The sequence below is a fragment of the Clostridium chromiireducens genome (assembly GCF_002029255.1).
Lineage (GTDB): Bacteria > Bacillota > Clostridia > Clostridiales > Clostridiaceae > Clostridium > Clostridium chromiireducens.
Map to the genome: position 1 here is coordinate 1 of NZ_MZGT01000031.1, position 57,671 is coordinate 57,671.

General features: G+C 31.0%; 52 protein-coding genes, 3 tRNA genes and 2 rRNA genes (1 of these 57 running past the window's edge). 44 read left to right on the forward strand and 13 right to left on the reverse strand.

The genetic code is table 11. The features are described from left to right. The 13 genes from CLCHR_RS12345 to CLCHR_RS12405 form a co-directional block, all read left to right on the forward strand. A 23S ribosomal RNA gene (locus tag CLCHR_RS12345) occupies nt 1-125 on the forward strand; the annotation flags it as partial. A gap of 69 nt (nt 126-194) precedes the next feature. Then, a 5S ribosomal RNA gene (rrf, locus tag CLCHR_RS12350) occupies nt 195-311 on the forward strand. Nucleotides 312-316: 5 nt separating this feature from the next. Further along, a tRNA-Phe gene (locus CLCHR_RS12355) sits at nt 317-392 on the forward strand. Between the two features lie 4 nt (nt 393-396). Next, nucleotides 397-473, forward strand: a tRNA-Asp gene (locus tag CLCHR_RS12360). A 25-nt stretch (nt 474-498) separates the two neighbouring features. Next, nucleotides 499-573: transfer RNA gene (locus CLCHR_RS12365), tRNA-Glu, on the forward strand. A 210-nt stretch (nt 574-783) separates the two neighbouring features. Beyond that, nucleotides 784-1,203, forward strand: a complete 420-nt coding sequence (locus CLCHR_RS12370; protein ID WP_079440110.1) for a pyridoxamine 5'-phosphate oxidase family protein — start codon at nt 784-786, stop codon at nt 1,201-1,203. A gap of 319 nt (nt 1,204-1,522) precedes the next feature. Then, nucleotides 1,523-2,383 (forward strand): ABC transporter substrate-binding protein, encoded by an 861-nt coding sequence (locus CLCHR_RS12375; protein ID WP_079440111.1) that lies wholly within the window; start codon nt 1,523-1,525, stop codon nt 2,381-2,383. A 174-nt stretch (nt 2,384-2,557) separates the two neighbouring features. Beyond that, entirely contained in the window at nt 2,558-3,445 is an 888-nt protein-coding gene (locus CLCHR_RS12380) for an ABC transporter substrate-binding protein (RefSeq protein ID WP_079440112.1), read from the forward strand. Nucleotides 3,446-3,661: 216 nt separating this feature from the next. Next, nucleotides 3,662-5,377 carry a methyl-accepting chemotaxis protein gene (locus CLCHR_RS12385; protein ID WP_079440113.1) on the forward strand — a complete coding sequence of 572 codons (1,716 nt, stop codon included), beginning with the start codon at nt 3,662-3,664 and terminating at the stop codon, nt 5,375-5,377. A 285-nt stretch (nt 5,378-5,662) separates the two neighbouring features. After that, nucleotides 5,663-5,935, forward strand: a complete 273-nt coding sequence (locus CLCHR_RS12390) for a hypothetical protein (protein WP_242966023.1) — start codon at nt 5,663-5,665, stop codon at nt 5,933-5,935. A 399-nt stretch (nt 5,936-6,334) separates the two neighbouring features. Beyond that, nucleotides 6,335-7,030 carry a cysteine hydrolase family protein gene (locus CLCHR_RS12395; protein ID WP_169896789.1) on the forward strand — a complete coding sequence of 232 codons (696 nt, stop codon included), beginning with the start codon at nt 6,335-6,337 and terminating at the stop codon, nt 7,028-7,030. Nucleotides 7,031-7,083: 53 nt separating this feature from the next. Then, nucleotides 7,084-7,341, forward strand: a complete 258-nt coding sequence (locus CLCHR_RS12400; RefSeq protein ID WP_079440116.1) for a DUF2651 family protein — start codon at nt 7,084-7,086, stop codon at nt 7,339-7,341. Between the two features lies 1 nt (nt 7,342). Continuing rightward, nucleotides 7,343-7,873 carry a CDP-alcohol phosphatidyltransferase family protein gene (locus tag CLCHR_RS12405; RefSeq protein WP_079440117.1) on the forward strand — a complete coding sequence of 177 codons (531 nt, stop codon included), beginning with the start codon at nt 7,343-7,345 and terminating at the stop codon, nt 7,871-7,873. Nucleotides 7,874-8,058: 185 nt separating this feature from the next. Here the strand turns inward: CLCHR_RS12405 and CLCHR_RS12410 are convergent, their stop codons facing one another. Continuing rightward, nucleotides 8,059-8,379: a hypothetical protein gene (locus tag CLCHR_RS12410; protein WP_079440118.1), complete on the reverse strand. Its 321-nt coding sequence runs from the start codon at nt 8,377-8,379 to the stop codon at nt 8,059-8,061. Nucleotides 8,380-9,242: 863 nt separating this feature from the next. Between CLCHR_RS12410 and CLCHR_RS12415 the strand changes: the two genes are divergently transcribed. The 16 genes from CLCHR_RS12415 to rarD all read left to right on the forward strand — a co-directional run bounded on the left by CLCHR_RS12415 (nt 9,243) and on the right by rarD (nt 31,529). Then, nucleotides 9,243-9,881: a glycoside hydrolase family 11 protein gene (locus tag CLCHR_RS12415; protein ID WP_079440119.1), complete on the forward strand. Its 639-nt coding sequence runs from the start codon at nt 9,243-9,245 to the stop codon at nt 9,879-9,881. A 185-nt stretch (nt 9,882-10,066) separates the two neighbouring features. Next, nucleotides 10,067-10,897 (forward strand): formylglycine-generating enzyme family protein, encoded by an 831-nt coding sequence (locus tag CLCHR_RS12420; protein ID WP_079440120.1) that lies wholly within the window; start codon nt 10,067-10,069, stop codon nt 10,895-10,897. A gap of 449 nt (nt 10,898-11,346) precedes the next feature. Continuing rightward, complete coding sequence (locus CLCHR_RS12425) at nt 11,347-11,721, forward strand: CopY/TcrY family copper transport repressor (RefSeq protein WP_079440121.1); 375 nt, start codon at nt 11,347-11,349, stop codon at nt 11,719-11,721. A gap of 15 nt (nt 11,722-11,736) precedes the next feature. Continuing rightward, a complete protein-coding gene (locus CLCHR_RS12430) occupies nt 11,737-13,575 on the forward strand; it encodes a M56 family metallopeptidase (RefSeq protein ID WP_242966024.1) in 1,839 nt (612 codons plus the stop codon). 195 nt (nt 13,576-13,770) lie between these two features. Next, nucleotides 13,771-15,672 (forward strand): cache domain-containing sensor histidine kinase, encoded by a 1,902-nt coding sequence (locus CLCHR_RS12435; RefSeq protein WP_079440123.1) that lies wholly within the window; start codon nt 13,771-13,773, stop codon nt 15,670-15,672. A gap of 71 nt (nt 15,673-15,743) precedes the next feature. Beyond that, entirely contained in the window at nt 15,744-17,276 is a 1,533-nt protein-coding gene (locus CLCHR_RS12440) for a response regulator transcription factor (protein WP_079440124.1), read from the forward strand. A 187-nt stretch (nt 17,277-17,463) separates the two neighbouring features. Next, nucleotides 17,464-18,726, forward strand: coding sequence for a sugar ABC transporter substrate-binding protein (locus tag CLCHR_RS12445; RefSeq protein WP_079440125.1), 1,263 nt, complete (start codon nt 17,464-17,466; stop codon nt 18,724-18,726). 72 nt (nt 18,727-18,798) lie between these two features. Beyond that, nucleotides 18,799-19,707: a carbohydrate ABC transporter permease gene (locus CLCHR_RS12450; protein ID WP_079440126.1), complete on the forward strand. Its 909-nt coding sequence runs from the start codon at nt 18,799-18,801 to the stop codon at nt 19,705-19,707. Beyond that, nucleotides 19,707-20,552: a carbohydrate ABC transporter permease gene (locus CLCHR_RS12455; RefSeq protein WP_079440162.1), complete on the forward strand. Its 846-nt coding sequence runs from the start codon at nt 19,707-19,709 to the stop codon at nt 20,550-20,552. The genes CLCHR_RS12450 and CLCHR_RS12455 overlap by 1 nt, the downstream gene beginning before the upstream one ends. Before the next feature lie 33 nt (nt 20,553-20,585). After that, nucleotides 20,586-22,634 (forward strand): glycoside hydrolase family 31 protein, encoded by a 2,049-nt coding sequence (locus tag CLCHR_RS12460; protein WP_079440127.1) that lies wholly within the window; start codon nt 20,586-20,588, stop codon nt 22,632-22,634. Nucleotides 22,635-22,944: 310 nt separating this feature from the next. Continuing rightward, entirely contained in the window at nt 22,945-24,936 is a 1,992-nt protein-coding gene (locus CLCHR_RS12465; protein ID WP_079440128.1) for a glycoside hydrolase family 127 protein, read from the forward strand. A gap of 402 nt (nt 24,937-25,338) precedes the next feature. After that, nucleotides 25,339-26,733, forward strand: coding sequence for an amino acid permease (locus CLCHR_RS12470; RefSeq protein ID WP_079440129.1), 1,395 nt, complete (start codon nt 25,339-25,341; stop codon nt 26,731-26,733). Between the two features lie 261 nt (nt 26,734-26,994). Then, the gene (locus CLCHR_RS12475; RefSeq protein WP_079440130.1) at nt 26,995-27,666 is read left to right on the forward strand and encodes a YjgB family protein; all 672 of its coding nucleotides are present in this window, start codon (nt 26,995-26,997) and stop codon (nt 27,664-27,666) included. Nucleotides 27,667-27,732: 66 nt separating this feature from the next. Then, nucleotides 27,733-28,347, forward strand: a complete 615-nt coding sequence (locus CLCHR_RS12480) for a uridine kinase family protein (RefSeq protein ID WP_079440131.1) — start codon at nt 27,733-27,735, stop codon at nt 28,345-28,347. A 204-nt stretch (nt 28,348-28,551) separates the two neighbouring features. Continuing rightward, a complete protein-coding gene (locus CLCHR_RS12485) occupies nt 28,552-30,270 on the forward strand; it encodes a methyl-accepting chemotaxis protein (RefSeq protein ID WP_079440132.1) in 1,719 nt (572 codons plus the stop codon). Nucleotides 30,271-30,626: 356 nt separating this feature from the next. Continuing rightward, on the forward strand, nt 30,627-31,529 hold the full coding sequence (gene rarD, locus CLCHR_RS12490) for an EamA family transporter RarD (RefSeq protein WP_079440133.1): 903 nt from the start codon (nt 30,627-30,629) through the stop codon (nt 31,527-31,529). A gap of 129 nt (nt 31,530-31,658) precedes the next feature. On the opposite strand, the gene CLCHR_RS12495 is transcribed toward rarD, so the two are convergent. The 5 genes from CLCHR_RS12495 to CLCHR_RS12515 all read right to left on the reverse strand — a co-directional run bounded on the left by CLCHR_RS12495 (nt 31,659) and on the right by CLCHR_RS12515 (nt 36,728). Next, entirely contained in the window at nt 31,659-32,093 is a 435-nt protein-coding gene (locus CLCHR_RS12495) for a DUF3021 domain-containing protein (protein WP_079440134.1), read from the reverse strand. A gap of 12 nt (nt 32,094-32,105) precedes the next feature. After that, complete coding sequence (locus CLCHR_RS12500) at nt 32,106-32,543, reverse strand: LytTR family DNA-binding domain-containing protein (protein WP_079440135.1); 438 nt, start codon at nt 32,541-32,543, stop codon at nt 32,106-32,108. A 682-nt stretch (nt 32,544-33,225) separates the two neighbouring features. After that, nucleotides 33,226-34,317: a glycerol dehydrogenase gene (locus tag CLCHR_RS12505; RefSeq protein WP_079440136.1), complete on the reverse strand. Its 1,092-nt coding sequence runs from the start codon at nt 34,315-34,317 to the stop codon at nt 33,226-33,228. A gap of 322 nt (nt 34,318-34,639) precedes the next feature. Continuing rightward, nucleotides 34,640-35,890 (reverse strand): sensor histidine kinase, encoded by a 1,251-nt coding sequence (locus CLCHR_RS12510; protein ID WP_169896790.1) that lies wholly within the window; start codon nt 35,888-35,890, stop codon nt 34,640-34,642. Between the two features lie 22 nt (nt 35,891-35,912). Then, the gene (locus CLCHR_RS12515; RefSeq protein WP_079440137.1) at nt 35,913-36,728 is read right to left on the reverse strand and encodes an alpha/beta fold hydrolase; all 816 of its coding nucleotides are present in this window, start codon (nt 36,726-36,728) and stop codon (nt 35,913-35,915) included. Nucleotides 36,729-37,036: 308 nt separating this feature from the next. Here CLCHR_RS12515 and CLCHR_RS12520 point away from each other — a divergent pair, with 308 nt between their 5' ends. Genes CLCHR_RS12520 through CLCHR_RS12530 form a run of 3 tightly spaced genes read left to right on the forward strand, consistent with a single transcriptional unit; the run spans nt 37,037 to nt 40,267 of the window. Further along, nucleotides 37,037-38,371 carry an efflux RND transporter periplasmic adaptor subunit gene (locus CLCHR_RS12520; RefSeq protein WP_169896791.1) on the forward strand — a complete coding sequence of 445 codons (1,335 nt, stop codon included), beginning with the start codon at nt 37,037-37,039 and terminating at the stop codon, nt 38,369-38,371. Between the two features lie 20 nt (nt 38,372-38,391). Next, nucleotides 38,392-39,576 carry an ABC transporter permease gene (locus tag CLCHR_RS12525; protein ID WP_079440139.1) on the forward strand — a complete coding sequence of 395 codons (1,185 nt, stop codon included), beginning with the start codon at nt 38,392-38,394 and terminating at the stop codon, nt 39,574-39,576. Next, a complete protein-coding gene (locus CLCHR_RS12530) occupies nt 39,569-40,267 on the forward strand; it encodes an ABC transporter ATP-binding protein (RefSeq protein WP_079440140.1) in 699 nt (232 codons plus the stop codon). The genes CLCHR_RS12525 and CLCHR_RS12530 overlap by 8 nt, the downstream gene beginning before the upstream one ends. 132 nt (nt 40,268-40,399) lie before the next feature. Here the strand turns inward: CLCHR_RS12530 and CLCHR_RS12535 are convergent, their stop codons facing one another. Then, complete coding sequence (locus CLCHR_RS12535) at nt 40,400-41,047, reverse strand: lactate utilization protein (protein WP_079440141.1); 648 nt, start codon at nt 41,045-41,047, stop codon at nt 40,400-40,402. A 632-nt stretch (nt 41,048-41,679) separates the two neighbouring features. Between CLCHR_RS12535 and CLCHR_RS12540 the strand changes: the two genes are divergently transcribed. Genes CLCHR_RS12540 through CLCHR_RS12550 form a run of 3 tightly spaced genes read left to right on the forward strand, consistent with a single transcriptional unit; the run spans nt 41,680 to nt 42,902 of the window. Beyond that, nucleotides 41,680-42,162 carry a DUF2975 domain-containing protein gene (locus tag CLCHR_RS12540; RefSeq protein ID WP_079440142.1) on the forward strand — a complete coding sequence of 161 codons (483 nt, stop codon included), beginning with the start codon at nt 41,680-41,682 and terminating at the stop codon, nt 42,160-42,162. Between the two features lie 34 nt (nt 42,163-42,196). Continuing rightward, nucleotides 42,197-42,676: a DUF2975 domain-containing protein gene (locus tag CLCHR_RS12545; RefSeq protein ID WP_079440143.1), complete on the forward strand. Its 480-nt coding sequence runs from the start codon at nt 42,197-42,199 to the stop codon at nt 42,674-42,676. A 10-nt stretch (nt 42,677-42,686) separates the two neighbouring features. Further along, on the forward strand, nt 42,687-42,902 hold the full coding sequence (locus tag CLCHR_RS12550) for a helix-turn-helix domain-containing protein (RefSeq protein ID WP_079440144.1): 216 nt from the start codon (nt 42,687-42,689) through the stop codon (nt 42,900-42,902). 153 nt (nt 42,903-43,055) lie between these two features. Here CLCHR_RS12550 and CLCHR_RS12555 read toward each other — a convergent pair whose 3' ends face one another. Beyond that, on the reverse strand, nt 43,056-44,201 hold the full coding sequence (locus CLCHR_RS12555) for an epoxide hydrolase family protein (protein WP_079440145.1): 1,146 nt from the start codon (nt 44,199-44,201) through the stop codon (nt 43,056-43,058). A 268-nt stretch (nt 44,202-44,469) separates the two neighbouring features. Here CLCHR_RS12555 and CLCHR_RS12560 point away from each other — a divergent pair, with 268 nt between their 5' ends. Beyond that, nucleotides 44,470-45,324 (forward strand): helix-turn-helix domain-containing protein, encoded by an 855-nt coding sequence (locus tag CLCHR_RS12560; protein ID WP_079440146.1) that lies wholly within the window; start codon nt 44,470-44,472, stop codon nt 45,322-45,324. 200 nt (nt 45,325-45,524) lie between these two features. Then, nucleotides 45,525-46,634, forward strand: coding sequence for an aldo/keto reductase (locus tag CLCHR_RS12565; RefSeq protein WP_079440147.1), 1,110 nt, complete (start codon nt 45,525-45,527; stop codon nt 46,632-46,634). Nucleotides 46,635-46,836: 202 nt separating this feature from the next. Here the strand turns inward: CLCHR_RS12565 and CLCHR_RS12570 are convergent, their stop codons facing one another. After that, nucleotides 46,837-47,334, reverse strand: coding sequence for a hypothetical protein (locus CLCHR_RS12570; protein ID WP_242966025.1), 498 nt, complete (start codon nt 47,332-47,334; stop codon nt 46,837-46,839). An 18-nt stretch (nt 47,335-47,352) separates the two neighbouring features. Here CLCHR_RS12570 and CLCHR_RS12575 point away from each other — a divergent pair, with 18 nt between their 5' ends. Next, complete coding sequence (locus CLCHR_RS12575; RefSeq protein ID WP_079440148.1) at nt 47,353-47,544, forward strand: hypothetical protein; 192 nt, start codon at nt 47,353-47,355, stop codon at nt 47,542-47,544. 194 nt (nt 47,545-47,738) lie between these two features. Here the strand turns inward: CLCHR_RS12575 and CLCHR_RS12580 are convergent, their stop codons facing one another. Further along, on the reverse strand, nt 47,739-48,629 hold the full coding sequence (locus tag CLCHR_RS12580; RefSeq protein ID WP_079440149.1) for an SDR family oxidoreductase: 891 nt from the start codon (nt 48,627-48,629) through the stop codon (nt 47,739-47,741). 247 nt (nt 48,630-48,876) lie between these two features. On the opposite strand from CLCHR_RS12580, the gene CLCHR_RS12585 reads away from it, so the two are divergent. The 3 genes from CLCHR_RS12585 (at nt 48,877) to CLCHR_RS12595 (ending at nt 53,154) form a co-directional block, all read left to right on the forward strand. Further along, complete coding sequence (locus CLCHR_RS12585; RefSeq protein ID WP_242966026.1) at nt 48,877-49,467, forward strand: TetR/AcrR family transcriptional regulator; 591 nt, start codon at nt 48,877-48,879, stop codon at nt 49,465-49,467. Between the two features lie 341 nt (nt 49,468-49,808). Beyond that, entirely contained in the window at nt 49,809-50,255 is a 447-nt protein-coding gene (locus CLCHR_RS12590) for a MarR family winged helix-turn-helix transcriptional regulator (RefSeq protein WP_079440151.1), read from the forward strand. Nucleotides 50,256-50,592: 337 nt separating this feature from the next. After that, nucleotides 50,593-53,154 carry a PEP/pyruvate-binding domain-containing protein gene (locus tag CLCHR_RS12595; protein ID WP_079440152.1) on the forward strand — a complete coding sequence of 854 codons (2,562 nt, stop codon included), beginning with the start codon at nt 50,593-50,595 and terminating at the stop codon, nt 53,152-53,154. A 95-nt stretch (nt 53,155-53,249) separates the two neighbouring features. Here CLCHR_RS12595 and CLCHR_RS12600 read toward each other — a convergent pair whose 3' ends face one another. Beyond that, nucleotides 53,250-53,714, reverse strand: a complete 465-nt coding sequence (locus CLCHR_RS12600; protein ID WP_079440153.1) for a MarR family winged helix-turn-helix transcriptional regulator — start codon at nt 53,712-53,714, stop codon at nt 53,250-53,252. Between the two features lie 186 nt (nt 53,715-53,900). Here CLCHR_RS12600 and CLCHR_RS12605 point away from each other — a divergent pair, with 186 nt between their 5' ends. Further along, nucleotides 53,901-54,776, forward strand: a complete 876-nt coding sequence (locus CLCHR_RS12605; RefSeq protein WP_079440154.1) for an SDR family NAD(P)-dependent oxidoreductase — start codon at nt 53,901-53,903, stop codon at nt 54,774-54,776. Between the two features lie 119 nt (nt 54,777-54,895). On the opposite strand, the gene CLCHR_RS12610 is transcribed toward CLCHR_RS12605, so the two are convergent. Then, complete coding sequence (locus CLCHR_RS12610) at nt 54,896-55,675, reverse strand: EFR1 family ferrodoxin (RefSeq protein WP_079440155.1); 780 nt, start codon at nt 55,673-55,675, stop codon at nt 54,896-54,898. A 133-nt stretch (nt 55,676-55,808) separates the two neighbouring features. Between CLCHR_RS12610 and CLCHR_RS12615 the strand changes: the two genes are divergently transcribed. Beyond that, nucleotides 55,809-56,162 (forward strand): winged helix-turn-helix transcriptional regulator, encoded by a 354-nt coding sequence (locus tag CLCHR_RS12615; RefSeq protein WP_079440156.1) that lies wholly within the window; start codon nt 55,809-55,811, stop codon nt 56,160-56,162. A 100-nt stretch (nt 56,163-56,262) separates the two neighbouring features. On the opposite strand, the gene CLCHR_RS12620 is transcribed toward CLCHR_RS12615, so the two are convergent. Further along, nucleotides 56,263-56,829, reverse strand: coding sequence for a TetR/AcrR family transcriptional regulator (locus CLCHR_RS12620; RefSeq protein WP_079440157.1), 567 nt, complete (start codon nt 56,827-56,829; stop codon nt 56,263-56,265). A 260-nt stretch (nt 56,830-57,089) separates the two neighbouring features. Here CLCHR_RS12620 and CLCHR_RS12625 point away from each other — a divergent pair, with 260 nt between their 5' ends. Next, nucleotides 57,090-57,671 carry the 5' portion of an EFR1 family ferrodoxin gene (locus CLCHR_RS12625; RefSeq protein ID WP_079440158.1) on the forward strand. Its footprint extends 183 nt past the window's final position, so only the first 582 of its 765 coding nucleotides appear in the window; its start codon is at nt 57,090-57,092; its stop codon lies off the right edge, out of view.

Consider the following 57,671-nt stretch of genomic DNA (forward strand, 5'->3'; position numbering starts at 1 on the left):
AAGATGAGATTTCCCATAGCATAAGCTAGTAAGACCCCTTGAAGACTACAAGGTTGATAGGTCAGAGGTGTAAGTATGGTAACATATTTAGCTGACTGATACTAATAGGTCGAGGGCTTGACCAATAAATAATCAAGTTGTAATACATTAAAGAACTATGTGCAATTTTGAAAGAACAAAGTTTTTTCAAAAGATCTCGTGATGATGGCATAGAGGTAACACTCCTTCCCATTCCGAACAGGAAAGTTAAGGTCTATAGCGCCGATGGTACTGCACGGGCAACTGTGTGGCAGAGTAGGACGTTGCGAGGTAAGATGGCTCGATAGCTCAGTCGGTAGAGCAGAGGACTGAAAATCCTCGTGTCACTGGTTCGATTCCAGTTCGAGCCACCATAATGGCTCAGTAGCTCAGTTGGTTAGAGTGCCGGCCTGTCACGCCGGAGGTCGAGGGTTCGAGCCCCTTCTGAGTCGCCAATTTAATTTAAATAAAACTTAATATGGCTCCTTGGTCAAGCGGTTAAGACACCACCCTTTCACGGTGGTAACAGGGGTTCGATTCCCCTAGGAGTCACCAAGTAGGAAATAAGTTCTAGCATAAGCTAGGACTTATTTTTTTTTCAATAAAATCATTAAATTATTATTGACTATTCTTTGTAAATTTCATTGGAAAATGATATAAGATTGACAAGCAAACGGAATCAAATTACAATATATGTAATTTGATTAATTATTATGTAAGGAAAACGACGTTTTGCGGAGTAATATAGGATAAGGAGGATGAAAAATGAATGAGGAAATCATTAAAAGGGCTGGAGAAATTGTAGAGAAAAATACAGGAGAGGCTTCTTATTGCGTATTGTCACTAGTTGATTTGGATGGTTATCCAACAGCATCTACAATAACTGCTTCAAAGGCAGGTGGTATTAATTGGATTACATTCTGTACTGGTCTTGGAGGTACAAGAACCAATAGAATTAACAAGTGTAATAGGGCCAGCGTTTGTTTTAATGCTGACGATTATAATATTACCCTTGTTGGTACTATAGAAATATTGAACGACTCAGATGTAAAAAAAGAAATGTGGTATGATGGCCTTGCTAATCATTTCAGTGGTCCAGAAGACGCTAATTATTGTGTTTTACGCTTCAGAACACAACGCTATAATCTGTTGGTCGACTGGAAAGAAGCAAAGGGAATAATATAATATAATAAAGTTTATATAAACGAGCTTAGTAAGCTTTCAGCAGGAATAACTCAATTAGCTTCAAATTCAACTGATAGTATTCACCGATTAATTGAGATTAAAGAAAGCGCTAATTAAATAAATGCAGTAGCAGATTAATGATGCAGAAAGATTAAATGAGTTAGTTTTAAATTTCAATATATAAGTTATCTAAAATTTATGTTTAAAAATTAATAGTTTATAGCAAAATAGCAGTAGTATGAATAAAACTACTGCTTTATTTTGTGTGATGCAGTAGTAAACCTCATAAATTCAAATGATTCATTTAAAGGAGATTTATATGAGAAAAATATTACGGAAATTATTAACATTAATTACTATTATAAATTTTATAGGAATAATACTTGAAGGTGCTGCTACAATAGATAATAGTCAAATAACAAATGTAACTGAGTCAGTGAAAAAAGATAAATTGGAAACTATAAAAGAAAAAGGGAAAATAACTGTTACTACACCATTAAAGGATATTACATACTTTTATTTAGATCCTAAAACGCATAAGATATCAGGAATTGATGCTGATATAGTAACCGAAATCGTAAATCGACTTGGAATTAATAAAATTGAAATAAAGGTATCACCATTCTCAGAACTAATAGAAGAACTAAAAAATGATGACAGTATAGATATTGCAGCCGGAGGTATATATATAACTCCAAGGCGTGAGGAGATAGTATCATTTACTCAGCCTTTATATAAGGGATCAGAGGCTATCGTAGTTCCGACATTTTCGAAAATTAATTTTATGAGTGATTTAAAGAATGCAGTAATTGGGGTAGAGAAAGGAACAGTATTTGTGACACAGGCAGAAAGGTGGAAAAAAGATAACTTAATAAAAGATATAGAAATTTTTGAGACACCATCTGACTTATTAAATGCTATAAATAATTATAAAATTGACGCAGGTATTGTAGATTCTGTTATTGTAAAACATCTTTTATTAGAAGACAAAAATCTTTTATTGAGGATACTAAAGGATTATACGCCTGAAGTAACTGGAAATGTGGGAATAGCAATTGAAAAAAATGATACAGCATTGTTAAATGCATTTAATGAAAAGATTAATGAGATGAAAGCAGATGGCACTCTATATGCTATTCTCGTAGAGAATGGACTTGATAAAGAGAATATGATTAATTAGCTTTATCTTTATGATCAGTTTTAAGAGGTATATAGTTATAGCATAAATGGGTGGTTTAGGATGATAATACTAGATAATCATGGTAGAGTGATTACATATAGAGTTAGAAATATAAAGATATACAGAATGAGCAACCTTATAGATAAAATAACATGATTTATGGAGGAGATTTTTATGAGAAAAATATCACATAAATTGTTAATATCAATTGTTATTATAAATTTTACAGGAATGATACTTGGAGGTACTACTACAAAAAATTATAGTAAAACTGAAATAGCGAATGTCTCAATAGAAAAAGACAGATTGCAAACAATAAAAGAAAAAGGAGTAATAACTGTTGCTACTCCTCTATATGATTATCCTTTTTTTTATAAAGATTCAGAAACAAAGAAAATATCAGGAATTGATGCAGATATAATAAATGAAATCGCAAAGCGCATGGGTGTAAATAAAGTTGATATGAGGGAAACAGTATTTTCAAATTTATTAGAGAAATTAAATACTGATGATAGTATAGACATGGCAGCTGGAGGAATATATATAACACCTGAGCGTGAAGAGATTGTGACATTTAGTGAGCCTTTATATAAAGAAGCAGAAACTGTTGTTGTTCCTAAATATTCAAAGATTAATTTTATGGATGATTTAAAAAATTCAATAGTTGGGGTAGAAAAAGGAACAGTATTTATGGAATTAGCGCAAAATTGGAAGGAAAATAATTTAGTAAAAGAGGTAGTGATTTTTGAGAATACATCTGACTTATTAATGGAAATAAATAATGAAAGGATTCACGCGGGCCTAGCTGATGGTATAGTAGTAGACAGCTTATTAGCAAAAGATAATAAACTTTTATTAAGAACATTAAAAGACTATACTCCGAAGTTGCCTGGAAATATAGGAATTGCAGTTAGAAAAAATCATATTTCTATTGTAAAGGAAATAAATAAAATAGTTAATGAAATGAAGGCGGATGGTACTCTTTATACTATTATTAAAGAGTATGGATTGGATAAAAATAATATGATTTCAAATCAAAAATGTTGTGCGTCAGAAGAATAGTGAAGAGTTTGAAAAAGTAAGTTGTGCAATAATAGGTTGAAAGATGTTACAGAATAAAGTAAAATTGGAGATGACTTTATAATATGTCGATTAAGAGACGATGTATGTATAAGGTAAATAGCAATTATTAAGTTATACTTAAAGTTTTAAATTATTTTAAACTACTTTTGGTAAATGTTTTAAGAATATACTATGGCGAAAAAGGGGAGAATTAAAATGAAATTTTTTGTTAATCTAGGTGTTAAAAATAAACTTGTTTCAGTATTTTCAGTGATTTGTATTTTTATGATTGCAATAGGGGCAGAAGGTATTACGAGTGCTGGAAAAATAAATAATAGTGCTCAGAATTTGTATAGCTCGTATTTATTTTCTATTAGGGATTTAGGAGAAATTAAAGGAAATATTAATAACATGAGAGCTACCTACAATAGGCTAGTTTTTGAAAGAGATAATTCAAAAATAAATGATTATGTAAAGACCATAAATGATATAGATGCAACAAATGATAAAATTATGATAGAATTTGAGAGCTTAATTACATCAGAGGAAGAAAAACAAATTTATGAGGCATTAAAAAATGACTTAGCTAAATATATTCAAGTAAGAAATAATGCAATTGACTCTGCTAAAAAAGGTGATTATGATGAAGCGGTTAAAATTAGCAATGGTGAACTAACTAAAATAAAAGATTCTTTGCTTAAAAACATAGAACAATGTATTGAGGTAAATTCTAATGCTGCTAAACAAGCTAATTTAGATAATGCAGCTCAATTTAGTAGTGTTAGATATACAATAATAATTGTTACAGCCGTAGCCTTCTTAATTATTCTTTTTATTGCGTATATGTTAAGTAAAAATATAATAGGGCCATTAAAAAAGATAAGAGATTTTGCACAAGGATTATCCAGTTATGATTTTTCAACTCCAATTATTATAACAAGAAAAGATGAATTTGGACAAACAGGTGCAGCTTTAAATGCTGCACAAGAAAATGTAAGCAGATTAGTAAAAGCAATTATGGAAAATTCACAGGATTTAAGTGCATCTTCCGAAGAACTTTCAGCAACAGTTGAAGAACTATCGTCAAAGGCTATTGAAATAGATAAAGCAGTAGATTCTATCGCTTTTGCAATGCAGGAATCCAGTGCTGTTACAGAGGAAATAAGTGCATCTATTGAAGAAGTGGATTCAAGTGTTACTGTACTTTCTTCTAAAGCTATGGAAGGAAGTCATAATGCAAATGAGTCTAAAAGAAGATCTACAGAAGTTAAAAACAATAGCCAAAAGGCAATGGAAAATACGAGAACAGTGTATGCTGATAAACAAGAAAAGATGCAGAAAGCTATCGAAGATGGAAAAGTAGTAGAAACTATAAAAGTTATGGCAGAAACTATTGGAAGTATAGCCGAGCAAACAAATTTGCTTGCATTAAATGCTGCAATTGAAGCGGCTAGGGCAGGAGAACAAGGTAAAGGGTTTGCAGTAGTGGCTGAAGAAGTCAGAAAACTTGCAGAGCAATCCTCTGATGCAGTAATAAATATTCAAGGTACTATCTCTAAAGTTCAGTTTGCATTTGATAGCAGTATTAATGCAGGCAGCGATATATTAGAATTTATAAATACAGATATAAATGAACAATTTAATGCTTATAATGAAACAGGTAATAAGTATTATAATGATTCGAACTTTGTAAGCAATATGTCAGAAGAAATTGCGGCTATGTCAGAAGAAATCTCAGCAACTGTTGGACAAGTCAGTGAAGCTGTTCAAAATATGGCACAAACTTCACAAAAATCAAGTGAAGAAGCTGATATGATAAAAGATAGCATGGGTGAAACTACAAAAGCAATAGAACAAGTAGCATTGACAGCACAAAGTCAAGCAGAGCTTGCACAAAAACTTAATGAAATGGTACAGAAATTTAAGGTATAGTTTATATATAAATGACATTTAAATCAATCAATTAAAAAACTTAAAATAGAGGCTGATTACAAAATAGAATTAAAGTAATCAGTCTCTTATCTAATATCCCTATCTTTTAAATGGGAATATTTCTTGTATTTATTATAAACATAAGTTAAACTATTATCCGTAAAAGCTTATTCATAAATTTTGTTTTAAAATAGGTGAATTTGATTATGAAGAGTGAATATAATATTAATAATTTGAGGATTATCTAATTTATTTTCTTAAGTTAAAATATATAAAATTGGGGGAATGATTATTGTGAGAATACCAGGAGGGTGGAGAGTCCATAATATTATAACAGATGGAGATATCAAAGTTCTTAAGACAGCTCTGAATGGATTAGTAAGTGCAGATTATGAGCCAGAAATGTTAGCCACTCAAGTTGTAAATGGAACAAATTATTGCTTTATATGTAAATTAAGAGTTTTGAGTCCTAATGGGCCAGAAGGTATCGCGAAAATTATGATATATAAACCATTAGCAGGAGAGCCTATAATTAAAAGTATCGAAAGCATACTGTAAAATAAATTATCATAAGTAAGATATTGAGAAATTTTCATTCAAATGCAATATTTGTAAACGTTATAAAGGTAGATTATGTAGAAATGCTTAATATGCCTTTATTTTTTAATAAAATAAAAAAGGCAGTAGCCATAGCTACCACCAAGTCCATTTTGCAATTTTATATTAACTTGTGTACTATCTATAAATCAAGGGGGATAATAAAGAAAATTAATTTAGTTTCAGAGTTTTAATTAGATATTTAATAATATAATATTGTAGTTAGCTCCTAATAGTCGAATTATATGACAATTGTCATTGATAAAATATAATTTTTATCACTATTTTAAATTTGTACTAAATGATATTGTTATGATAAAAGATTGGTAAAAAATAATAATATTAGGAGAAATGAAACTCATGAATAAAGTGAAAATAAAATATGCACTCGTAAGGATTGTTGCTACTGTTGTACTTACTCTTGTTGGAATCTTTTTAAAACCATTTACTTTTCTGCTTGTTAGTTTACCACTTTTAATTCGATTTATTTTCCTTTTTGGAACATCATGTGGAAGAGAAATAACAAATTATAAAGATCCTAAACAAGCGCTGATTATTATGGATGTGCAGGAGGACATGTGTGGAGAGAGAGGTATGTATAAAGATTACTTGAAATTTTTGAACAAGGTGAATGATTCCATTGACTATGCCATAAGAATGAACTATAAGATCATTTATGTTTGTCAAGAATTCAAAATTATTGAATGGCCATTTGCAGCTCTTGTTACAGGTGGTAGGCTTCTAGCTAATAAAGATGGCACAGAACTCAACAGGCGGCTGAAAATTGTTGATGGTAAAATTTTTGTTAAGCATCAACAAGATGCTTTTACATCAAAAGAGTTTTCAAAATACCTTGTAGAAAATGAGATTGATACAATATATCTGACAGGACTAGATGCAGCTACTTGTGTATATAGGACAGCACTAGGAGGACTTAAAAGAAAATATAAAGTAAATGTAGTTAAAGATGCAATTATTACTACAAATGGTATTTTGATGAAACACATAGTAAAGAAATATATTAAGAAAGGGATAGGGATTGTTGAACTGAAGTAATAGGGCTAATTCTAGTAGTATGCAATATTCCTATATTCTGGAGGAGGAAATATATGTCGACCTTTAGTATTAACGATAATCCATTTGGAATGATTTTAATTATACTTCCACTACTTACCTTTATAATATCCTTATTGTCGCAACTTTTAGTTAAGAAAAAAATAATTATTTTAAGTGTTGTTTTTATAGGCTATTTAATTGCTACATTTACTATATTTAATTCATCTTTTCTGATATGGTGTTTTGTTTACACAGGTATTTCATTAGTTGGGACACTTATTGCAGATTATTTACTTCAGATGAGGTGGTGAGATGAAAACAATACCGAATTACATATCGTTTTGTAGAATAATTTTTTCTCTAACTTTGATTTTTATTGAACCACTAAGTGTAGCTTTTTATGTAATATATATTATTTGTGGCTTCAGTGATATAATGGATGGGTTTATAGCGCGAACGACAAGAACAACAAGTATACTTGGTGCAAAGCTTGATTCTGTTGCTGACATGATAATGATAGGTGTAGTATTACTTTTGCTTTATCCAATCATAAATCCTGCAATTGAAATTATCATTTGGATTATTGTAATTGCTATTATTAGATTATCATCGATGATTGTAGCACTAAAAAAATATAAAACGTTTGCAAGTATTCACACTTATGGAAATAAGATTACTGGTATAGTTTTATTTCTATTTCCAATATTGTTTCATTATATTAATACAGTTGGATTAATGTATATAATATGTGTTATAGCAACCGTATCAGCGATTGAGGAATTAATTATTAATCTAATATCAAGTCAACTACAATTAGATAGACAAAGTATATTCAAAAAGTAAGCTCGATCTGAAGTTTAGGCAATCATATGTAAAAAATATTGTGTAGGAGGAAAGGTTTGAAATTTCTAAGATGAAAGTTCTGATTTAATTTTTCTGTTTCTGATCTAGAATGGGCTGCTAAATGTATTGTATGCCTTAATTATAGGATAAATAGGAAATGCTAAAAGACACTGTAAAAGTGTCTTTTAAGAGAAAGCTAATTGAACACCATCTCCATATATTATAAACCTAAATGAATTTTTAAGAGGAGTTAAGGTATACTTGGGAGATGAAGGCTGTATGCGTAAAAGTTGCTGAATCATTTGATTTTCATCCATTACTATAACCACTCCTCTATTATAAGGAGAAAGATTTTGAACAGAATAAGGAATGTTTTCACTTAAACCTAGATCTTTCATAGTATAAAAACCTTGTGAAAATCTTGTAAGTTGAGCAGAAGAATGTATCGAATTTATGTTAAGTGATATTAATAAAAAAATAAATAATATTACACTAAATCTTTTCATTTGGATAACCACCTTAAAAATTATTATTCGATTAAGTACCTCTTTATTATGTGAGAATAAATAATAAATATTCAGAATTTTAAATGACCACAGGACATTATTAACTAAAGAGAGTATTGAGGAATAATTTGAAAAGGCATATATTTCAAACAATAAGATCAATTAGCTTTCTATGGAAAAATTATAAGTGCATATATAATTGAATAATATATTCCGAAGGTTTTAATTTAGATCACATGAATACCACAAGATTCATAAATTTTAATTTTATAAAATTATTGGATACGAATGGAAAATTATCTCAAATCATAATTTTCAAGAAATAAAATGAAATATATATATATAAAAATTGGTATAAAAACTATAATTTGTTAGGTTTTCAGTTAAAAAGAGTTTTAGTAAAATAAATGTAAAGTTAATTCGAATTAATTAAGTTATATAAAATTCTGTACGACCGCATGTTTTTACTACTGCTATGAGGAATGTCATAGCAAAATTTCTTAATATTCTAATAGACATATCTTTTTTTACTTAAAGTTTCACCATTAATTGACAAAATATTAATACTTTTTTTGAGATTTTTATTGCAGCAGCTCAGTTTTAATTGATTATTGGAAAGATATCTAAAATCAATACTTTTGTTTTTTTATGAAAAATTCTTTTTATAAAGGGGGTGACAGATGAAAGCTTTAGAAATGTTACATAGGATAAATTACGTACTGGAAAAACAACGAATAAAAAATGAAAGAGAGTGATTTATAAGAGGTAATATTCAAATAGTATGCAGGTAAGTAGATAATAAATAGAACTATTTAATATTATAAGGTAACTGAATAGTTACAATCTATAGGGGGAAATGAAGAATGAAAAAAAGAGGATTAAAATTATTTTTGGCATCATTAATGTGTTGTACACTTGCGCTTTCTTTTGTAAACGTAAACGCGAATGCAGCGACAGACTATTGGCAAAATTGGACTGATGGTGGCGGGACAGTAAATGCTGTTAATGGTTCTGGTGGTAACTATAGTGTTACATGGTCAAATTGTGGAAACTTCGTTGTAGGTAAAGGCTGGAATTCAGGATCATACACTAGAGTAGCAAACTACAATGCTGGTCAATTTGCACCTTCTGGTAATGGGTATATATCTCTATATGGGTGGACAAGAAACTCACTTATAGAATATTACATTGTTGATAACTGGGGTACTTATAGACCAACTGGAACTTATAAGGGTACTGTAACTAGTGATGGAGGAACTTACGACATATATACAACCACTAGAACTAATCAACCATCAATTGACGGTACTGCAACTTTCCAACAGTTCTGGAGTGTTAGACAATCTAAGAGATCAACTGGTACAAACAACGCCATCACTATGAAAAACCATGCTGACGCATGGGGAAGCAAAGGAATGGCTTTAGGATCTAGCTGGGCTTACCAATTAATAGCTACAGAAGGATATCAAAGCAGTGGAAGTGCTAACGTAACAGTATGGTAACAGCTTAGGACTTATATATTATAGAACAATATACTTACCTGCATATTACTTAAATATTATCTTTCTGAAGACGAAGAGATTCCTGTAGAGCTACATTTTTGGCCAATCAGGTCGATTTTAAGACTATCTGAATATTGTATAACACAATATATAACTTTTCACATAAGTTTAAAGGAGATACATCAATGAGAAAATTATTAATATTTCTTTCTATGGCAATAATGATTGTTTTCAGCGCTTGTTCCCAAGTAAAATCAGACAACCTTATATTAGTCAAAGGTGGGACTTTCATTAACACAAAGTCTAACTATTATGGAAAAAACATAGAAATTTCAAACTTTTATATTGGCAAGTATGAAGTGACTCAAAAAGAGTGGAGTGATGTAATGGGAAATAATCCTTCACAATTTAAAGGAGGTAATTTGCCGGTAGAAATGGTAAGTTGGTATGAATGCGTTGAGTACTGTAATAAAAGGAGTATAAAAGAGGGATTAAAACCATATTACAATATAGACAAGAATAAAAAAGACCCAGATAACAAAAATAATAACGATGATATAAAGTGGACAGTAACAATCAATGAAGGCACTAATGGTTATAGGCTGCCAACAGAAGCAGAGTGGGAATATGCTGCAGATGGAGGTCAGATGAGTAAGAATTACACATATAGTGGTAATAATAAAGCAGATGAAGTAGCTTGGTATTGGAGAAATGCTGGAGATAAATACCTATCAGGAGACTGGAATTGGCCTGCTATAGAAAATAACAATAATAAAACAAAATCTATTGGTAGTAAGAAACCAAACGAGTTAGGACTTTACGATATGTCAGGGAATGTAAGGGAATGGTGCTGGGACTGGTACAAAGGTTTGGATATTAGTGTCATCTCCGTGAGAGTTTGTAAGGGCGGCGGTTGGATTGGTGATGTAACCAGCTGCGAGTCGTCTTTCCAAGGCAAATATGATGCAAATGGTATGGGGCCCGATCAAGGGTTTCGTGTGTGTCGTAGTGAGTAAATAAGATATCTTATTTACAATAGTTTTTTAAAGTGCTACTATAAGAAAATAGCCCTAGGGAATAGTTGGACTATTTAACTAGGGTACAAATGAAAATTTATTTCATAACATTTAGATATTATTTCTAACTTTTGGGGAAATTATTCAAAATATATAGCAATTAATAAAATATATATTTATTGACTTAATGAATATATATTTTAAATTAGAATATCGCAATATTCAATAAAAAATGAATTTGCGATATTTTTTTGTTGCGTAATTTAGTATGTATCAAAAAAAGCAGGTTCATCACTTGCTTTGAGATATTACCTTAAAACTTGTCTTAAAGAACCTCTTTTCAAAAAACAAAAGAAATTTTTACCAAAACATATATTGACATAGATGGATTACAGTTGTATACTTAAAGAAGATTACAATTGTAATTCTAAAGTAGAGGAGTGAAAGTTATGGTAGAGATACCTAAGATATCAGAGGCAGAATGGGAAGTTATGAAGATTGTATGGGCAGATTCGCCACGCACATCAAATCAAATTATTGAGGCTTTAGAAAGTATGAAGGATTGGAAGCCTAAAACAATAAAGACATTGATAAGCAGATTGGTTAGTAAAAATGCGCTTGGATTTAAAGAAGAAGGTAGAAAATATCTTTATTATCCGTTAGTAAATGAAAATGAATGCATACGTGCTGAAAATCAAACATTTTTAAGTAAGGTTTATAACGGAGCTATTAAAAATATGCTAGTAAGTTTTCTAAAAGAAAGTGATTTAAGCAAAGAGGATATAGAAGACCTTAAAAGGATATTGGATGAAAGGAATAAATAGTGTATGTATACAGCTATGAATTTTTTTAATCAGTTATTTAAAATAGTAATCCAAACATCTATTACCGCTAGCATTTTAATTTCTTTAATTCTAATCCTTAGAAAATTTGCTAGAAACAGATTAGGAATAAAATTTCAATACGCGTTATGGTTCTTAGTAATACTACGTTTATCAATATTTAAGCTGCCTGAAAGTGATTTTAGTATATTCAATATTGTAGATAAAGTAGGGAACAATATTCTTTTATTGTTTTCTAGTACAAAATTACCTTTTGGAAATACACTGGTAGAAATGAGTGGTGAATATAACACCATTTATAATCATGATGTTATTCTAAGAAGTATAAATTCCATGGACCTAGGTAGCAATGAAGTTGTGAATTCTAGTTTATCGAGCGTAAATATTTTGAGTTTTATATGGTTTATCGGAGCACTAGTTATTTCATCATATATTCTTTATGCATATAAAAAGTTGAGTGATAAAATAAATGGTGAGATTATATCAAGTAATGATGAATTCTTATCTATATTGAGTTACTGCAGAAATAAGATGAGAACTAAAAAAGAGGTATTGCTAGTAGAAACTTCTATTGTAAAGATTCCAGCATTATTCGGTTACTTTAAACCTATAATTCTAATTCCCAAGGGCGTTCAAGAGATAATATCTGCCGATAAATTAAGATATGTATTTCTTCATGAATTATCTCACTTAAAACGTAAAGATGTATTTATTAACTGGATAATTATTTTTTTAAAAGCCATTTATTGGTTCAATCCAATTGTTCAATACGGACTAAGAAAAATGAAGGAAGACATGGAAGTTTGTTGTGATTCCCTTGCACTTTCTTACACAGAAGATGAAGAAGTTAGAGAATATGGTTTTACGATTATAAATATCATAGACCATTTTTCAAAATCAGTTCCTTTAATTGGAACAACTTCAATAGCAAATAATAAATCTGAAGTAAGAAGGAGAATTATTATGATAAAATTATTTAATAAGAAGGCTTATAGATTTTCTGCAATGGCACTTGCATCTTTGCTTGTAATTAGCGGTATTGTGCTTACTGATGCAAAGGCGTCTCCAAATTTAACGTCAAATAAGAATAAAGCTGTAAATGTAGATAAAATTGATTATAATTTTGTTAATGATCCTAATATAATAGGTAAGTGGCAAAGTGTAGATTTTGTTGATAACATAGAAGATTTTGATACTAAAAGTAAGAAGTTTAAAGGTGATTTATTTGTTAAGGAGCTAAACTTTACAGAGGATGGAAAGGTTCCTAAAACAGTATTCAACTGGACAAAGAATCATATTCTTAATGCTGCAGATAAGACTGACAGTAGTTATGAAATTAAAGAACTTGATGGTGCAACTTATATGTTCTTTCAATGGAAAAGTGGGGATTATACTATTAGAGGAATGAAACCTAGTTATTATGTATTAAAGAAGGTTAGCTCTACGCCATCCTTTAATACTAATATGTCTGGAAATGAAGTAGAGACAAGAGTTGATAAAATTGATTACTCTTTTATAAATGATCCAGAGGCAATCGGAAAATGGGAAAGTGTTGATTTTGTTGAGAAAATAGATAATTTCAATCCAGATAAAAAGTCATGGAATGGAGATTTATACTTAACCAATTTAAACTTTGAGGAAAATGGTGAAATTCAAGATAAAAATATAACTTGGACAAAAGATTTAGTACTAAATTCTAATGATAAAACAGCATCTAGATATATAATAAAAGAAATAAATGGTTCAAAATATATGTTCTTCGAATGGAAAAATGGTGACTATATAGAAAGAGGAGCAACTCCTTGGTACTATGTTTTGAAGCAAGTTAATGAATAAAACGAAATAGCGTTATAAATAAGTTAAATAAAATAGTCATTCGTGAAGGATGACTATTTTTCGTTGAGAGGATTAAAATAAAAAATTATATATTAAATAGGATTGTTTCAAAAATGTTTATTGATTAATAGTAAAAAATTGGAATATAATATATGTATTCAATTAAAATATTAAAGAGTGGTGAAATTAATAGTAATGGGGTTTTTTAAAAACATAAAAGATAACATTAAATATTATTCCAATTGGAAACGTTATAGTATAAAAGCAAAGTTGTTAAGTATATTTATAATTATTTCAATTATACCAATGGTATTTAGTCAAATGTTTTTGTATAAGCTATCACAGCATTATCTTGAGAAGAAAATCACAAATCTTACAGATAGGAATTTATTTTACATAAAAACTAATATAGAAACTGATACGAATTACTACAAGGATACTTTATACAGAATAGCAGCGGATAATGATTGTTTAGATTTAGAGAAAATGTTCAACGATGGAAATGAATTTGAAAAGGCAGCATCTATTAATAAAATCAGAGATGCCTTCGGATCTTACTCATATTCAAGAAGTCAAATTAGGGCTATAACTTTTGTGGGGAAGGACGGAAGAAATGTATATTATGATAAAAGTAATCAAGGTATAAATAATAGAGTATGGAATATATATAGCGATTCTGCTAAAAATGAAATTTATTCTGAAATTTCTAATAGTAATACACCGGTTATATTGCCTACAACTCCTAATAGCTATATAGGAGGAAAATCTGAATATATGTTCCATATGGGCTTAAGAGTTAGGGATATAAGGACTAAAAATGAAATGGGTATAATTATTATGAGCTTTGACGAACAGGTGTTATCTGATGTATGTAACGTGGGAATGGACAAAGAAAATTTGCCTGAGGATAGAATAAATATGTGCTCTATAATAGTTAATAATGATGGAAGAATTATATCCTTTGAAGATAAGAAATATATTGGTACCTATATAAAAGATTATTCAAGTACAGGAATTGATGGTAAAGAGAATAGTAAAACTCTTAATCAATTAATTTATTCAATTCCTAGTTTTACAAATAGAAATATTTCAGTTAATAGTATTCATATAGATAGTGTTGGTTGGAAGATAATTAATATTGTTGATAAGGATAATTTGTTTTATGAGGTTAATCTATTAAGAAATTTAACATTTGCATTCTTGGGGATAATTGTAATCATCGTGATGGTCATTATTATAATATTTTCAAACAAATTTTACCAATCAGTTGAAATTATTGTCAATGGCATGAAAGAAGCTAAGAAAGGTAATTTTAATGCGAAAATAGAGCTTAATACTGAAGATGAATTGGCATTTATAGGTGACGAGTTTAATGAAATGTTATCAACTATAAATATATTGGTAGAAGATGTAAAGAATCAAAATCGTTATATAGTTGAATTATCAAATAAGCGAAGAGAGGCTGAGATAAAAGCAATTGTTGCGCAAATTAATCCACATTTTTTATATAATACTTTAGATTGCATAAATTGGATGGCAATTAAAAATGAGAATTATGAAGTTAGCAATACCATTGGAAATTTTGCTCAAATACTAAGATATAGTATAGGAGATATAAATAAAGAAGTAGCTATTTATGATGAGGTTGAATGGTTGAAAAAATATGTGTACTTACAGCAGATTAGATTTAATAATAGTTTTGTACTTAATTTAGAGGTGGATGAAAGAGTTTTGAGTTACAGAATTCATAAACTAATATTACAGCCTTTAATAGAAAATTCTATTATTCATGGATTCAAAGGCTATAATGACGGAAGAAATTTAAATGTCAGCATAAATAAAATTCAAGGTAATCATATTAAAATTATAGTTAACGATAACGGAAATGGAATTGAAAAGGACAAGCTTGAAAAAATAATTAATAACATAAAATTGGAAATGGATGAAGATGAAAATCTAGGAATAAAGAATGTTTTCGATAGGATAAAAATTTATTATGGAGAAGATGCTAAATTTGAAATTGAAAGTGTAGAACAGGAAGGTACTACAATTACATTAGTAATTCCATTAGATACATCGAAAAAAACAATAGACTAAAGATACCAAATAGAAAAGGATACTGGTTCATTATTTTCTTGATTGTGCTTTAATATTTAGGAGGAAGAGTTATGAAAATTCTGATAGTAGAAGATGAGATTAATGCCAGGGAAGGATTAGGGAATTTACTTGGAAAGATTAATGATAACTATGTTGTTTGTGGAAAAGCATCTGATGGAGAACAAGGTTTAATATTAGCTAAAGAACATAAACCAGATCTGATTTTTACTGATATTGAAATGCCTAAATTAAATGGATTAGAAATGCTTGAAAAAATCAAAGAGGATGGTCAGAACCCATATGTTATTATACTGAGTGGATACTCAGACTTTAAATATGCACAAAAGGGAATAAAGCTTGGAATTGAAGAATATTTATTGAAGCCAATAACGTATAGTGATTTAAAAATTAGTATGGAACAAATTGAAAGAAAATTAAGTTTACAAAAAGAAAAAGCATTACAGCTTGGAAATCGTATATCTAAAGAAGAAATATTGGAACAAATATTATTGAATAAAGGTAACAATTTAAAAGAGTTTTATAAATTTATTGAAGATGATATAAAAAAAGATGAAAACATATATCTTGTAAATTTGTATTTACGGACTAAGTATAAAGAGAAAAGTGAAGTTATAGTAAAAGAGATATGTAATTTTATGAAAAATTATGAGATCGATATTTTTTATTATTCAATTATAAAGGAATGTAATTATTTACCGATCTTAATAAATACAGAAAAAATATTTACTGAATTTCTTAAAATGTTAAAGTATAACTTATTATACATTTTAAGAAAAAGCGGTTTTTCTGATATTGCTATTAGTATTATCAATTTAAATAGATTAGAGGAAATAGGAGATTCATTTAATAAACTTCAAATATTGTCTAGGTGGCCAATTGTACTTGGAAATGATGAAATAATTTATGACGAATTAATTTCTAAATTGAAAATAAATCACTGTAGCTACCCAATAAAAATTGAAAATGAAGTATTAAATGCAATAAAAAATAATAACAAAATAAAATTAATAGATGTTAATAAAAGATTTATTTCATATTTAAAGGAGAATGTTTACTATCCGACTGAGGTAATAGATGTTTGCAGCAAATATATTTTTTCGATTTTAACAGTCTCCAAGAGTTTTAATAATAACATGTATATTGAGTGTGAAAATGAAGGTATTTTAGATGCCATTAAAGTTAGCTGTACATTTAATGAATTAAAAGAACAGTTAAATCGTGTAATTGATAAAGTATGTGAAAGAAATGGTGAGGGGACTAAAGTAAATTCATTGATTGTAAGAAAAGCAATTAATTATATAAATGAATATTATAGTGATAAAGTTTCCCTTGAGGAAATAGCAAATGGAATGAATATAACTCCAGAATACTTAAGTCGATTATTTACAAAGGAAATAGGAAAAAGTTTTTCAGATTATTTAAAAGAAATCAGAATTGATAAAGCAAAGGAATTATTGACAGGTAAGAAAATGAAGATTTATGAAGTGGCTGAACGGGTTGGATACTGTGATTCTAAATATTTTTGCAAAGTATTTAAGGAGCTCACAGGGATGGCACCAAAGGAATATATGAAGATATATTAGGCATATGAGAATAAATTGTATGGCAAATGGACTTGTTAATTTTTTAATGTTCCTTAGTTGTGAGTGTAAAATTTATATCAGAATTTTACACTTTTTTTATGATAATAGAATATGGAAAAGTGTCCCCAGGGAGTAATATTAAATCATGGAAAACGTTTTACATACTAGAATTTAGGAGGAAAGTTAAATGAAAAAAATTAAAGCATTGTTAAGTTGTTTAACAGCAATGGTTTTGACAGCAAGCATTTTTGTTGGATGTGGAAGTAGTACAAGTACAAGTACAAGTACTTCTCAAACTAAAGCTGATTCAGGTGGAAAAACAACAATTACAGTATGGCATTATTTTGATGGACAACAACAGCAAAAGGCCATGGAAAACCTTGCTGATAAATTTAATAAGTCTCAGGATAAAATAGAAGTTCAAGTAGAATTTGTACCAAGAGCTGAACTTACTAAGCAGTTTACAATAGGTCTTGTTGCGGACAAGCTACCTGATGTTGGTTTAGTTGATAATCCAGATATGGCTTCATTTTCAGCAATGGGATTATTTGCAGATATCACAGATAAGATGAATTCTTATGAGGGTAAAGATCAATTTTATCCAGGACCAATCTCATCTTGTAAGTTAGATGGAAAATACTATGGAATTCCGCTTGGAAGTAATGATTTGGCTTTATTTTATAATAAGGATATGCTAAGTGCAGCTGGAGTTCAGCCACCAACTACTTTTGCTGAGCTAAAGGACGCAGCAAAAAAATTGACTAAAGGAGATACCTATGGATTAGCTATTGCAGCCCCTAAAAATGAAGAGGGAACATTTCAATATCTTCCATGGCTTCTTTCAACCGGAGCTAAATTTAATGAAATTGGTGGGCAAGCAGGCATAAGCTCTCTTCAATATCTTACTGATCTTATAAAAGATGGCTCAATGAGTAAAGAAGTTATAAACTGGACACAAAATGATTTAGAAAAACAATTTGTAACCAATAAAGCTGCAATGATTACAGATGGTCCATGGATTATAGATACAGTTAAGAAAGATGCGCCTAACTTAAATTGGGGAGTTGTAAAAATTCCTAAAGATAAAGTATTTGCATCAGATTTAGGTGGAGAAAATTGGGGTATTATTAAAGGACATCATGAAGCTGAAGCTTGGGACTTCATTAAATTTACCCAACAAAAAGATAATATGAATGCATATTGTGCAGATTTTGGCTATATTCCTTCAAGAAAGGATATTGCAGAAAGTAATGACAAAATAACTAAAGATCCAATAATGAGTGTATTCTTAGATGAACTTCAATACGCTATGCCAAGAGGACCACACCCAAAATGGCCTGAAATATCTGATGCAATGTCTACTGCAATGCAAGAAAGCTTCACAAATGCAAAGACACCAGAACAAGCAGCAAAAGATGCACAAGTTAAGATTGATGCTGTATTGAAATAAATTGAACCTCAGGGTGCCTTGATACCTAAGTAAGGGCACCTTGAAACTAAAGTAAGGCAGGTGAAAATAACATTGAAAAATAAGTATAGTAGAGAATTTATCAAAGAAGAAAGAAAAGGGTACATATTTGTGCTCCCAGCACTAATATTTATGTTAGCATTTGTTGGATATCCAATTATATATAATTTTATATTAAGTTTTCATGATGTAAATGTAATGACTTTTAGTCAGGCTGTTAAGCCGTTTGTTGGAATAGAAAACTACATTGAAGTATTTAAAGATCCTGTAATGTCAATAAGTATTTGGAATACGTTAGTTTTTACTATTGGAAGTATATCAATTCAATTTATCATAGGACTAGGCTTAGCATTGCTTTTTAACTTAAAGTTTAAGCTTTCAGAACCTCTTAGAGGACTCATGGTAGTGAGTTATCTTGTACCCATGACAGTAACGGCACTACTATTCAAATTTATGTATAGTACAGGCGGAGGTATAATAAACGAATTACTTATGAAAGTAAATCTGATATCTCAGCCAATAGGGTGGATTATAGACAGTAAGACTTCTATGTTATCAGTTATATTAACAAATTCCTGGGTTGGAATTCCCTTTAATATGCTTCTTTTAACAACAGGATTAAGTAACATTTCTTATAATTTATATGAAGCAGCTAAAGTTGATGGAGCTAATGTATTTCAAAGGTTTTTCAAAATAACTTTACCATCATTAAGGCCAGCAATTTTATCTGTATTGGTTCTTGGATTTATTTATACATTTAAAGTTTTTGATTTAGTGTTTGTTATGACAAATGGGGGACCAGTTAATAGTACTGAGCTTATGTCAACTTTTGCATATAAACTATCATTTACACAATTTTCATTTAGCAAAGGTGCTACTGTTGCCAATGTATTATTTGCAATTTTATTCTGTGTAAGTTTAGGATATCTTAAATTAATAAAGGAAGATGAGGTGATTGGATGATGAAGAAGATTGTTCTTAAAAATAAACAAAAAAACATAATATTATGTTGCGTTTCAATTGTTGTAGTCTGCATCATGCTTTTCCCGATATATTGGATTATAGTTAGTTCATTTAAGACTAATGCTGAAATTTTTGCCTCACCTCCTACGTTTATACCTAAAGATTTCACTTTAAGCAGCTATACAGATCAATTCACAGGAAAAAGCAGTATATTAGTAACATTAGCTAATAGCTGCAAAGTTGCTTTTACTTCAATGGTTTTAGCATGTATTTTAGCTATCCCTGCGGCATATGGTCTAGCAAGATTTAGAATGAGAGGGAAAAAGGTATTCATTTTAATATTCTTAGTAACACAGATGCTTCCAGTAGCATTATTGTTGACTCCAATGTTTTTGGTATATAAGAATTTACATCTATTAGATACCCTTTGGGCCCCAATATTATCAGATGCAACAATATCAGTACCTTTTGTAGTTCTTATTCTTAGAACCTACTTTCTTGCATTGCCAAAGGAACTTGAGGATTCAGCTAAGATTGATGGATGTAATACATTAACAGCATTTACTAAAATAATGCTTCCAATATCTTATCCAGGACTCATAATGACAGGAGCATTTTCTTTTCTATATGCCTGGGGAGACTTAGCTTATTCGCTTACATTCTTAACTAGTCCAGAAAAGAGAACAATGACTGCTAGCATATATAACTTCATGGGTAAGTATGGCATACAATGGAATTCAATAATGGCTTATGGAGTTCTTTTAGTTCTACCGGTTGTTTTAATATTCATATTCCTTCAAAAATATATAATTGGAGGATTAACTAACGGTGCTGTAAAAGGATAAAAAAATAATTTCATTAAGATTGGAGTTGGAGTTATGGAATCTAAGAATGAATTTAAATTGGAGGATAGCTTTTTCAAAATTGAAGGAAATATTCTCATTAGAAATTACGACTGTGAAAAATTACTTATTGAACCATGGGGAAAAAATAGTTTACGAATACGCAGTACAAAGCAATCGGAATTTAAAGATAATGATTGGGCTTTATTACCGCAGGAAAACTGTGATGTTAAGATTAAGGTAGATGGTAATGAGGCTTCTATTGAAAATGGGAAGATTATTGCACATATTGATTCAGGAGGAAAGATTATTTTCTATAATCAGAAAGGAGATATTCTTTTAGAGGAGTATGTAAGAAATAGAAAAAATGTGAATAGATTTTGCAGTGCTTTAGAAATAGAGGCACGTGAATTTAAACCTATACTTGGTGGAGATTATTCTTTAACCATGAGATTTGAATCAAACCCAAATGAGAAACTTTTTGGTATGGGCCAATATCAACAATCAAATTTAGATTTGAAAAACTGTGTACTTGAACTTGCCCATAGAAATTCACAAGCTAGTGTACCTTTTGTATTATCTAGTTTAGGATATGGGATGCTATGGAATAATCCCGGCATTGGAAAAGTTACTTTTGGAAAAAACATAACTGAATGGATCGCTAATTCTAGCAAACAATTAGACTACTTTATAACGGCAGGGGATACTCCTGCAGAAATAGAAGAGGCTTATGCAAAAGCTACTGGAACAGTACCTATGATGCCAGAATATGCTATGGGATTTTGGCAATGTAAATTAAGATATCAAACTCAAGAGGAGCTATTAAACATTGCTCGTGAATATAAGAGAAGAGCTCTTCCAATTTCAGTTATAGTAGTTGACTTCTTTCATTGGCCAAAACAAGGAGAATGGAAATTTGATTTAGATTACTGGCCTGACCCGGATGCCATGATTAAAGAACTTAAAGATATGGGAATTGAGCTAATGGTTTCAATTTGGCCAACAGTTGATAAAGAGAGTGAAAATTATAATAAGATGCTTGAAAAAGGTTATTTAGTAAGAGTTGATAGAGGAATTAGAACAACAATGGACTTCTTAGGTAATACAGTTTTTTATGATCCAACAAATCCAGAGGCACGTGATTTTGTATGGAAAACTGCTAAGAAAAACTACTATGATAAAGGAATAAAAATATTTTGGCTAGATGAAGCTGAACCAGAATACTCAGTTTATGACTATGATAATTATAGATATTATTTAGGCCCAAATGAACAAATAGGCAATATTTATCCGGTTATGTATGCAAAGACTTTCTTTGAGGGAATGAAAAAAGAAGGACAGGAAAATATAATTAATCTCCTCAGGTGTGCCTGGGCAGGAAGTCAACGCTATGGAGCTCTTGTATGGTCTGGAGATATTGACTCGAGCTTTGAATCTCTAAGAAATCAATTTGCAGCAGGACTTAATATGGGGCTCGCAGGGATACCATGGTGGACAACTGATATAGGAGGATTTCATGGTGGAAATCCAGATGATCCTGATTTTAGGGAATGCATAATTCGATGGTTTGAATATGGATCGTTCTGTCCTGTATTTAGATTACATGGAGACCGTGAACCACATTCAAAGCCTCTTGGAACAAGTGGTGGCGGGTTATGTGCCAGTGGTGCAGAAAATGAAGTCTGGAGCTATGGTGATGAAGCATATGAAATATTTAAAAAATATATGTTTATTCGTGATAGAATGAAACCTTATATTACCGAAATTATGAAGGAAGCACATGAAAAAGGAACCCCGGTTATAAGGCCGCTATTTTATGATTTTCCTCAAGACAAGCTTTGCTTTGACATTGTAGATGAGTATATGTTTGGACCAGATGTACTTGTTGCTCCAATACTTTATAAAGGTTATACATCAAGAAAAGTGTATCTGCCTGAAGGTGCGAAGTGGAAGGATGTAAATTCCGGAAAGATATTTAATGGAGGACAATGGATTGATTATGATGCTCCGCTAGAAATCATACCATTATTCCTTAAAAATGAAGCAGATATCCCTATTAATATAGATAAACAAACTAAAAGTTAGACTTATGAGATAACTTACCGAAATTATAAACATTTTTATTCCAAAAAACTATGAAAATATCGCTGAAGGTTCTAAGCTGAAGGTTGCATCCACTTTAGCATGCTCCAACTTTCAGTTTGACAAGCTAAAGCGGAACAACCTGCAACTAAGAACCTTTAACAGCTCATTTTCAAATGTTTTCTCCATAAAAATGTTTATAATTTCTAGTGAAGATATCAACTTAAAGTTTTAACAAATTTGTAAATATATTTATCTAATAAGTCAAGTATTTAAATTGTTTATCTATAGATTTTAAAAATTAGGAGGAATTATGGATAAAGATTCACTTGAATTTAGTAAGGATTTAAGAAAAATAAGCAAAGAAATTCCGTTAAATAATATAAAGATTAATGATGAATTTTGGTCTAAATATATTAAGCTTGCAATGGAAGTAGTTATACCATATCAATGGGAGGCTATAAATGACAGAATTGAAGATGCAGAACCGAGTCATGCAATAAAGAATTTTCGAATAGCAGCAGGACTGGAAACAGGAGAATTTCATGGGATGGTTTTTCAAGATAGTGATGTATCGAAGTGGCTCGAAGCAGTAGGTTTTAGTCTTCAAACTCACCCTGACTCTGAACTTGAAAAAAATGCAGATGAGGTGATTGATATCTTAGAATTGGCACAGAGATCAGATGGGTATTTAAACACATATTTTATATTAAAAGAGCCTGATAATAGATGGACAAATTTAGCTGAATGCCATGAATTATATTGCGCTGGTCATTTTTTTGAAGCAGCAGTAGCATATTATAATGCTACAAATAAAAGAAAAGTTTTAGATATAGCATGTAAGTTTGCTGATTACATTGATGCGACATTTGGCCCAGAAGAAGGTAAAATTCATGGTTATGATGGACATCCAGAAGTGGAATTGGCACTTTTTAAACTTTATAAGGTTACAGAAAATGAAAAGTATCTTAAGTTAAGTAAATATTTCTTAGATGAGCGTGGCGCAAAACCAGATTTCTTTGATATGCAATGGGAAAAGAGAGGCAGAAAGGACTTTTGGCAAGGTGGAATTAATCGAGAATGGGGAAAAAAATATTATCAAACCCATTTGCCAATAAGAAAACAAAGTGCAGCAGAAGGTCATGCGGTAAGAGTAGTATATATGTGTATGGGGATGGCAGATGTAGCAGCAGAGACTGGAGATAGTGAACTATTTAAAGCATGTGAGAACTTATGGAAAAATATAGTTTCAAAGAGAATGTATATAACTGGAGGTATAGGTTCAACTTCAATTGGAGAGTCATTTACTTTTGATTATGATCTTCCTAATGATACTGTTTATGCAGAGACATGTGCTTCTATCGGATTGGCATTTTTTGCTCACAGAATGTTAATGATCGAGCCCAGAAGTGAATATGCAGATGTAATGGAAAGAGCTCTTTATAATACAATAATAGGAGGGATGTCACAGGACGGGAAAGGATTTTTTTACGTAAATCCACTTGAAGTAAGGCCAGAAGCTTGTGAGAAAAATCCAACAAAGCATCATGTTAAACCTGTAAGACAAAAATGGTTTACCTGTGCTTGCTGCCCTCCTAATATAACAAGAACTTTAACATCACTAGGCAGATATATTTATACTGTAAATGATGATATTGTATATGCTAATTTATATATTGGTGGCAAAGCTGATATAAATGTAGGAAATAATGAAATTAGAATTATTCAGGAAACGGAGTATCCTTGGGAAGAAAAAGTATTAATAAAAGTCGGCACAAAAGAGAAAACAAAGTTTACTTTAGCCCTAAGAATACCAGGTTGGTGCGGGAAGGCTGAAGTCAAAGTGAATAGTGAAGTTATAAATATTGAAGAAATAAAGCTTAATGGATATGCAATGGTTAATAGAGAGTGGAGAGATGGAGATAAAGTTGAGCTTATTTTAAAAATGCCTATTTTAAGAATGAAAGCAAATCCATTAGTTAGTGCTGATATAGGTAAAGTTGCAATACAAAGGGGACCTTTAGTCTATTGCTTAGAGGAAGCAGATAATGGTCCAAATCTTCATGAAATATATTTGCCTAAAGAGGCTGAATTGGAAGCGTGTTTTGAAGCAGATTTGCTTGGCGGAATAATGGTATTAAAAGCAGAAGCAAAACGTATTTCAAATAATAGTAAATGGAAAGATCAGCTTTATAGTTCAAAAATAAAGGAAGAATATGATTCTATTAATATTAAGTTTGTACCTTATTACTCCTGGGCAAATCGCGGTACTGGTGAAATGATAGTCTGGGTGAGAGAAAAATAGTATGACCCTAAAAGAAACCATAGGCTTTAATGATGTCTATGTTGGGGTTGTAGCACATAAATATATATTTCGTAATGATAAGAGTTTATGTAAAATAAGCTCTTATTTTAATTGTATCACCTAGATCCATTTTATCTCTCCTAATACTAGCTAAGCTAGAATATAGTTATTAATATGAAATAAATACGACAAAATAACTTTTATATTTATATAAAATTAATATAAAAACGAAGAAAACGTTGCAACTTTACTAATTATGTATTAATATTTAACAGTGAAAATTAAAATTTTATATAAATATAGTAAAAAAAATAATGGCTAAAGTGATTCAGCTAATTATAAAATACTTGTAAGAAAAGGCATTTTAATGTACATGCTTTTTGACTAAGATGGAGGGATAAAATGGATCAATTAACATCAGAAAAACAAAGTTTATCGAGGGGACTCAAAAATCGGCATGTTCAATTACTTGCAATTGGGGGTGCAATTGGAACTGGATTATTTCTAGGTTCAGGAAGATCAATTCACTTGGCTGGTCCATCAATTTTATTTGCGTATATTATAACGGGAATAATTTGCTTTTTTATTATGCGTGCCCTAGGGGAATTATTGCTTTCTAATTTAAACTACCATTCATTTGTAGACTTCGTTCATGATTATTTAGGAAACGGTGTAGCATTTATTACAGGATGGACATATTGGTTTTGTTGGATTTCAGTTGGAATGGCTGACTTAACTGCTACAGGACTTTACATACAATATTGGTTCCCGAGCATACCTCAATGGGTCCCAAGTCTTATTGTTCTTGTGATTTTACTAGCTATGAACCTTACAGCAGTAAAGCTTTTTGGTGAGATGGAATTCTGGTTCGCCTTAATTAAGGTTGTTGCAATTTTAGCATTAATTATAATTGGTACATTTATGATTATTAAAGGATTTTCTACAGATGCTGGTGCGTCAAGTTTTGCAAATCTTTGGAGTCATGGAGGTTTATTTCCAAATGGAGTTAAAGGCTTTATGCTATCTTTCCAAATGGTTGTATTTGCTTTTGCTGGAATTGAATTAGTAGGGCTTACAGCGGGTGAAACTGAAGATCCAGAGCGCGTTATTCCAAAGGCTATTAATAATATTCCAATTAGAATTATTATTTTCTATATAGGAGCACTTATTGTTATTATGAGTATATATCCATGGAATTCAATTAATCCTGATAAAAGCCCATTTGTTCAGGTATTTGCAGCAGTGGGAATCGCAGCAGCAGCAAGTATTGTAAATTTTGTTGTATTAACTTCAGCGGCATCAGCTTGTAATAGTGCAATCTTTAGCACAAGCCGTATGGTTTATTCTCTTGCTAAAGAAGATAATGCACCTGAATCGATGAAGAAATTAACTTTAAGTCAAGTGCCTTCGAATGCTACAATGTTCTCCGCAACTGTTATATTAATTTCAGTTATTTTGAACTTTGTTATGCCAGAAGGGGTATTTGTGCTAATTACAAGTATTTCAACATTCTGCTTTATCTATATTTGGGCAATTATAGTTATCTGCCATATGAAATATAGAAAAACTAATCCTGAACTTGCTTCTAAGAGCAAATTTAAAATGCCGCTTTATCCAATAATAAACTATATAATTCTAGCATTCATGGCATTTATTATTGTTGTATTAGCACTTAATGAGGAAACTCGTGTATCCTTATTTGTAACACCAGTATGGTTTATAGCCTTAGGTGTGATTTACAAGATGCTTAAATCAAAGAAGAAAAGTGGAGAAGAAGCTCAAAGAAAATTATCATAGACTTTTTCTAAAAGGAATATTTGAAGCTATATAAGGCTTCAAGTATTCCTTTTTATATTTTTTAAAGAAATATATATATATGATGGGAATTTTAATCCTAAATAATCACATACTTTTATTAAGGTTAAGAATAGTGTTTTAGTAAGGAATTAAATAAATATTATTTGTGTATAAATAGATTTTAGGAAGAAATATATAAATTAATATAATGTTCCTTACTTATGCTATAATAATCCTAAATAAATTTGGAGGTGGAAAAAAATGAAATATTTTGATAAAAAGCTAAGGTTATTTATTGCAGCAGCTTTATGCTTAACTATTATGGCGGGGTGTTCAAATTCAAATAAACCTGCAAATGATACATCGAGTAATACCCAAGCTAATAATGAAACCTCAAGTACACCAGATCAATCTAAATCCGAAGATAATAAAACAGCAGATAATAATGAAGCGAAAGGTAATGAAAATGCTTTATTAAAGGACATTAAGACTTTAGCAGAAGAAGGAAAAATTATTAATTCAAACTTTGCAGATAAGTCTTCCAATATATCAGATGTGGAGGGTAAATTAGGGAAGGCGGATAAGTCAGAATGGGTAAGTGATGCTAAAGGAAACTATTCCACTTATTCAAAAGATAATGTGGTTTTTGGCTCTAATAAGGGAGGCAGAATTTTTGAAATCAGATCTTTTGACAGTCGTTTAAATAATATCTCACTTTCAATGGTTGAAAAATATTTTGGAACTCCTGCTCATAATGTTACAGCTAATGGTGAAAAGATCATAGGTTATACAGCAGGAGCAGACTTTAAAATATTATTCGTATTTAAAGCTCCAACAAATAGTAATGATGATCCTAAATTAGACCACTATTCTGTCTTATATCCAAAAGGAACTGTTAATTCAATGGCGAGTGATCCAGGAAGAGAATGGTAATAGGTGAAGAAATGATGAATTACAATAAGAAATAAACATTTAATATATAAGAAAATGGGGAGAAGAATGAGGGAAAAACACAAAATACCAATTTATAATGAATATCAATACATATTTGATGTAATAAATAATTTATTAAAAGTAGAAGACACTAAATCTTTAATAATAGCAATAGATGGAAGATGTGGCAGTGGTAAGAGTACTTTAGGAACACTCCTTACTGAAAAGTTTGATTGTAACATATTTCATATGGATGATTTTTTTCTGCCTTTTGAGATGAGAAATTCAGAGCGATTAGCAGAGGCTGGTGGCAATGTTCACTATGAAAGGGTCGAGGAGGAAATATTAAGGCCGCTACAAAAACATAAGCCCGTTCAATATAGGAAGTATCTATGCAGTAAATGGGATTTTAGCCAGCCTACTGAAGTAGAAACTAAGAGGTTAAATATAGTTGAAGGGAGTTATAGTCTTCATCCTACCTTAAGAAATTATTATGATTATAAAATTTTTGTAACGGTTGATCCAAAGGTGCAGCACGAAAGAATCCTAAAACGTAATGGGGAAAAAAAGCTACAAGATTTCCTAAATAAATGGATACCTATGGAGGAACATTACTTTTCAGAATTGGATATTAAGAGTCAATGTGATTTAATGCTTGATACTACAATATTAAATAAATAGATAAATTAAAAGGTAATATAATAAAGAAAAGGAATAATTGAAGCAATATAAGGTTTTAATTATTCCTTTTTATATTTTCAACCCACTTTCGACATTTTTCTATGTTTCCCTGAAAAAATATGATATCCTTTATGTGGGATACGTTTGTTTATTAAGAACCATACAAAATCATAATAATTAATTTCAGAAATAGGGGGAGCAAAAATGAAATTATTTACAAATTTAAGTATTAGAAAAAAAATCGCTACAGTATTCTTACTAATTTTCATTTTAATTATTTTTATAGGAGTAGAGGGCGTATTAAGTTCAGAAAAAATAAATAATAACGCGGAGAGAATGTATAGTAATAATTTATTATCTATTAAGGATTTAGAGGAAATCCAAGGTAGTATAAATGAAACCAGAGCTAATTTAGTTCATATTGTATTTGAACGAGATGCAAATAAATTAGACAAGTATATTAAAACCATTGATGATATAGATAAGGAACATCAAAAATTCTTAGATGAATATAGTAGCTTACCTGTTATATCAGAAGAAGAAGAGAAACTATATTCTGATTTTGCAAAAGATTTAGGAAAATACAAAGAAGTAAGAGCTAAAGTAATAGATCTTGTAAAAGCTAACAACTATGATGAAGCAGTGAAACTTTATAATTCAGATGTAGTTACATTAACAGAAACTATCCTAATTAAAATTCAAAAATGTATTGATTTAAATCAGAAAATGGCAGAGCAAACTAATTTGGCTAACAAGGATCAATTCAAAAGCGTTAAATACAATATAACTATTTTTACAATAGCAGCATTTTTAATTGCTATTTTTATGGCGTATATATTAGTTAAAAGCATAGATATTCCATTAAATAAAATAAAAAAGTTAGCACAAAGATTATCTAATTATGATTTTTCAACACCAATTGAAGTAAAGCAAAAAGATGAGTTTGGACATGCAGGAGAGGCGTTAAATACTGCACAAGAAAATGTAAGAGGTCTAGTAAAAGCAATTATTGAAAATTCACATAATCTAAATGCATCAGCACGAGAAATTTCAAATGTATTTCAAGATTTATACTTTAAAGCTATTGAAGTAGATGACGCGGTTAATGCTATTGCTTCGGGTGTGCAAAACGCAAGTGCTGCTACAGAAGAAATAAGTGCATCTATTCAGGAAGTGGATTCAAGTATTAATATACTTTCTTCTAAAGCTATGGAAGGAAGTAATAATGCAAATCAGTCAAAAGAAAGATCTGCAGAAGTTAAAAATAGCAGCCAAAAAGCTATAAGCGAAACTAGGAATATATATGCTGAAAAACAAACTATGATGCTAAAGGCTATTGAAGATGAAAAAGTGGTAGACAGTATAAAAGTTATGGCAGATACCATTGGGGAGATAGCAGAACAGACCAATTTACTTGCTTTAAATGCTGCAATAGAAGCAGCTAGGGCTGGGGAACAGGGAAAAGGTTTTGCAGTAGTAGCAGAAGAAGTTAGAACACTTGCAGAGCAATCAGCTCAAGCAGTTATTAATATCCAAGAAACAATAATTAAAGTTCAAGAGGCATTTAAAACCAGTATTGATACAGGCAGCGATATACTGGAATTTATAAATACAAAGGTAGATGAACAATTAAATGCTTATGGTGAAACAGGTATCCAGTATTATAATGATTCAGATAATGTAAGCAAAATGTCTGAAGAAATTGCTTCAATGTCTGAAGAAATTACTGCTACAGTTGGGCAAGTAAGTGAAGCAATTCAAAATGTGGCGGAGGATTCACAAAAGTCAGGAGAAGAAGCAGAAAATATAAAAGAGAGAATGAGTGGAACCACAATGGCTATAGAAGCAGTAGCAATTACTGCACATAAACAATCAGAAATTGTTAAAAATCTTAGTGAAATAGTTGAGAAATTTAAAATATAATTAAGAAGGAAATGAATTTCAACCACTGCATTTTTGTATTGGTTGAAATTTTTTTATTAAAATCCTCTAATTTAACAAAAAGCAGATAAATCAGATAAAAATAGTCTTGTATTAATTAGATATATATGTTAATATAAGATTACACATTAACAACGTAAACTCCCAAGGATAATTTACAGATTATATATTTAAACATTTATAAAAAACAGATAGTAGAAAGAAATATTTACTATCTGTTTTTTATTTATAAATATAAAAAAGGCAGTATCTGTAGAGGTTATTCAATATAAGTTCTTATTTTTATGTTAGAATATACTTAGAGTTTATCATTAGAAAAAAGAAAAGAGGAAAAATAAATGCGTAACGAAAAAACTACAGGTGTAATATATGCAGTAACTGCATATATATTATGGGGTATTTTGCCTGTATACTGGAAATTTATAAGTAGTGTATCTTCAATAGAGATATTATCTAATAGAATTGTATGGGCCTTTGTATTCACAATTTTAATTATTATGGTAACTAAACAATGGAGTGAATTAAAGCTTATAGCTAAGGACAAGAAACAGATGTTTTATATTTTTATTGCATCAATTCTAATCGCGATTAACTGGGGACTATATATTTGGGCTGTTAATTCAGATAGAATTGTAGATGCAAGCCTTGGATATTATATAAATCCATTACTCGCAGTAGCCTTGGGAGTTATAATCTTTAAGGAAAAGCTCAGTTATTGGACAGGGGCAGCACTTACTATAGCCTCTATCGGTGTAGTAGTAAAAACCGTGCAATATGGTAAAGTTCCGTGGATTTCTCTAGGATTAGCTATTTCCTTTGGACTATACGGTGCGATCAAGAAATCAGTTAAAGCTAATTCTATAGTTGGATTAACGCTTGAAACAGCTATGCTTACTCCAGTTGCGGCAGCATACATAGTATCAAGGCATGTTAGTGGACTTGGAGCTTTTAAGACAGAAGGGACACTCGTAATTCTTTTACTTATAGGCGCTGGTGTAGTTACAGCTATTCCGCTTCTGCTTTTTGCAAGTAGTGCTAGAAGGCTGCCATTATCATTAATTGGTTTCACACAGTATATTTCACCAACTATAAGCCTGATTATAGGAGTTTTTGTATACAATGAAGGTTTTACTACAGTAGACATGATAGCATTTTGTTTTATATGGGCAGCACTAATAGTATATTCTTTTTCACAAATAAGTCTAGTTAAAAGTCCGAAAAATATAGAGCAGATTAGCTGATTGCTAATCAAACTTATGACGAGATAAAGTGATTAAATAGAAAAGCATTATATATAATATTAAAAACTAAAATGTGGTATCCAAACTGATTAGAAATTATATTGGATACCACATTTATATTTTTTAAAATTAATATTTCTGATTTTTGTATTTTATTAGTTTTTCGTTTATGAGTTTGGCTTCTTTTTCTCCATTTATGCTCATCATTGTATAAACTGAAACTTTTACTATTACTAGTGCAAAGATATATATTAGAATTAATTCAATATTCATAGCTTTTCCTGGACTAAAAAACAACAACCATAATAGTATCATTAGTTCTGAGAGGGTTAAGCAAACATTAAAAATGATTAATTGAACTTTTTTACTCATCTCATTTTTATTCATAAAGGCTAATTTTAAAAATACATATGCTAAGGAAAATAACATAATCTGAAAAAGTAGTGAAGTTCTAATTATTTCTTCGGAATAAATTCCTGAAATCATTGTGATGATGACCATTAAGAATCCGCTAGATATAAAGAAATCTTTTAAAGAATTTTTGAAATAACCAATAAATTTCATTGTATAACCTCCTCATAATCCTAACTTCTTTTTAAATACAGGAACATATTGTCTTGAGATGAATATTTTTTCGCCATTTTGTAGCAATGCTTCAAATTTACCATAGAAAACTGGGCTAACAGATTCTATTTTAGAAATATTAATAATTGTTGATTTTGATGCTCTAAAAAAATCACTATTCTCATATTCTAACTCAATTTCGTAGAGCTTAAGTCTTGATTGGAAAATCTTTTGTTCACAATAGATAAAGACTTTATTATCCACAGATTCAAAATAGAATACATCTTTAGGATTAATAATATGCATCTGTAAATCTGTAAATCCAATAAGTTTTTTTGAAGACGATTTAATTGAATAAATCAGTTGTAGCAATGATTCGTCAGGCTCGTTACATTTTATTATTATTTCTGGTTCAGATCCAGCAGGGATATTTTCTATACTAATTTTCATCTCTACGGCCCTCCTTACTTCCTATATCTATAGTATATGTCAGCAATTTAGACTATTCAACAGCTCTGAAGTAAGCTGTAAATCTAGCCCGGTAAGATGCATTTTTTGATTATATAGATAACTTAAATTTATGCATATAACTAACCGAAAGAGAAGGTACTCGTTTACTCGGTTGCTAGAGAAAATGGTTGTGGATTTCTAACAGTAAAAGTTGCACCAGTCCTGCTTGCTCCTTAGGCAAGCTAATGACAAGCAGGACTGGAACAACTTTTACTGAAGAAATACCTACAACCACTTTCTCAATGCAACACTGCGTAAAAGAGTACCTTCTCTTTCTGGTATGGAAAGTATTTCAAAGCATAAACCAATTAAGACTTAAACTTAGACTTTGAAAAATATCTCAACTAGAACTAAGCAACATACTTTTGTGGAATGTTTCATTGGGAATTTTGATGGATGTGATTCTTAGGCTATAAGTTGTTCCAAATGTGCTAGTTCAAAAAGTAAGAATCGAAATTTTATATTTCGTTCTTCGGAACTTTCTCTGTGAGCGCTTGTTCTTTGAGGTTAGCACTTTGGGCACAACTTATAGACTTAGAATTACCCATCAAAATTCCCTAGAAACTGGAACAAAAGTATGTTGCTTAGTTCGGTGAGTTATATGCATAAGTCTAAGTTATATTTACACGTATTCTTGTCCTAATTTGTTTGCTGTTAGAATAGCGGCATAAACATCTTCTGGAGTAACTTCAAAAGGCATATTATGTGCAGTATCATCTTTTGCAGTAGCTGCCTTTGCTACTTCCATGATTTCTTCCGGCTTAATTTCATCAATACCTAATTGTTTTAAAGTGACTGGAAGACCTACACTATTACAAAAATCTAATACTTCCTCGATTTCTTCCATTGGAGCATTTTCAAGTACTAATTGAGCTAATGTACCAAATGCAACTTTTTCACCATGATACATATGATGGCACTGTGGCAATACAGTTAATCCATTATGAATAGCATGAGCAGCTGCAATACCACCGCTTTCAAAACCAAGACCACTAAGAAGGGTATTAGCTTCAACTATTTTTTCTACTGATTTCGTGCAAACACCCTCTTCTACAGCGAGTTTTGCTTTATATCCTTCAGTAATTAATGTATCGTAGCATAATCTAGCTAATGCTTGAGCTGTAATAGTAGTGGTACCAAAAGCACATGTTCCAGCGTTTGATTTTTCACAAGCTCTTGCCTCAAAATATGTTGCTAAGGCATCACCCATACCAGATACTAAAAGACGAACTGGAGCTTTAGCAATAATACCAGTATCAACTAAAACCACATTAGGATTTTGTTTTAAGAATAAGTATTTATCAAAGACACCATCATCAGTATATAAAACTGATAAAGCACTGCATGGAGCATCTGTGGCAGCTATGGTAGGTACAATTACAACAGGAAGATTTTTATAATATCCAACTGCTTTAATAGTATCAATGATTTTTCCGCCACCAATACCGATGAGAACGGTTACTTGATTTTCATCACAAATTTTGATGATACGATTTACTTCAGTAATGCTGCATTCGCCATTAAATGAATCATATTCTACAGCAATACTTTTTTCTTCAAAACTTTTATCAATAGTATCTTTTACTCTTTTTAACCCACTTTCACTAATTAAGCATAATGCTTTTTCACCAAGTATAGATACGTATTGTGCAATATTTGCTAATTCTCCATTACCTTGTATATATTTACTTGGTGCAATCATAATTTTTGCCATAAAAACTCCCCCTTGTTGATCTTTTAATAGCATTTATTTTACTATTATTACATTAATTATAGCACTTTAAAATATTATGGTAAAGTTACTGTATGTTAAATATAAGCTCTTGTTTTAGGTTATTGTACATTTATAATATAAGATTATAATGTGAAGAAATATTAATAAAAGCATGTATAAATAAGGAGAAATAAAATGTATCCTTTTTCAAGGACAGTTTAAAAAATGCCTAAGCAACCTAATTTATATACATGCTTTTTATTATGAAATTTATAAGAATTTATTGATATATATTCTGTAATAATCGCGCATCAATAGGAATCTATAAGTAGATATCAGAAAACTCAAGATTAATTGAATTAACAAGGTGATTATCAAGCAGATCCGTGGTTTTATTATTATCCTCTATAAGCTTCTCATTAGGAAGCAATAGAGTAAAGGTACTGCCTTTACCGAGTTTGCTTTTAACTGATATACTTCCACCTAAGGCCTCGGCAAATTCTTTTACAAGTGATAGACCAATTCCAGCACCTTCTGCATATCGTGAAAGAGAACTATCAACTTGTCCAAATCTACCAAAAATATAATGGATTTTATCTTCTGGAATGCCTATTCCTTTATCAATGACTTCAATACGTATATTATTTTTTACAGTTCGCATTTTTACAGTAATTAACTTGCTTTCATATGAAAATTTAATAGCATTAGAAATAAGATTCAAAAGTATACGCTCATATTTATCATCATCTAGTCCTATTATTTTTTTACTAAATGAAGATACGAAGGTTACTGAAACATCCTTTCCCAAGGCATACGTATTTACAGAGTTTACAATGGATTTTGTAAGATAAAATATATCCATATTTTTCTTATGTACTTTTATAGAATCAGAATTAGCACGAGTAATATCTAGAAGGTTATTAACAAGTCTTAATTGTCTAAGAGTATTTTTATCTATCATCTTAATATATCTTTCCATCTTTTCTGATATCTCATCCCTGCAAATCAGATTCATAGTTTGAATAGCAGAAGTTATTACATTAATGGGAGTCTTAAATTCATGAGAAATAATTGATAAAAATTCATTTTTCATTTTCAGAGATTTTTCAAGGGATGCATTTTTTTCTATTTCTAACTGTAATAATTTTTTATGTGACTCTTCTAAGGCTGCACTTTTAATTTTATAAGCATCTTCAAGCTCCATTTTTATATGCCTAAGTTCTTTTTCAGAGTCATTACGTTTGAACATTTTTATTACAAAACAATTAATAAATTCATCACCATTGTATGTTTCTTTATTTCCCATTAATAAAATAGGTATAGTCGTTTCATCTTTAGTTTTAAAAGTTAAATATACTTCATCAACGCTGATATCAAATTGAAGTTGAAGAAGAAAGAGTGAATGAAATATTATTTTACTTGCGGTGGGTAAAAAAGATTCAATATGCTTATCCAATAATTCATTACAATCATAATCTATCATTTTACAAAATGCTTCATTTGCATCTTTTATATATCCTTGAGTAGTTAGTAAAAGGTATCCACAAGGACTTTTATCTACATTACAATGCATTAACTCACATCCTTTTTGTCATTTATTTAATAACTTTTAGTGAAGAAAGATACTCTATTATTAACTGAGATGTTTCTTTGGGTTCACTTAAGTTGGGATAATGACCTTTTGCACCAATTACCTCAAGCTTGCTATTCTTTATATTACTATTTAAATAGTTAGCAACCTCTATTGGAACTATACTATCCTCCGAGCATTGAACGATTAAAGTAGGTACTGTGGCATTTGGTAAGTCTTTTCTGTGATCAGAGAAAAAGGTTGCTTCTGCAAAATTTTTCATAATTACTGGGTTCTCTTGAGTAAAAATTTTTTTTAAATGTTGAGATAACATTGGTCTATCTGGATTATTCATAAGTGCAGCAGCATTCAAACTTGCCCATCCTACATAATTTACTTCCATTAGATTAATCAACTCTTTTATATCGTTATCATTAAAGCCTCCAAAATAATCAGGCAATTCGTTAATATATCGAGGTGAAGGACCAATCATTACCACCGCCTCAAATAATTCGGGTTTTTCAATGGATGCAATTAGACCAATCATTGCACTTACAGAATGTCCGATAAAAATAATGGAATCACTCTTTGAAGCCTCAATGACTTCAAGAAGATCCTGAGCATATCCACGAAGATCTTTATAGCGCTCTATATTATATGCTTTAAGGTCCGATTTACCAGATCCAACATAATCGAATAAGATCATGCGGTGGTCTTTTTGAAAATAAGGTGTCATAAACTGCCATATATTTTGATCACAGCCAAATCCATGACCAAAAACAATAGTTTTTGTCCCTTCTCCAATTACATTAACATTATTCCTTAAGAAAATATTTTTCATTTGGAATTCCCCCCCGTAAAGCATTATAAGTCGATAATTTGTTAACTTATACTTAATTATAGCACAATTTTCCAAATATTTCACATATTTAGTTCTACTATCGTATAAACAAACATACTTTTAGAGATATACATTATGATATTCAATTTAAAGCCATAATCATAGAATCAAAAGGAAAGTCACATGATACTTAATGAAAGCAAACAATAAATATGATTATATTGAATAAATATAAATTTTATTATATAATAATAATTATCAATAAGCTGCTTTATAAATGATTTATAGTGAAATGAGGTAACATGGGCGTGGATAAGAAGATATTTCTAAAAAAGAAAATATTAGTAGGCGCAGTTTCTATAATTCTTCTAGCTGGAATTGGTATAAGTTATGGAATAAAAAACAGTAGGGTTAAAGCAAAAGAAGTAAATATAGAAAATGCAGTAAAAGAGACAATCATTGAAAACACCATAGCTACTGGTAATATAGAAGCAAATTACAGAAGTAATATCTTATTAGATAACAAGAAAAAAATAATAAAGGTTCAGGTAACTGAAGGACAAGCTGTAAAAAAGGATGATGTTTTGGTTGTATTTGATAGTTCTGATGAGGAAAATGAGCTAGAAAAACAACAAATTAATTTAAAGAACACTGAGTTAACATTAAATCAAATGCTTAATGGAGGAGTGGAAGCTGATAAAAGTGCTTCAGAAAATTCTGCAGCTCAGGCAAATTATAGTTTGGAAAATGCTAAAAGAAAATATGATGATGCGAATAAGAAATTGAAACAAAATGAGGAGTTATTTAATAGTGGGGCCATAAGCAAAAATGAATATGAAGATTCAAAAAAGAATATGGAAGATTCATATACTGCTGTAAAGAGTGCAGAAGATGCATTAGAAAATGCAAAAACTTCATTAAAAGCGACAAATAGTAACAGTGAGGCCAAAATAGCTAATCAAAAGAATCAAATTGAATTAATCAAAAAAGATATCGAAAATTATAAGCAAAAAATTAAAGATTGCACAGTTACTTCAAATATAGATGGAAAGGTTATCAAAGTAGATGCTAAGGAAAATCAATATCCAAGTAGTGGAGACCAAATAATAGTAGATGACGTATCAAAATACAAGACAGTGGTGAATTTGAAGCAATATGATGCATTGAAAGCTAAAATAGGTCAAAAGGCAAATGTCAAAATAAAAGGTTCTGAAAATTCATATAGTGGAACAGTTATAGAAATAGGACAGTTTGCAGCAGCTGAAACAAATTCTTCTTCAGATAATCAAGATTCTAAAGTAAAGGTTACTGTTATAATCGATGATCCAGGAGATGAAATAAAAAGTGGATATGAAGCAGATGTAGAATTTATATTTAATGAAAAGAAAGATTCTCTTGTAGTCAGATTTGATGGTATAAAAGAGGATAAAGAAAATGGACAAAAATTCATATTTGCTGTAGATCCTAATAACAAAGTAACAAAGAAATACATCAATATAGGTATAGAAAGTGAATACTATGCAGAAGTTACAGATGGAATAGATGAAAATGAAGAATATGTACTAAATCCACCTGAGAATCTAAAAGAAGGAGATTTAGTTATACAAGGGTCTTCAGCTAAAACTTCATCAAATCCTAAATAAACATAGAAAGGGTAGAAACTATGAGATTTCCGTTTAAAATTGCAGTAAGGTTTTTAATGAGTAACAAATTGCAGACATTTTTTATTATTTTGGGAATCGCTATTGGAGTGTCAGTTCAAGTTTTTATAGGTACACTAATTGATGGATTGCAAAAGAGTTTAATCGATAAGACAATAAATAATTCTCCACAAATCACAGTTTCTTCAACCACAGATGATAGTACCATAGAAGATTTTGAGAAAAAAATAATACAAATAAGAGAAAGTGATAGCAGAGTAAAAAATGTTTCACCAAGTATACAAGGTCCAGCGTTTATAAAGAATGACAAAAAAAGTTATCCCATAGTAATGAGAGGCTTTAACTTAGAAGAAAGTGATAAAATTTATAATATAAGAAGTAGAATATATGAAGGAAATTGGATATTCCAAAGAGAGGTCGATGGATTAAGAAAAAAAGCATTAATTGGCAGAGAACTAAATGAAGACTTAAAAAAGAAGCCTGGAGACACGATTAAAATAACCACTCCCAATGGAAAAACAGAAGAATTTATTATAAGTGGATTTTATGATTTAGGCGTAAGCAGCATAAATAAATCTTGGATTATATCAGATTTAAAAACAGTTCAAGATGTCTTTGGTTTTGATAATAAGATAACTTTAATAGAAGCGCAAATCCAGGGTGATTCAATATTTAAAGCAGATATTATAAGTCATAATATAGAGTACAATTTGGATAATAAAGATGTTAAAGTTGAGAATTGGCAGCAGCAAAATAAACAATTATTAAGCGGATTAAGCGGGCAGAGTACTTCAAGTTATATGATACAATTTTTTGTTATAGTTTCAGTGGTTCTTGCCATTGCATCAATACTTGCAATCACTGTAATACAAAAATCAAAAGAAATAGGAATTCTAAAAGCTATGGGAATAAAAAATGGCCCTGCAAGCCGTATATTTTTATTTCAAGGACTTTTACTTGGAATACTAGGAGCAATTTTAGGAGTGGTTTTTGGAGTTTCACTTACTGTAATGTTTACTAAATTTGCAGTAAATTCAGATGGTACTCCAATCGTTACATTATATCTTAATCCTAATTTTTTGATTTTATCAGCATTTTTAGCAATAGCTGCTTCATCAGTTGCAGCATTAATACCAGCCAAGAAATCTGCTAAGCTAAATCCGATAGAGGTGATTAAAAATGGATAGTAATGTAATTGAATTGAGAAACATAGATAAGATATATGGAAAAGTAATGAAAACTCAAGTACTCTTTGATGTTAATGTATCTTTTAAAGAGAGTTCATTTAATTCAATTATTGGAGAATCAGGCTCTGGAAAAAGCACCTTGTTAAATATAATGGGAACATTAGATAAACCTACAAATGGAGAAGTTTATATTGATGGAATAAGAACGGATTTTTTAAAAAGTGATGAACTAGCAGAAGTAAGAAATGAAAAGATAGGATTTATATTTCAATTTCATTATCTATTACCTGATTTTACAGCGCTGGAGAATGTGTTAATTCCATACATGATTAAAAATGTAAATCCTCCAAAAGAAATTAGAGAAAGAGCACTAGAACTTATGGAATTAGTTGGTTTATCTAAGGTAAAAGATAATTTGGCAACAAATATGTCAGGTGGGCAGCAACAAAGAACGGCTATAGCAAGGGCATTAATAAACAATCCCAAAATAATATTAGCCGATGAGCCTACAGGAAACTTAGATTCTAAGTCTACTGAAACTATATATGAAATTATGAGAGATATAAACGAAAGATTTAAGACTACATTTATCATTATAACACATGATAAAAGAATAGCAGAAAGAACAGATAGAGTAATAGAAATATCTGATGGTAAAATACTTTCTGATATTATTAAGTCACATTATTAAATTAATAACTTAATAATTCATAAAAAGGAGAACCAAATCCAAATGGAGTAGGTTCTCCTTTTTATGATTAATTTACTTCTCAATTGCTGATTTTAATTCTGAAGTCATAAAAGGAATGGCTACTTAAGTATTCTAAAAGCCAAGTTCGTCTCCAATTAGTACTACTTTTATTTTATTTGCTGGACGGCTTATTCTTGTTGTTACAAGATATGCACAAATACAATCTGTACTTAAGCAGTCTCCACAGCTTCCAGTTATATAACATGGAGTTTTCAAATCTTGGAAACGCAGCGTATTCTGTGGTGCAGCAATAGTTCTAGCTCTTTGCACTGCATCATCGTGGTTTTTTACAATTTTATTCATTCCAGCTACAACTACAACACTTTTTGGTCCAAAAATCATAGCAGCAACACGATTTCCATTTCCATCAATATTAAATAGCTGACCATCCTCACTTATAGCATTACTACTTGTTAAGAAAGTATCGCATAAAAGTGCTTTTCTCATCAGTTCTGTTCGTTCTTCAGGATTAGCTGCAGAATCCCTATCTATAATTTCATAGCCTTTTTCCTTTACAAGTTCTTTAATGCCAATATCGTTTAAGGTTTCAGAACCACCCCAAGATACCACGTGATTTTCAGGAATTAACTCTAAAATCTGTTGAAGCGCTTCATCTTTAGTCTTACAATAATATGCATCAAAATGATGCTTTTTTAAAGATTCAACTACTTTTGCACCCAATTTATCATAGCGTTTTTGTAAAAAAGCTTGTCTTGCCATTTTAAAAAGCCTCCTCGTGAATATGTTTTATATAATTCTTTGCAGTATAATAATGGATATTATTATGATATATTTATAGCATAATTAACCACTATATATAAGTATGCACATTTTTGTAACATAGTATAAAAATGATACTTTAAAAAAGTTATAATAAAATTGTTCTTTTAAGTAAATTAAAGGTGATGACATCATAACCTTAGTTGGTGCTTCAAGGAGATCTACACTTAAGGATTCACTAAAAGCCATAGATGTAAATTTAAGCTCAGATGATATACTAAGAATTGAAAATGCGATACCTGCAGATAAGATAGCTGGTGCTAGTTTTCCTAATAGGCAATTTAAAAATGGAATTGTGGTTCTTTAAGTAAAAGAAAAACTGACTGTAAGATAAAATCAAGCAGTCAGTTTTTCTTTTAATTGTTAAGATTATTATTAAACTATTCATATAATTCTAAAATATGGGTGGATTCTCCGATTACAAACATAGCTTTTAGTTTTACAATTGAGTAGAAAATTAAAGGAATATAATAATAACAATAATAATATAATTAAAAGCAATATAAATTTATTGTAAAACAATAAAATGTATGTTAAAATCATTTTGTTATTAAATTAGTGAGGTGTTTTAAATGAATGTTAAAAATGGTTCAACCACTTTCTTAAAAGTAATTATTTTTCTGATTGGAATTGCTGTTTTTGCGCTGGGTATCTTTTGGTTACCTGTGATAGCCATTAATGATGCAAAAGCACATCCAGGAGACTACTGGCTATATCCATTTTTAGGATATGCGTATGGATGCTGTATTGCGTTTTCTGTTGCATTGTATCAAGTATTTAAACTATTAATATATACCGAGAGAAATAATGCTTTCTCAGAGTTATCACTTAAATCTTTGAAGGTTATAAAGAAATGCGGTTTAACAACCATTTTCTTCATGGTGTTGGGGATAGTAACGTTAATGGTAATTGCTAAAGTCACAGGAGATGACGCAGCGGGTCCTATAGCATTAAGTCTAATAGGTATTTTGGTAACAAGTACCATTACAGTTATTGTGGATGTGCTCCAAAAACTACTAAAAAATCTTCTAAATACAAAATTAGAAAATGTGTAACGATTTGATTAAATACAATCAGGGAGGTCTTTTTATGAAACAAGTTACGACACACTTTTTAAAGCTAGCTGTTATTTTTATAGGAATCCTAATTCTTGCATTATGTATATTTTTGGTGCCTAAGCTGGCTTTTGAGGTATCAAATTTTTTAAAGGTTGATTCCTTAAAATATATTATTTACATAATTTTATATGGAGCTGCGATACCTTTTTACTTTGCTCTGTATCAAGCTTTTGGACTTTTAAGTTATATTGACAAGAATAAAGCCTTCTCGGAATTATCGGTAATAGCTTTAAAGAAAATCAAATATTGTGCCATTTTAATCTGTAGTTTACATGTGCTGGGCTTGCCGTTATTCTATTTAGTGGCAGATAAAGATGATGCGCCTGGTCTCATATTTATCGGAATGGTCATTCCTTTTGCTTCAATGATTATCGCTGTTTTTTCTGCTGTCCTAGAGAGGCTTTTACAAGAAGCGATTAACATAAAATCAGAAAATGATTTGACAGTGTGAGGTGGGGGATATGGCAATTATTATTAATATAGATGTGATGTTAGCAAAACGAAAAATGAGTGTAACGGAGCTTTCGGAGAAGGTCGGAATTACTATGGCGAATCTTTCCATTCTGAAAAATGGGAAAGCAAAAGCGGTTCGTTTTTCAACATTAGAAGCGATATGTAAGACTTTGGATTGTCAGCCAGGTGATATTTTGGAATACAAAAGTGATGAAAACACTTAATAAAAACAGAAAACTAACTTATTAAACCTACTGGAGTTAGTATAGAATTTAAGGGATAGCTAATAACTATCCCTTCTTTGTTCCTTGTGTTCATTGATAGGATATCACTAGACGTACAAATGTACGTACTTAAGGTATAGGCGGTATTATATATTATCTATAAGCTCTAAAAAATTCCCGGATTTCTTCAGCCAAAGATTCAGGGTCTTCTATGGCAGTAAAATGTCCACCTCTAGGCATTGTAGTAAAGCGAGTGATATTTAAATTGCGCATGGCCCATTCTTTTGGTGGCAACAATACATCAGCAGGGAAGAGAGCTAAACCCGTTGGTACATCTATATGTCCTATTGGAGGCAATGAATGCGTGTTTTCATAATATATATGAGCTGATGAACCTATAGTATTTGTAACCCAATAAATCATTATATTAGTTAAAAGTTCATCCTCGCTAAAGCTTTTACTTAAGTCACCACTGCAATCACTCCATTCACGAAATTTTTCAATAATCCAAGCAGCCACACCTATTGGTGAGTCAGAAAGTCCGTATGTAAGAGTCTGAGGTTTTGTCGATTGAATAGACATATAACCTCCCTCATTTGAAATCCACTCAGAAGCAGTTTTCTTGTAGTTTAGTTCTTCATCTGAAAGTCCTGCGTTATTCTGAGAAGTCATGAGATCTCTAATTATACCGATATCAGTTAAATGTATTCCAATCAGAAGTTCAGGATGATTTGATGCCATATATCTTGTAACTCCTGAACCAATGTCCCCGCCTGCAGCAGCGAATTTACTATAGCCAAGTTTTTCAGTCATCAGTTTTGCCCAAAGGTCAGAAATATGACAATTGTTCATGCCACTATGTTTTGGTTTACTTGAGAATCCAAACCCAGGTAGTGAAGGTACAATTACATCAAAGGAATCTTCAGGACTTCCACCATAGCTTTTAGGATCAGTAAGGAGAGGGATAATCTTTTTGTAGCGAAGATAACTGTCAGGCCATCCATGAGTAAGGATAATTGGGATAGGATTAGGACCTTTACCTTTCTCGTGTACAAAGTGAATATCTATCCCGTCTACATTACAGCGAAACTGAGAAAAGCGGTTTAATTCTCTTTCTTGTGTCCGCCAATCATATTTTTCTTTCCAATAGGAAATAAGAGATTTTAAATAATTTATTTCAGTACCTCGCTGCCAATCTGTGCCTTCTAACTGATCAGGCCAGCGGATATGCTCAAGCCTGTATTTTAAATCATCAAGTACTTCATCAGAAACTTGAATTTGGAAGTGTTCAATAGACATAAAAATTCTCCTTTCATATAAGCTAGGCATAACAATTTGGATTATAAATTATACACAATAATTTTGATTATAAGTTTTACACAATAATTTTCAGTATAAGTTATTTTGCATAGCTTCATTCATTCATTTATTAATATTAGTTTAACATTATGAAATTATGATACAATGTCATAAATGAAGCTTTTAACTATACTATTTGTTAATCCACAATCAAAAAATAACAAGTTTACGTTATTTATTAGAATGTGCTTAATGGAGGAAAATATTTATGCCGCAAATGGATCGCTATAAGAATAGAAATGTATATATTGAATTTGTTGCAAATGAAGATTTTATAAATCTCCCTTATGAGGAGCGTTTAACTATAACTTTTATTACGAGCGGAAGTATTAATATACTATTGAATGACCGTCCAGTAAAAATTGTTTCGCCAAGTATTCTTTGTTCATCTATGGATGATAAAATACAAGTTATTGAAAAACACAATGTAGCTTCGCAGTCATTTTGTTTTCATCCAGACTTTTTTAATACGGCTCATTTTTCTGAAACTAAGGGTTATTTATCAACTAATCTAAAAATAGATATAGGACTCGCGCTATTTAAGAAAGATAATATTAATACTGGAGTATATGCCGCAGATGATAAAGTCTATCTCAAATTGTATGAATGGTTCTTTGTGATGGGAACAGAAGTATATGCACAGAGTGATTCACTTTGGGTGTGCAGAATAAAAAAGTACTTAATACAAATACTAGGGATGCTTGAAGAGCTGAATCTCAGCAGCGAAAAATCACCTGTTAATTTAGCTTTAGAATATATACATATAAATTATTCAGATAAAATAAGATTAGAAGATTTAACAAGATGTGCTCATTTGAATCGAGTATCACTGAATAAAAGTTTTCAGGATATATGTGGATGCACAGCAATGGCTTACTTACTAGCATATCGTTTAAAAGTTGCAGAGAGCCTTCTAACTCATACAGATATGAGCTTAAATGAAGTTGCACGTGCTACAGGTTTTGAATATGATACGTATTTTATAAAACAATTTACAGCTAAAAGGGGCATGACTCCTACAGAATTTCGGAATACTTCACGGGAGTTTGGGAAGTGCCAATAAAATTTATAATGTTGTTTTAAGTAATAATATAAATGGAAAAAATAGGATAGAGCAGAAAAAGCTTGACTTAGAGTTTGCTCTAAGGAGTAGAATTTATTTTGGAATAGGAATTGACTAAATATTTATTCACTTGATGAATAAGACATGAAAATTGTTGTCTGATTTGTTAGTTCTAAAAGGCTTAAGGAGGAAACAAAGAAATGGAAAAGAAAAAATTGGGATTTGGATTTATGCGTCTTCCATTAAAAGATCAAGAGAATCAAGAAAGTATTGATTTTGAAACATTAAATAAAATGGTAGATACTTTTTTGGAAAGAGGCTTTACTTATTTTGATACTGCTTATATGTATCATGCATTTAAGAGTGAAATTGCCTTAAGAGAGTCTTTAGTAAAACGTCATAATAGAGACAGCTTTACAATAGCATCAAAGCTTCCAACTATGTTTTTGAAAAAAGAGGGAGACCAAGAAAGAATCTTTGATGAGCAATTAGAAAAATGTGGAGTTGATTATTTTGACTACTACCTTCTTCACAACTTAAATGTGCCAAATTATAGAACAGCTCAAAAATTTGATAGTTTTGCATTTGTACAAAAAAAGAAAGAAGAAGGAAAAGTAAAAAATATGGGCTTTTCTTATCATGACAATGCAGATTTATTAGATGAAATTTTAACTGCTCATCCAGAAGTAGATTTTGTTCAATTACAAATTAATTATATTGATTGGGAAAGTGAAAGTATACAATCTAGAAAATGTTATGAAGTTGCAAGAAAACATAATAAGCAAGTTGTTGTTATGGAACCAATTAAAGGAGGAACTCTTGCAAACGTCCCAGAAGGTGCAGAAAAATTATTCAAAGAATATAATAAAGATATGTCTGTACCATCATGGGCAATAAGATTTGTAGCTAGTCATGAGGGAATAATGATGGTATTAAGCGGAATGTCAAATATGGATCAACTCCTTGATAATACAGGCTACATGCAAAATTTTGAGCCTTTAAATAAGGTCGAAGAAGAGATTATTAAAAAGGCTACAGATATAATTAACAGTAGTATTGCAGTTCCATGTACTGCATGCCAATATTGTGTAGATGGATGTCCAAAGAATATTCCAATACCAAAATATTTCTCTCTATACAATAACAAAAAACAATTTGGTAATGGAATCGTACAAGTTTACTATAATAATTTAGCTCTAGATAATGGAAAAGCTTCTGATTGTATAGGATGTAAGCAATGTGAAAAGCATTGTCCACAACATATTGAGATTACAAAATCCTTAAATGATGTGGCTGCTGCATTTGAATAAAACTTTTACTTAAATGAAATAATAAATAAAGCAGATGCTATAAGTTATAATTTAAAAAGGGCTAATGTAAAATAAGAGCCAGGCAAAAAGCAATTTTAAAGGTTGCTTTTGCTTGGCTCTTTACTTTGTGTATTAAGAATAATAATTTTATTTTTTCAATGGTAGTAAAAAATTAGATTTGAGAATTAATCTAGCTTTACGGTTAAATAAGCATTTTTTTATGAAATATCTCGTCTAAGAGTAATATTTCTGCTTTTGCGCTTACAGCATGGTTTCCAAGCAAAACATCAATTGTAAAATCATTACTTAGCATCTGGCGGTACATAGTGATAATGTCATCAGCTGATAATTCTCCCATTAACTTTGTTTGAGCTGGAATTACTGGAATTCCTGCCTTAGCTACTAAGTGGATATTTTGTTTTAATTCTGTGGCAATCTTAAGTAAAGTACTTTCGCTTTTTGCTGTCTCTACATCCATCATACCAGTATTGGTATAAAAATGTTTGATAACTATAGCGGTTGCATTATGGGAAATATGGAATGCTTTAATATTTTTTTGTATTTCATAATGCAGATCCGATGCCTCAAATATTCGAGCAAGCTCTTTCACTCTTTCTGTAATATCACCATTTATTTCACCGAAAATAGTTCCTTGATGCTTTTCAGTACCGAATTGGGCATACAGAATACCATTAAGCAAATGATAGAAAGCATTTTTTTGAAAGGGGATACTCTAAGTACCAAAGACAATCTTAATATAAAGGTAATTTCAGCTATGACATGCTCAGCCATTTATAGTGGTGCATATTCTTGGTTTAAAGATGGGAAAAATGATAAACCAGATTTACTAGTAGAAATTGTTCGTCCATATGTAATGAATGGGCTGGATATGTATCGGAGTTATGATTAGTGTTAAAGAACTAGAAAATTAATGTAAGTAATAGGGACAGTAGATAGTTTTTGTGTTTACACAAATCTATCTACTGTCCTTATATTTACCTCTTCTTTCACATTTGCATAATACGTTTCCTAGAACAGTACAATTTTCTCAAGTATTTCTTCTGTTACTCTATTTTTTGAAACAAAAGGTTCTATTATAAAATATTATGATCTATCAATATCCTCGATTAGTCCTAAATATGCAGGATGCCATCCAAGTCTTTCTTTAGTTAAAGCATTGGAGGCTGGAATATCTGCAGCAACGAGCTGTCCTAGAGGTCCAAAGTGATTAACTGCCTCGTCTGGAGATATTGATTTAACTGGTAAGTTAAGACGACGGCCTATAGCTTCTGAAATTTCGCGCATAGGCACCCCTTCATTAGCTACTGCATGAAATATTGATCCGGCTGGGGCTTGTTCAAGTGCTAGCCTATAAAGATGCGCAGCATCAAGTCTGTTGACAGCTGGCCAGCGGTTAGAACCATCGCCTACATAAGCCGAAAAACCTTTTCTGCGAGCTATTTCAATAAGCATAGTAACCAAGCCATATTTTTCACCATCACCATATACTATTGGGGCAGGACGAACTACTGAAACACGTACACCTTTAGATGTTAATGAAAGTGCCAATGCTTCAGAAGCTGCTCTAGGACCTCCGGTTAAGCTTTCACTAGCACTATCATCTTCAGTTAGGACATCACCAAGCTTGATGCCTGTAGTTCCAAGTGTAATTACTAATGGTTTATTAGTTCCTGCAAGTGCAGAGCCCATTGCTTCAATAGCATTACGGTCAGTCTCGCAGCAAGCTGCAAAATTAGTAATAAAATTATCATGATCAAAGGCTACATGAATTACGCCGTCAGCTGAAGACGCACCACTACGAAGGCTGTCAAGATCCTCTAAAGAACCGCGATGTGCCATAGCTCCGACAGCAATAAGCGACGCAGCTGATGAGTCAGATCTAGCAAGACCTACTACTTCATGTCCTGCACCAATCAGTTCTTTAACGATTTTAGATCCTATAAATCCTGTAGCACCTGTAACAAAAATACGCATATTAAATTCCACCTTTCAAGTTGATTACATTTATTAAGTATAAGTTACAAATTATATTAAGTGTAACTTATAAGCAGATTATATCATTCATCATTGGATGTTACAAGTGGTTTTATATGTAACTTGTAAATGAAAAAATTAAAAAGGATAAAATCTTAATAGATATTGAATTTTAAATCAGTTACATTCAATGTAATTTGAAACACAAAGTTAAAAATGATATAATTAAAAATAAAATAAGAAGGCGGTGATAAATTTGGATAAAATATCGTTAGATAAAGAAATGATTCTTGATGCAACAGAAGAAATAATTCGCCGTTTCGGACCAGATAAAGCGAATATAACTGATGTGGCAAAATTACTAAAAGTAAGCCACGCTGCCATTTATAGATATTTTGATGGAAAAACAGCTCTATGGAATGCTGTTACCGAGCGTTGGCTTTCACATTTGCATGCTCCGTCAAATGAAATATTAAAAGAAGATAGTCCTGCAGATGTTAAACTTAGTAATTTACTCGAAAGCTTTGTTGAAGCTAAACATCATAGTGCTATTAATGATCCAGAAATGTTTGCAAATTACATAAAACTAGCTCAGAGCTCAACCGAAGTAATACAAAAGGGCATAGAAGAAGGAATTAATTCTATTGAAGGAATCATAGAACAAGGAATTACAGAAGGTATATTTTTTACAGAATCTCCTCATCAAGAGGCAAGAGCCGTATATCTAGCAACTAGCATTTTTATTCATCCAAACACATTCGAAGATCCTGACAGAAAACAAAATATAAAATCTGTTATAAATCTTCTGATAAGAGGGCTTAAAAATTCTAACAGATAAAGGTTTTACATAAAAATGGCTGACAATAAGTTGGCTATTTTTTGTAATGATATGAATTTCAGCATAAGGTAATGAAAAAGCATATTATCTTTATAAATACTCCAGGGTTACAGAAGTTTTAAAAAGCTTTATAAAATTTTTATGAATGTTTTAAGATAATTTTATTAATAACCTGTAGAATAATCTTATAGAAAATCAATGTGCTTAAAAACGGATGAGGAAAATTCATCAGTTTCATTTTTATTGAAATAGAGTTGGCTGGGTTCTAATGATTGACAATCTAAAGTTTCGTGTTTATACTGATACGTAGAAGTCTACCTATTTAAGTGAGGATGATTGATATGAGTGAAAGAGAATGGGAATATCCCTATGATTTGTTTATAAAAAGTATGGCTCAAAAGATACGTAATATTAATGATAAGAAGTTGAAAGAGTATAATTTGTCTTCGTCTCAGGCTTCATTGCTTGAACTCCTTGAACGAGGGATAAGAAACGATGAAGAAATAACCCGTAAGGTTATGGAAAAGGTTCTTAAGCTGAAGGGGCCTTCAATAACAAATCTAATTAATGGATTAAAAAGTAAAGACTACATAATACGAAGTACTGGAGTCAACGATGCCAGAACTTTTCAAATAGAAATTACTCCAAAGGGTTATCAATTGGTACGAGAGATGGAAGAGGTATTTGAAGAGACAGAGCAGCAGATGCTAAAGGGTATGACCGAAGAGGAGAAAAAGACTTTTTTGGACTTACTAATTAGAGCTTATAAAAACTTGGGCGGGGACTAAGTATTAAATAAAAAAGCATATTGTGCTTTTTTATTTAATACATTAGGTAGAAGCCTACATAAATAGCTAAAGTCTTTGCTTCTAAAAACAGAAAAAATTTTTATTGGTATAGCATAAGTGTTAGTTTTTGTAGAGCGCTAGTTAGATAGGTAGAGCTCTACATATCCGTAATTAAATAGGTAGATATCTACCTAAACTTTAGAAATATGTTTTTAAAGAAATTATTAATAAATGTGTGAAGCAATTATTTCAGATATCTGTCAAAGTCAACTTGCAGTAAATAATGTAACAACCGCTGGTTTTACAGCTTTAATATAGAATTAAGGAGAACGTAATTATGACAAACTATATAAAAAAATTAAATGAGTTAAATAAAGATTCATTGCTTGAGGCAGGAGGCAAAGGGGCTAATCTAGGTGAACTTATTAATGCAAATCTTCCTGTGCCACCAGGGTTTGTAGTCACAACTAAGGCCTATGGTGATCATCTTGAAGCATCAGGTTTAAAGGAAAAGATAGTAAGGAAATTAAAAAATCTGACTATAGATGATATAAAGAGAATAGAAGATGCAAGTGAATGTATTTCAGTTTGGATTGAGGAAGCATCTATGCCTGATACGATTCAGAAAGAGATAGGAAGTGCTTATGACATCTTATGCAAGGAAGTTCACAGTGATGGAAAATTGTCAGTTGCAGTACGTTCCAGTGCTACAGCAGAGGATTTACCTACGGCTTCCTTTGCGGGACAGCATGAAACCTATTTAGGGGTATACGGAAAAGAAGCTGTATTTGAATATGTAAAAAAATGCTGGGCAAGCCTTTGGTCATCTCAGGCTATAACCTACAGAATGAGCATGGATTTTGATCATCTTAAGGTTGATCTAGCGGTAGTTGTTCAGGCAATGATTCCATCAGAGGCTGCAGGAGTAATGTTTACGGCAAACCCAGTAAGCGGAAATAAGGATGAAATATTAATAAGTGCAGGGTATGGCCTTGGAGAAGCTGTTGTAAGTGGATTAATAACTCCGGATTCTTTCATTCTTACTAAAGAAGGAAAGGTGAAAGAAAAGACCCATGGTTCTAAAGAGATTCGCATAAGACTTACAGAAGAGGGGACGGTTACAGAAGAGGTGCCTAAGTCAGAACGCGAGATTTATTGCCTTGGGGATAAAGAACTGATGCAGCTTAAAACTTTAGCGCAGCTTGTTGAGAAGCACTATGGCAGCTATCAGGATACAGAATGGGCACTTTCAAAGGGAAAAATTTATCTTTTACAAGCAAGGCCTATTACTACGTTAATCAGTGATACTGAGGCGTGCACTTACGAGAGTTTTGATATACTTGAACCTAATGATAAGATAATTTATCAAGGAAAAAAAGCTCCGCTAGCCTTTCAAAGTATAGTAGAACACACTTCATATCCTCATACGCCTTTGGATTTTGCCAGTTTCAGTCATTTCTACAGTGGTATGAATGCTTCCTTTGCAGAGTTAGGGCTCAAGCTTCCAAAGGAGAGAAACAAACCAGTTGAAAGGGAAAGCGGTTGTGTGGCTTTAAATTATAGTGGACCAACAATTTCTGCTGCTACTTTATGGAAAGCATCAACAAACTTGATTAAAAATTTATTCATTAAATCAAAATACTCTGCCGAAGATTTTACAAAGGAAGTCGATGCTTGGATTAAAAAAACTGAACTAGAAGTAATCAGAATAAAGGACGCAGGAAAGCTTGTAAAACTTATTGAACATGCCTTTAATGATTATGAAAGCTTTGTTTATAAAAGATTTTCTATTGTAGAAATGGCTGGGGTACTTACTGAATATAAATTTACAAAACTCATTAAGAAAGCTGTCGGTAAAGAAAGAGCTCAAGAGTTTAAGGAAACCCTTCAAAAAGCTCTGCCATTTAAAACAGCTCTGCAGAATAAAGCTTTGCTTAAGATAGCTCATGCAGTAGCAACAAAGGGAAGATATAGTAAGGCTTATAAGGAAGAATTGAAGAACTTTTTAGAGGAGTTTGGAGACAGGCCATCCATTGGTATGGGACGTATGTTATCACCAGATACATGGAAGGAAAAACCTGAAATGCTTGATGATATTATTGATGCATTGCTTTGCAATGTCGCAGACACTGATCCTGAAGAAGGATTTAAAAAGCAGGAAGAAGAATATTTGGCAGCAAGAGAGACCATAAAAAAAGAACTTACACAAACAGATTCGAAAAAGTTTCTAGAAATCCTAGATAAAATTAGAAATATAACTATCGTAAGAGAAGAAAGTGTTTTTTACTTGGAGAAGGTGGCAGGTTGTTTACATAGAACGGCTTTAAAGCTTGGAACTCTTCTTGAAAAAGAAGGGTATATAGAGAAAGCACAGGACGTATTTTTTATTTTTCTTGAGGAATTAAGTAAAGCAGCTTTAGGAAAAATAAAACTGAGAGAAAAGATTGAAAGGAGAAAAAGAATTTTTAAAAAAGTATATGCTGCTCATAATAACGGTATCCATTGGTTCATCTCAACAGGTTCCTTTCCTGTATTTGAAATAAAGCAAAAAAAGGAGCAGGATAAGAAGGACTCTTCTAATTCTATCAAGGGAAGTGCTGCAAGTAAGGGGATATACGAAGGCACTGTTTGTATAGTAAAGAGTACTGCAGAATTCAAAAAGCTAAGAAAAGGTGATGTACTTGTTTCAACTTATACATCTCCAATATGGACACCACTTTTTAAAGTGGCAGGAGCAGCGGTTACTGAAATAGGAAGTGCAAGTTCCCATGCAGCTATAGTGGCAAGAGAATATGGAATCCCTGCTGTTGTAGCTATTGAAAATGCTACAAGCTTACTTAAAGATGGGCAAAGGATAAGGGTAGATGGTACAAAAGGAATTATAACTTTGCTGGATTAGTAATCAACAAGAAGTGTAAATAAAAAGCATTAATTGAAATAACAGTTTTATTTCGATTAATGCTTTATTTTTTTAGATTAATATAAGAGAAAATTTTATTTGTTATTGTAGTCATTAAAATCCATCAGAAGTTCAATAAAGTTTTCAAGTTTGGAATCATTCCATTGTGAAATTCGTTCATAAAATGCGGATTCTTTTTCTTCTAAAGCGGTCATTGCTCTCTGCTGTCCAAGTTCAGTTAAGGAAAGAAGTACGCCCCGTCGGTCACTTGGAGATTGTTCACTTTTTACATAACCCAGATTTTTTAGCTGATTTACAAGACGACTAACAGAACTACGATCCATGGCTGTTGATTCAGATAGAGTAGTTGCACTTGTTGCGCCAAATGAGAATAGCCAACGTACGATGAGAAAAGCTGCAGGTTGTAATGAAGAATCAAAACGTGCTGCGGCTCTTACATTAAGTGCATGTGAGGCGCTTAAAATCATATTTAGCTGTTCACCTAATTTCAGTTCTAATTGAATTCTGTTAGCATTTTTGTTTTGAGTGTTGTTATTCATAGTTTACCTCGATAAATTAATTTAATAGAAAAAGTATTTGACATATATCAAGTAAAAATATATACTTGATATATATCAAGTATAATTAATTGGCAAAATCATGTCAAGGAATCAAAATGTTAAATTATATTGCGCAAATAGTTAATAAGGTTCTACTGCATTATACTTCATTAAAGGAGGATGGCTATGAATAAATTAACAACAATTGTGATTACTGGTGCTACAAGTGGACTTGGACAATTAGCTGCAATGGAATTAGTAAAGAGAGATGTGAATCTTGTATTAACAGCTAGAAACAAAGAAAGAGCTGAATCAACTAAAAAAATGTTAGTAAGTATTAATCCTAAAGCTAAGGTTGACTTTTTCTTTGGTGATTTATCATTACTAAAAGATGTAAAAAGGGTTGGGGAGGAAATTAAAGCTGTTTACCCTAGAATTGATATATTAATAAATAATGCTGGGCTTCATGCATTCGAGCAGAGATTAACTTCTGAGGGGGTTGCAGAAATGATAGCAGTTAATTATTTAGCACCTTGGTTATTAACTAATATATTGCTGAAATCATTAATTGAGTCAGAGAATGCACGTATTGTAAATGTTGCGTCTGAAGCATCTCGTAACCATGGTGAGCTTAAGTTACCGGAAGATTTAACTGATACATCTAATTTTACATCCAGAGGATCCTCTGTTATTTATGGAAAAACTAAATTATTAAACATTATGTTTACTGCAGAACTATCACGCAGACTTTCAGGAACGGGAGTTATGGTTAATGCTCTCAATCCAGGTTTTAATGTTACTGGTCTCGGGCGAGAACTTTGGTTTGCTCCTGTGGTTGAACGTATATTGAAGTTTTTGCATATAGGAGATCCACGCAAAGGAGCAGATATTATAACTCGTTTAGCTATAGATCCCAGATATGATGGGGTTACGGGTGGCTATTTTAATGTCGTAACGGGAGATCGCTTAAGTCCTATATATCCAGGTGATGATAAGGCTATGCAAAATAAGCTATGGAGTGATACTGAAATATTATTGCAACAAAGAGGTTTTATAGAATAAATATGTTAATTAAATAAGAATTTTTATGGAAAATGATAATGTTAGATAAGCTTCAAGCTAAAGTAGATCTTGAAGCTTTTTTATATGTTAAAATATCTCATTAAAATTCATAGGTTAATTTAATCATTTTGAATGAGTTCATTTACTTCTATGTCTGGGTGGTGGTAACGACCTCTTTTAACAGTGGATTTCTTATATTGAATAGATTTTTGAGGGCACCATTGCATGCAAGCAAGGCAAGATTCACATTGTTGCGCCCACTTCGGTTTGCCTGCTTGTATAACTATATTATTTGCAGGACAAACCTTTGAACATATACCGCATCCAATACATTTTTCATCAGTCCAGAAGTTTTTGCCCATAGCTTTTGGTTTAAAAGTAGCAGCGTATAGTAAATTATAAACAGAACTCATAATAGGATTAGCCTTATTTTTAATATGTTGGTTATCTTTTATAGCAGAAGCTATTGTATAGATTTGCTCTTTTTCGTCTTTGAAAAGTTTATTTTGCTCTTCTTCAGAGGCAGTTTCAAATAGCAGCTGATCACAGCCTGGCATAAAAACAGTGAAAGAGGCAGCGAGCTTAATCCCTTTTTTATTTAGTATTTTCTCAATTTGATTATGAGACGAACCCACCATTCCACCACAAGTTGCTATATCGAAAACATAGGTGTCTTTACTCATCTTCAAGTTTTCTATAAAGTTTTTTACCATCACGGGTATTCCAAAATTATATACAGGAAATACAAAACCTATTTTATCAGATTGAGTATCATTGATAACACTCATATTTTTCTTAGAAATTTGTACAATTTTAGAATCTTTTAATTGTTCACTTAAATCCTTAGCTACCATTAAACTATTTCCTGCACCGGAAAAATAATAAATTGTTGTATTCATACACATTTCACTCCTTGATTTTTCTTGGTACGTTTATTATACTTAGAACAAAAATACTACACAAGTACGCAGATTATACTGTGTAAGTATGATTAACCGTACTGAGTTTTATAATTTGAGGAGAATTAATCAAATGCAAGATATAACATTTAAAGAATATCAAGAACAAATAAGAAAAGTAAAAATTGATAAAAATTGTGGAGCATATAAAACCTTAGAGATTTTTCAAGGAAAATGGAACATAAGAATACTCTTTGAGCTTATAAAATACGATTGTATTCGTTTTGGTGATTTAAAAAAACAAGTAGGAGAAATAACTAATACAATGCTAACATCAACACTTAGAGACTTAGAAAGCAAGGGTTTAGTTAATAGGATTCAATTTAATGAAATTCCACCACACGTTGAGTACTCACTTTCTGAGGCAGGAAAAGATTTATATCCCATCTTCATTGAAATGATGCGATGGAGTAATAATCATCAGTAATTACAGTAAATACTGATGATTAATATTAAAGGTGTTTTTGTGTATGTTGGCGATTGAATTAACCTCAAACATTTATTTATATAATAAATGTTTGAAGTTTCTATTTATACTGCGATGATTCGAAAATCTGAACACGTTCAAATAACAACAACATTTGATTCACCATTTCTTCCGCTGAATAAGGCATTGAATTTGTAATCCACCATTCCATTAAACCAACAGACGCCGAAGCAACAAAGTGTACAAGTACTTCTTTGTTCATAGTACTGTTATTCCCAGTCATATCAATTGTATCATCGATGCTTTTTAGTGCTACAGACATTAGACGATCTCTAAAAGTCGGAATACTTTTGTTGTTTAACATATTAGAATAGAAAAAAGCGTTCTGCTCTAAATACTCAAATGTGCGGAGTAAAGAATGTTTTGAAGAAAAATTATCAATGTCTTCGCCTAAATGGCAGCTTAATACCAATTCGTTTAGATGAGTTTCTATACAATAATTTAATAAATCATATTTGTCTGAGAAATGAAAATAAACAGTTCCCCGGTTTACATTTGCAAGGTCTGCAATTTCGTTAATAGTAATTTTCTCAAAATCTTTTTCTGTCATCAGCTTAATTAAAGCATCCGTAATAGCTTTTTTAGATTTTTCAATACGTCTATCCATAAAAAATCTCCTTAATAATTTTAGTTTATTGAACATTAATATGTGATTTGTTGAATAACCAACAAATATGGTTATATTAACGATTGAATTAAATTAGTAATGTTGATAGACTCAGTATATCCAACAAATGTTCAAAAAACAACAAATATTGAATTTGATTATAAATTGCATACGACCTTATATTAAAACAATCTATTAGAATTAAAATCTATAGCGGTTATTTAACTGACTTTAAACTTATTATACGAGGAGAAATGAGAATGAAAATATTTTATTTTACGGCTACAGGGAACAGCTTATATGTTGCAAAAAGAATTGGGGGAGAGCTATATTCAATTCCTCAGATGATAAAGGAAGGTAAATACGAGTTTGAAGATGAAGCAATAGGATTTGTATTCCCATGCCATGGTTCAGGAATGGCTAGACTAGTTGTTAACTTTATAAAAAAATCGCAATTTAAAGCCAAATATTTTTTTGCAATTATGACTTATGGTGGTTTATCATTTTCATCGCTGCGTCATATAGAAAGGGTTGGTAGTGAAGTCGGAATTAAGTTTAATTATACAAATGAAATACTTATGGTAGATAATTTTCTTCCGAATTTTAAGATGGAAGATGAAATAAGAAAAAAGGACTCAGAAAAAATTGAAGAGAAACTTAACAATATAATAAATGATATTGAAAACAGGGAGAATATGCTCATAACAAAAGGGATTCTATCAAACATTTTATCTAAATATGGTCGTCGTTTAGCTGATAAACTCAGTGATAATTACGATAAAAAATTTATTGTTCAAGATAATTGTACAGGTTGCAGAGCATGTGAAAAAGTTTGTCCTGCT

What these genes read in the sequence shown, in the direction of transcription:
- CLCHR_RS12405 (WP_079440117.1), top strand. Translation starts at nt 7,343, where the DNA reads ATGAAAACAATACCGAATTACATATCGTTTTGTAGAATAATTTTTTCT.
- CLCHR_RS12455 (WP_079440162.1), top strand. Translation starts at nt 19,707, where the DNA reads ATGAAGAAGATTGTTCTTAAAAATAAACAAAAAAACATAATATTATGT.
- CLCHR_RS12475 (WP_079440130.1), top strand. Translation starts at nt 26,995, where the DNA reads ATGAAATATTTTGATAAAAAGCTAAGGTTATTTATTGCAGCAGCTTTA.
- CLCHR_RS12515 (WP_079440137.1), bottom strand. Translation starts at nt 36,728, where the DNA reads ATGAAAAATATTTTCTTAAGGAATAATGTTAATGTAATTGGAGAAGGG.
- CLCHR_RS12595 (WP_079440152.1), top strand. Translation starts at nt 50,593, where the DNA reads ATGACAAACTATATAAAAAAATTAAATGAGTTAAATAAAGATTCATTG.
- CLCHR_RS12440 (WP_079440124.1), top strand. Translation starts at nt 15,744, where the DNA reads ATGAAAATTCTGATAGTAGAAGATGAGATTAATGCCAGGGAAGGATTA.
- CLCHR_RS12500 (WP_079440135.1), bottom strand. Translation starts at nt 32,543, where the DNA reads ATGAAAATTAGTATAGAAAATATCCCTGCTGGATCTGAACCAGAAATA.
- CLCHR_RS12425 (WP_079440121.1), top strand. Translation starts at nt 11,347, where the DNA reads ATGGTAGAGATACCTAAGATATCAGAGGCAGAATGGGAAGTTATGAAG.
- CLCHR_RS12460 (WP_079440127.1), top strand. Translation starts at nt 20,586, where the DNA reads ATGGAATCTAAGAATGAATTTAAATTGGAGGATAGCTTTTTCAAAATT.
- CLCHR_RS12395 (WP_169896789.1), top strand. Translation starts at nt 6,335, where the DNA reads ATGAATAAAGTGAAAATAAAATATGCACTCGTAAGGATTGTTGCTACT.
- CLCHR_RS12530 (WP_079440140.1), top strand. Translation starts at nt 39,569, where the DNA reads ATGGATAGTAATGTAATTGAATTGAGAAACATAGATAAGATATATGGA.
- CLCHR_RS12505 (WP_079440136.1), bottom strand. Translation starts at nt 34,317, where the DNA reads ATGGCAAAAATTATGATTGCACCAAGTAAATATATACAAGGTAATGGA.
- rarD (WP_079440133.1), top strand. Translation starts at nt 30,627, where the DNA reads ATGCGTAACGAAAAAACTACAGGTGTAATATATGCAGTAACTGCATAT.
- CLCHR_RS12465 (WP_079440128.1), top strand. Translation starts at nt 22,945, where the DNA reads ATGGATAAAGATTCACTTGAATTTAGTAAGGATTTAAGAAAAATAAGC.
- CLCHR_RS12415 (WP_079440119.1), top strand. Translation starts at nt 9,243, where the DNA reads ATGAAAAAAAGAGGATTAAAATTATTTTTGGCATCATTAATGTGTTGT.
- CLCHR_RS12560 (WP_079440146.1), top strand. Translation starts at nt 44,470, where the DNA reads ATGCCGCAAATGGATCGCTATAAGAATAGAAATGTATATATTGAATTT.
- CLCHR_RS12390 (WP_242966023.1), top strand. Translation starts at nt 5,663, where the DNA reads ATGATTATTGTGAGAATACCAGGAGGGTGGAGAGTCCATAATATTATA.
- CLCHR_RS12495 (WP_079440134.1), bottom strand. Translation starts at nt 32,093, where the DNA reads ATGAAATTTATTGGTTATTTCAAAAATTCTTTAAAAGATTTCTTTATA.
- CLCHR_RS12615 (WP_079440156.1), top strand. Translation starts at nt 55,809, where the DNA reads ATGCAAGATATAACATTTAAAGAATATCAAGAACAAATAAGAAAAGTA.
- CLCHR_RS12565 (WP_079440147.1), top strand. Translation starts at nt 45,525, where the DNA reads ATGGAAAAGAAAAAATTGGGATTTGGATTTATGCGTCTTCCATTAAAA.
- CLCHR_RS12410 (WP_079440118.1), bottom strand. Translation starts at nt 8,379, where the DNA reads ATGAAAAGATTTAGTGTAATATTATTTATTTTTTTATTAATATCACTT.
- CLCHR_RS12535 (WP_079440141.1), bottom strand. Translation starts at nt 41,047, where the DNA reads ATGGCAAGACAAGCTTTTTTACAAAAACGCTATGATAAATTGGGTGCA.
- CLCHR_RS12590 (WP_079440151.1), top strand. Translation starts at nt 49,809, where the DNA reads ATGAGTGAAAGAGAATGGGAATATCCCTATGATTTGTTTATAAAAAGT.
- CLCHR_RS12430 (WP_242966024.1), top strand. Translation starts at nt 11,737, where the DNA reads ATGAATTTTTTTAATCAGTTATTTAAAATAGTAATCCAAACATCTATT.
- CLCHR_RS12435 (WP_079440123.1), top strand. Translation starts at nt 13,771, where the DNA reads ATGGGGTTTTTTAAAAACATAAAAGATAACATTAAATATTATTCCAAT.
- CLCHR_RS12525 (WP_079440139.1), top strand. Translation starts at nt 38,392, where the DNA reads ATGAGATTTCCGTTTAAAATTGCAGTAAGGTTTTTAATGAGTAACAAA.
- CLCHR_RS12400 (WP_079440116.1), top strand. Translation starts at nt 7,084, where the DNA reads ATGTCGACCTTTAGTATTAACGATAATCCATTTGGAATGATTTTAATT.
- CLCHR_RS12420 (WP_079440120.1), top strand. Translation starts at nt 10,067, where the DNA reads ATGAGAAAATTATTAATATTTCTTTCTATGGCAATAATGATTGTTTTC.
- CLCHR_RS12620 (WP_079440157.1), bottom strand. Translation starts at nt 56,829, where the DNA reads ATGGATAGACGTATTGAAAAATCTAAAAAAGCTATTACGGATGCTTTA.
- CLCHR_RS12445 (WP_079440125.1), top strand. Translation starts at nt 17,464, where the DNA reads ATGAAAAAAATTAAAGCATTGTTAAGTTGTTTAACAGCAATGGTTTTG.
- CLCHR_RS12545 (WP_079440143.1), top strand. Translation starts at nt 42,197, where the DNA reads ATGAAACAAGTTACGACACACTTTTTAAAGCTAGCTGTTATTTTTATA.
- CLCHR_RS12380 (WP_079440112.1), top strand. Translation starts at nt 2,558, where the DNA reads ATGAGAAAAATATCACATAAATTGTTAATATCAATTGTTATTATAAAT.
- CLCHR_RS12385 (WP_079440113.1), top strand. Translation starts at nt 3,662, where the DNA reads ATGAAATTTTTTGTTAATCTAGGTGTTAAAAATAAACTTGTTTCAGTA.
- CLCHR_RS12470 (WP_079440129.1), top strand. Translation starts at nt 25,339, where the DNA reads ATGGATCAATTAACATCAGAAAAACAAAGTTTATCGAGGGGACTCAAA.
- CLCHR_RS12600 (WP_079440153.1), bottom strand. Translation starts at nt 53,714, where the DNA reads ATGAATAACAACACTCAAAACAAAAATGCTAACAGAATTCAATTAGAA.
- CLCHR_RS12375 (WP_079440111.1), top strand. Translation starts at nt 1,523, where the DNA reads ATGAGAAAAATATTACGGAAATTATTAACATTAATTACTATTATAAAT.
- CLCHR_RS12485 (WP_079440132.1), top strand. Translation starts at nt 28,552, where the DNA reads ATGAAATTATTTACAAATTTAAGTATTAGAAAAAAAATCGCTACAGTA.
- CLCHR_RS12540 (WP_079440142.1), top strand. Translation starts at nt 41,680, where the DNA reads ATGAATGTTAAAAATGGTTCAACCACTTTCTTAAAAGTAATTATTTTT.
- CLCHR_RS12550 (WP_079440144.1), top strand. Translation starts at nt 42,687, where the DNA reads ATGGCAATTATTATTAATATAGATGTGATGTTAGCAAAACGAAAAATG.
- CLCHR_RS12480 (WP_079440131.1), top strand. Translation starts at nt 27,733, where the DNA reads ATGAGGGAAAAACACAAAATACCAATTTATAATGAATATCAATACATA.
- CLCHR_RS12370 (WP_079440110.1), top strand. Translation starts at nt 784, where the DNA reads ATGAATGAGGAAATCATTAAAAGGGCTGGAGAAATTGTAGAGAAAAAT.
- CLCHR_RS12580 (WP_079440149.1), bottom strand. Translation starts at nt 48,629, where the DNA reads ATGCGTATTTTTGTTACAGGTGCTACAGGATTTATAGGATCTAAAATC.
- CLCHR_RS12510 (WP_169896790.1), bottom strand. Translation starts at nt 35,890, where the DNA reads ATGCATTGTAATGTAGATAAAAGTCCTTGTGGATACCTTTTACTAACT.
- CLCHR_RS12605 (WP_079440154.1), top strand. Translation starts at nt 53,901, where the DNA reads ATGAATAAATTAACAACAATTGTGATTACTGGTGCTACAAGTGGACTT.
- CLCHR_RS12555 (WP_079440145.1), bottom strand. Translation starts at nt 44,201, where the DNA reads ATGTCTATTGAACACTTCCAAATTCAAGTTTCTGATGAAGTACTTGAT.
- CLCHR_RS12610 (WP_079440155.1), bottom strand. Translation starts at nt 55,675, where the DNA reads ATGAATACAACAATTTATTATTTTTCCGGTGCAGGAAATAGTTTAATG.